Genomic DNA, 48,987 nt, shown 5'->3' on the forward strand with positions numbered 1-48,987 from the left:
ACAGCGACGGAGTTGACGCAGTAATGCGAAGGTTATCACAAAACGACTATCTGGTAATGATGGAGTAGATGTTACACCCGTTCCCATACCGAACACGAAGGTTAAGCTCTACATCGCCCATGGTACTGCCCGGGAAGCTGGGTGGGAGAGTAGGATGTTGCCAGGTTGCCTTTAAGGCAAACAAAATGTATTCCGCGATAGCTCAATGGTGGAGCACTCGGCTGTTAACCGATAGGTTGGAGGTTCGAGCCCTCTTCGCGGAGCCATTTTTTTTATAAAGAAATATAAAAGTTTTTGGAAGAACTCAGGTTATCTGGGTTTATTTTTTTTACTCTTTAGGAATTTATGTATTTTGCCAATTGTGGATAACTTTTAATTAATATAAAGATACACCACTAAATAGGAGAAAAGGTGGTCACTAAATGAAAAAATGGTACAGCGTGTTTTACGAAGAAGTAAAAAAGAAACAGTAAAATATTTTGAAATTAGAGAATTAAGATAAGAAGGCAACAGAAGCAGTATAATAAAAGCATTTTGTTAATATTAAGAGTCAGGGCATAGGAAATGTTTACAGTCGGGGTTATCTAAGCACGCTCATTATCATTCGCAGATAACCCGTTAAAGGCCATTTAGGCCTTTAACCAACGGAGATATAGAGTGAACTTAGCAATTGTTAGCAAATTTTATGTAAATTTTCGTTAAGATTAGGGCAGTGTTTGAGGCGTAGCCGAGTTTACCCTAATTAGAAAATTTGCATAAAATTTGTGTTACAAGTGCTTAGTGAACGGGTCAATCTCCGTAGTGCCACAACATTTTCTTTTTTATATCAAGAGAATAAATTCCGCGAAAATCTACAAGTAGATTTTCTAGGATAACATACAGTGTGGTTTTACAAAACGAGTACGACATGACTATAGAGTAAATGTTACACTCGTACCCATACCGAACACGAAGGTTAAGCTCTACATCGCCATGGTATGGCTTTGTGGAAATTTTTTTTCTTATAACAATACTTGGTTTTATAGTGATTACTTTGATATTTTACGACGTATAATTATCCCTGCCATACAACTGGTCAGATAAAGATATCCTCCTGCCGTCGGATGATCTGCCCGCGGAAGATTATTAATCTTCCGTCTGGCCCGTACTGGGTAGCCTAGAACAGTCAGCTGCCGCAGGCAAGGCTACCCGCAAAAGGTTATCAACCTTTTGCCTAGGTGGGAGAGTAGAACGTTGCCAGGTTGCCTTTAAGGCAAACAAAATGTATTCCGCGATAGCTCAATGGTGGAGCACTCGGCTGTTAACCGATAGGTTGGAGGGTAAAAGGTCTAAATGACCTTTTACGGGCTACCTTGCAAGTGGTAATGAGCAGCATTTAGGTAGCCCCGGCCGTAGGCCGAGCCCTCTTTGCGGAGCCATTTTTTTATAATGAAATAAAAAGTTTTTTGAAGAACTCAGATTATCTGGGTTTATTTTTTTACTCCTTGGGAATTTATGTATTTTGTCAGCTGTGGATAATGTTAAGATATACTTTTGTTAAGGTAAGAAAGATAATCATTAAATAAAGAAATGGTAATATACTTTGAAGTTAGTGAATTAAGATAGAAAGACAATAGAATTAATAAAATAAAAGTATTTTGTTAACATTAAGAGTTAGGGCATTAAAAATGGTTACATCCGACGGAGGCATTTGGAGTGAGTTTAGCAATTATCCGTGTCTTTTAGGCAAATTTCCGTTAAGATGGCGAATTGTTTGAGGCGCAGCCGAGTTATGAGTCATTAGGAAATTTGACTAAAAGATGCGGTGAAATTGCTTAACGCAGCGGAATTAGCCGACATAGGTTGTAACCCTTTTTTATATTTATAGTCCGTATTTTGTTAGTATGTCTTGAATAAACTCACCGTTTTCATAGAATAATTCGTCATCCGCATATATCTTTCCGCCATTTCTCATATCACAAAGCATATCCCAGTGAATAGTAGACTTGTTTTTACCACCTGCTTCAGGCATAGAATCACCTAGAGCCATATGTACTGTACCACCTATTTTTTCATCGAATAGCATGTTCCTAGTGAAATTTTTTATGCCATAGTTTGTTCCTATGGCTACCTCACCGAAACGTTTTGAACCATCATCTGTGGATAACAAAGATTTTAAAAGTTCTTCGCCTTTTTTAGCGGTTGCATTAACGACCAAACCATCTTTAACTTCTAAACTGATGCCTTCAATTTCTTTTCCCATATATATACCTGGAAAACTGAATGTTATATGTCCATTAATATTATTATCTACAGGAGAAGTGAAAATTTCTCCGTCGGGAAAATTTTCTTTTCCATCACAATTTATCCACTTTCTATTTGTTACGTCAACTTTTATGTCAGTTCCCTGAGAAAGTATATGTATCATTTTTTTAGTATCTAGATATTTTACCCATCTTTCCTGCTGTGCACTAATTTTTTCCCATTCCGCTACGGGATCATCGCAATCAAGATGTCCAGCACCATATACGAAATCCTCATAGTCGCTGAGACTCATAGAAGCTTCTTGAGCATCTGCGTTAGTTGGGAATTGTGTACCACACCATCTTAAACTTCCATCACCCATTCTTGATGAATAATACTTTCTCCAGCTTGTTGCACCTAGGGATCTTGCTTTTAATTTACTGCCAGGTATGTTTGATAGATATCTTGTATTTCTGTTTGCCCAGGCACTTAACCATACATCAGCTCTTTTTAGTACAGTTTCGGGAATAAGAAGGCTTTCTTTCAATTGTTCTTCTGTACTATATTTTAATATAGCTTCCTGAACTGCTTCTGAAGAAAGAGCTGTTTCAACATGTGCTCCAGCTTTAACAGCTTCTTCAACAACTGCTGCCATCCAAGGAGATGCTACTTCGTCACAGCTTACATAAACGAAATCACCTTTCTGTACTTTAGTTGAGTAGGTTACTAATAACTTTGCCAGTTTATTCAACCTTTGATCTTTCATTTTTTATTTTCCTCCCTTTTTAAAATTATTTATTTTAACAAATCCATTATAATCTATGTGCCTAATTTAGTACACATAGATAAAAAAGATTACATCCTACGTAGGCTAGTTCCGCTCATTAAGCAATTACACCACATCTTTTAGGCAAATTTCCTAATGGCTCATAACTCGGCTGTGCCTCAGACAATTCACCATCTTAACGGAAATTTACCTAAAAGACATGGGTAATTGCTAAATTCACTCCAAATGCCGACTTTGGATGTAATCTTTTTTAGGCCCTGATTCTTAATCTTTACATATCGATTAAAAGTTATCCCAAATTGGCAAAAAGCATAAATTCCTAGAGACTAAAAAAAATAAACAGCAAATGATATCACCTGCTGTTTACATAAATTAAAGGGATTTTATGAAAAGTTCTATTTTATTTTACATAATAGTTGTTAATATGTTATAGATAAATTGAAAACAAATTGTAAACAAAATAGGTGATTGAACAGCAAAGAAAAAGTTATACCACAGGAAACCTAGGCAAATAGCTGTTTAGAAGGAGCATTTATAAAAGTATACAAAAAAATTGTGACTTTTATAGAGAAATTGTTTTCATAACATGACAAAAAAGTGAAAACTATTACAATTGAAAAAGATTATATATTTTTTTAGGTTGCTCGAAAACAATTAACAATTATTCTGCTGAATCATATTATACAGTGTATTAATTAATCATGGAGGACTCATGAAAAGATATATTGCTAAGCTGGTCTCTGCAATATTAATTGCTTCTGTTTCTTTAATTTCAATGTCGGGGTGCAGTAAGAGTAAAAATGCCAACCTTAAGAAAGTAAGATTAAATGAAGTAACAAGATCTGTGTTTTATGCACCGATGTATGTAGCTATAAATAAAGGTTTCTTTAAAAAACAGGGTATCAATATTGAACTTTCAACAGGCAGCGGGGCAGATAAAACTATGCAGCAGGTTATAAGTAAAAGTGCTGATGTAGGTTTTTGTGGACCTGAGCAAACTATATATATCTATAATCAGAAAAGAGAAGACAATCCTGTATTATTTGCACAATTGACTCAAAGAGATGGTGCTTTTTTAGTTGGAAGAAATAAAGAAAATTTTAAATGGGAGAATCTTAAAGGAAAAACTGTTATCGGCGGCCGTCCAGGTGGTGTTCCGGAAATGGCTCTTGAATATGTACTTAGAAACCATGGACTTACTCCAGGAAACAATGTTAAAATTATTACCAATCTTGCATTAACAGCTACAGCAGGTGCATTTAAAAGCGGTACCGGAGACTATGTAACTCTTTTTGAACCTTCAGGAACTATATTGGAAAAAGACAATTCAGGCGCTATTGTAGCTTCAGTAGGACAGGCTGCAGGGGTTATACCATATACCTGTTACTTTGCAACTAAATCATATATACAAAATAATAAAGATACGATATTAAGATTTACTAAGGCTATTTATGAGGGACAATTGTGGGTACAAAAAAATAGTAACAGAGAAATAGCTAATACAATAAAAAGCTTTTTCCCTGGAACAGATGCAAGTTTGCTTGCAGCTTCAGTAGAAAATTACAGAAAGATAAATGCTTATGCTAAAACACCAGTATTAAAGGAAAATGATTTAAATAGACTTATGGATATAATACAGTCTTATAAGGCTGATCTTATTAAGGAAAGACCTGAATTTAACAAGATAGTTAATACAAGTTTTGCAAATAAGGCAATAGAGACTGTTAAGTAATTATATGAATAGTCATTAATGATATGCACAGAGGTATACTATATCTCTGTGTATAGGCATATCTGTATAAAGGAGTTAATGCCATGAATATGCTGGAATTGAAGAATATATATATGAATTACCATTCTAAATTAGGTGAAACAAGAGCTCTAGAGAATATAAATATTAAAGTTGAAAAAGGAGAGTTTATCAGTATAGTAGGGCCATCTGGATGTGGGAAATCGACTCTTTTAAATATAATTTCAGGACTTCAAAAGCCATCTCAGGGTGAGGTATTTATAGAAAATGTGAAGGTTAGTGGACATTGTGATAAGCTAGGATATATGTTTCAGAATGACAACTTGTTTCAATGGCTTAACGTTTGGCAGAATGTGGCTTTAGGATTAAGAATCTCCCATAATTTGAACAAGGAAAACATGGAAAAGTTAGATGTACTTCTTAAGAATTATGGATTGTGGGATTTTAGAAATCATAAACCTTCAGAATTATCTGGTGGTATGAGACAAAGAGTTGCACTAATAAGGACATTGGCAATGGAACCGGAAGTATTGTTATTAGATGAACCATTTTCTGCGCTGGATTATCAGACAAGGCTAAATGTAAGTAACGAGATATATAAGATCATAAAGCATGAAGGTAAAACAGCTGTAATGGTTACACATGATATATCAGAAGCTATTTCTACAAGCTCTAAGGTTGTTATATTATCAAGCAGACCGGCCAAAATAAAAAAAATAATAGATATTTCTTTTGAAAATAAGTATTCAACGCCACTGTCTAGAAGAGAAGCACCAGAATTTAGATTGTATTTTAATTCAATATGGAAGGAGCTTGAATTTGATGACAGAGAGTGAGGAACAAAGAAACTATATAGCATCATTAAAAAAAAGGAAAAGAAAGATTATTTTTGCTCAGTGGTTTATTCTCATTCTTTTTATAGGAATTTGGGAAGTACTTGGTGATTTAAAGATTATAGATCCATTTATTACAAGTACACCATCAAGGATGGTTAAGAATCTAATAGTGATATATGGTGAAGGAACTTTGTTTAAGCATATTTTTATTACTTGTTATGAAACAGTTGTCGGATTTTTGATTAGCACATTGCTTGGATCATTTATAGCCATGCTCCTCTGGTGGTCCAGTTTTGCGGCAAAGGTAGCAGATCCATATCTTGTGGTATTAAATGCTCTTCCTAAGGTAGCTCTTGCTCCAATAATAATATTTTGGATGGGAAATGGTATCAAATCTATTATAACCATAGCCGTGCTTATATCTATTATCACTACGATTATAAGCGTATTTTCAGGCTTTAAAGATGTAGATGAAGATAAGATTAAGTTGCTAAAAACTTTTGGGGCAACTAAATTTCAGATATTAATGAAGCTTATAGTACCAGCTTCAATAGGAAACATAATATCTGCTCTCAAAATTAACGTTGGACTTTCTTGGGTAGGAGTTATAATGGGAGAATTCCTTGTAGCAAAGGAGGGCTTAGGCTTTCTAATTGTATATGGAGGACAGATTTCACAGCTGGACATGGTTATGATGAGTATAGTGATTTTGTCTATACTTGCATTTGCAATGTATATGCTTGTGGCTTTGCTTGAAAAGAAATTGAATAGAATATATTGATAAAAGGAAGTAAAAGTGTTAGAATACCTCAAGAAAGAGATTGGAATCTTTATGTGATTCCGGGATTTGCGGGGGGTATTTATGATTAAGATTTTAAAAGTACTTAAGTTTATTATTCCAGTGTTTATACTTTACCTGATCTTTAGAATTAATATGATTGTTGGACTTTTGTTAATAGCTGCCATACTTGTTTTTTCACTTTTGCACTATAGATATCTTATATATTATATTAAAGCAAGTAAGTATTACACTGCTGGAAAGTACACAGAAGCAATGATATATTTTAAAAAAGCTAGTGATATTGGAAGCTGTCCAGATGATATCAGACACTCATATGCTTTTCTTCTTCTTAAAAATAAGTATTTGGATGAAGCAGAAGAAATGCTCAATAAAATGAAGCAGAAAAAATTAAAAGAGAATGTTAAGTATAGTGTAGAGATGACTTCAGCTCTTGTAAAATGGAAAAAGGGCAATCTTAATGAGGCTGTAGATATTTTAGAGCAGGTTTATAAAGAATTTAAGTGTACAACGCTATACGAGAATCTAGGTTATTTACTTGTCCTTAGTAAGAATTATGATAGAGCATTGCAAATTAATGAAGAAGCCTATAAATACAATAGTTCAAGTAAAACAATTTGTGATAATCTAGGAGAAACCTATTACTATATGGGACAATATGATAAAGCTAATGAAATATATGAAGCACTAGTAAACGACAATGCTAAATTTATAGAGGCATACTACCATTATGGGCTAGTACTTTCAAAGCTTGGTAGAAGAGAAGAGGCACTAACAAATTTGAATAAAGCTTTAGAGTTCAAAGAAAATTATCTTAGTGAAGTAAATCATAACATTGTAAAAGAAGCTATACAAGCAACAGAAGAAGACAGCTTATAGATGAAATATAAGCTGTCTTCTTTGTTTACATAATATTATAGATTTTATTAACGTCTTTCTTAATTTTAATAGTATTTGTTTTTACCTCTTCTTCCACGTGAAGCTATACCTTTTACTATTAATACTATAACAAGAAGCAAAATTACAGCACATACGGAAACACCAACTATGGCTCCTATCAATAGAGGTCTATCTTTAGATAATATATCTTTTGAAGATAAAGTTGGATACAAAGCATAGTTTGTTTTATACTCTCTTTGAGAGACAGCAAGAGTTCCAACTTTTTCTGTATTTGATAAGTTCCAAGCACTTATGTTTGATATAGATACATTTTTCTTAAGTTCTTTTTTGTTAATATAATTGTCGTAGTAGCTTACATCTTGTTTTATTACTATTGGTACTTTTACAGTTTTTGTAGGACCGAAGAATCTAAGAGGTTTGTAACTAATAGTTTTCTTAGCCACTACTGTACCGTTAGAAATAGCAACAGTTTTTTTCGTAGCGTAGCTCCAGTCCACTATTTTTTTCATATCTTGAAATACTGCAGTATCATCAGAATTGTATAAAGATTTCATAACAACACCTACAATGACCCTGCCATTTCTGTTAAACACAGCCATGAGACATCTACCTGCAGGTGATGTATAGCCAGTTTTTCCTCCGACACAGCCATTCGTACCTACGAGTTTATTTCTGTTTTCTATATTTGCAGGCGTCTTATTTGATAAAGTAATGCTGGCAGTTTTCATTCCCATTACCTCACGTACCCATGAGTTTTTATAAGCAGCTCTGCCTAGGATAGTTAAATCATAAGGTGTAGTGTAATGTTCTGGATTGTGAAGCCCATTAGCTGTAACAAAATGAGTATTTTTCATTTTCAATTTCTTGGCTTCTGAGTTCATCATACCTACAAATTTATCAGAACTTCCTCCAACCGCATCTGCAACCATATAAGCGGCGTCATTAGCCGAGAACAAAAGCAGTGATGTCATTGTATCTTCACCAGATAGAGTATCTCCAACTTTAATATTACGGAATATGTTCGTACTTAATGCATCAGCTGGCTGCTTCTTAGCTTCTTCAGTGTATTTAATCGTATCGGTTTTAGATTTATTTTTAGCTAAAAGCAGTGCAGTCATAACCTTTGTTATGCTGGCTGGATACATTTTGTTATCTATGTTATTTGCGTATATAATCTCTCCGGTCTTAGCATCAATAGTTATTCCTGCTTTACCATAAATCTGCGGCGGAGTTTCTTGAGCTTTTACAGTTGTAAGCGGAGCAACAGCAGTAGTTAACGAAAATGTTAAAGCAAAAAGTAGTATTTTTTTTAGTTTTTTCATTATAATTTTCCTCTCTACTATAGACTTTTATTTTGTAGGTACTTAATGTAGTAACAGTATTATAATAGCATTGGATAAATTTATAAACCAAAGTTTAACTGTTATAAACGCATATGTGACATTACCCACTAAACTATACGTAAAAACTTGAATAGCGTGGCAAAACATATCATATAGTATAACATTTTAATTTCTTATTCACAATATTATAAGACTGGATAAATGAGGAATTGAGCATTAGAAATGTATAATGGGGATGAAGAGGCTGTCCACCAAGCTTTATTTGATATTTCGTATGTTCTAAGTTTTTTATTGTTACTAATTATGCAATAATCATCATCATAGTGGGTGTCTCTAATCAAATATATCATATCCAATGACATATAATTAGTTGACTTTTCATGGAAGAACTTCTTAACATAATAATATATATTAGTAGTAATAGAATTTTTCATAAAGACTACCATCTCCTATATTGTTTAATGCGTAAACCATTATTTGTATTACAGTGTATATTATATATTGTTCGAATATTTTTGTGAATATTAGGAGTTAAGACATAGTCATTTATGTATTTTGCCAATTGTGGATAACTTTTGGATAATGCTTAGCAATGTATGGTATACTTATATATAAATTCTATGAACGGAGGAAAATCGCATGACAAAGAAACTTTTTTACGATGATGTATATCTAAAAGAGGCTGAGGCTACAGTATTATTTTCAGGGCAGAAGAATGGAAAAAATGTAGTACTCTTGGATGAAACAATATTCTATCCAGAGGGTGGAGGACAACCATATGATATTGGAACGATAGATGATTGTATTGTTACTGAGGTATTTGAGGAAGGAGAAGACATATATCATGTAGTAGACAAAATTCCTCAAAATGAAAAAGTGTTATGTAAAATAGATTTTAAGAGAAGATTTGACCATATGCAGCAGCATTCCGGCGAGCATCTTTTAGCAGCAGCGTTTAATAAATTTTATAATACGTTAAGCCAAGGCTTTCATATGGGGGAAGAGTATGTAAGCTTGGATCTTAGTTTAGAGTCGATAAGTGATGAGCAGATAAGAAAGGTTGAACTTGAGGTTAATAAAAACATATATTCAAATCTAGAAGTTTCAGTCTTCTTTGTGACACCTGAGGAGAGTGAGAAGCTTCCGCTTAGGAAGAGAGTAACTGGAAAAGAAAATGTGAGAATTGTAAAAATGGAAGATGCTGATTGTTGTGCTTGCTGTGGCACTCATGTAAAATATACTGGAGAGATAGGCATAATAAAAATCACTAAAACTGAAAGATATAAGGGAATGACAAGAGTTTATTTTAAGTGCGGAAGTAGGGCTCTTGAAGAGTATAGTTCAGATCACAGCATAATAACTGAAGTGTCGAGAACATTATCTATCAAGGAAACTGAGATAATGAATAAAGTCAATCAGCAAGTGGAGGAAATTAAGAATCTTAATAAAATTATCTCTGAATACAAGAAGAAGGAAGCCATCGGCGAGGCTGAAAGATTATTTTCAAATTCTGAGAATAATGTTATATGTATGATATATGAAAATAAAAGTTTCGACGAGTTAGAAAATATATGTGAAGAACTTTCTAAAAAAGAATTATTTATTATTTTAGCTTCAAAAATGTATAAAAAGTTACTTGTTATGAATACATCTGCATATGATATAAATATAGGAAGTATTTTTAAAGGCAGCATAAAAGATTTTGGAGGAAAAGGAGGCGGAAATCCTAAAAGAGCTCAAGCTGTATTTGAGGATGAAAGTAAGCTCCAAGATTTTATAGAAGAGAAAATTAAACCCTGTATAAAATAATAGATCTTAAAATAGTCTATAATGTTGCAATTATATCATAAGAGTATTAAACTTTAGATAGGTAAATAAGACGGTGCATCACTGTCATGTCTAGATATTTATATTAATTTTTGCGGGGAGATGTTATAATGAGTAAATACAAAGTAGGAGACGAATTAATAATAGTTGAAAATCCAGATAAGGAAAAGCAGGTTCTAAAAGAGAAAACAGCTCTTAAGATTGAAGATGATATAGCAAGTATATCTTGGGCTCTTAAAATAGTTAAGGTAGAGTATGATAAGCCTAATGTTACGTTAACTTATAGAAACTTATATGGTCAAGAGCATAAGGTTTTTGCAGTATGTTCTGATGTAGCTAATTTCGATAAGGAAAAGGTACTTGAAAAAGCACTTTTAAAGGCATTTCAGAGTGAAATAATCGATATAAGTGTGACTAAAAATTTGATAAAAAAATAATTATGACAATGTCTTTAAGTGTGAATTTTCTATTGTAGTTTTATATTATATTTCATATAAAATTTATAGGAGGAGATTTATTGTTTAGATGTGAAATTTGTGGTAAGGAAGCTGACAAGCACCATATAGTTCATAGATGTGAAGGCGGACTTGATAGTGCTTTTAATATTAAATATTTGTGTTCTGAACATCATAGAGGGGTTAGGGGACCCCATAGGTGCAAGGAAACGGATTTAAGATATAAGCTGGAATTGCAGAAAAAATTAGAAGCTACTCTTAATCAAAAATATTACACTCTAAATAAACTTTCGTCTATCTTAGGTATCAGTATGAATAAACTTAAAAGGCATTTCAAAAATTATAAGCTATATAAAGAAGGATATAAAACAGAAGACATTATCTTTATATTGATGGGTAAGAAATTATATAATGAAATTATGTTAGAGCACTATTATGAATTCATACCGAACTATAATTTTGCTTAGAGTTTGGTATTATAAAAGAGTATGCACACATTTTTGCGCCGCATACTCTTTAGTTTATACTAATATTGGGGGGGAATTCATTGAAGTTTGAATATCTAGTTATAAATTCTCAAGTATTACCGGATGTTTATAAAAAGGTTGTAGAAGTAAAAGAGATGATAAGAACAAACAGGGTAAAGGATGTAACGGAAGCTGTTAAAATTGTGGGGCTAAGCAGAAGTACATTTTATAAATACAGAGATAATGTTTTTGCTCTTAAGGAAGGAATGAAGGGGCAAAAGGCTACTATTTCTATTGTAATTATTGACAAGGCAGGGACTTTATCAGATATTCTTGATAATATAGCTAAACATGGAGGAAACATATATACTATTAATCAAGATATACCAATTAATGGTGCAGCATATATAAATATAACCCTAGACGTATCACGTTTAAAAATTGATATTAACGATCTTATCGATATACTAAGTGAACTTAATAACATAATTAGGGTGGATTTAGTTGCTGTAGAATAATGCATATGCACAATGAATTTATGTGCTTATATAGCTAAGGAGAATGACTTATGAGAATGATATTTTTTGATACTGAGACTACCGGAATAAGGCCAGGAAGCATATGCCAGCTAAGCTATATCATAGTTGACAGAGAAAACGGCAGGAACAGTGTGCAGGCTAAAAATATGTTTTTTACAGTTGAATATATAGAACCTTCGGCAGCTGAAGTAAATGGGTTTTCAGAGGAAATGCTTTATGAACTTAGTGAAGGAAAGTACTTTGAAGACCGTATGGAAGAGATTCACGAAGATTTTAATAATGCAGATTTTTTAATAGGGCATAATGTTAAATTTGATATAAATTTTCTTACTCATGAATTGGAAGGCTGTGGTGAGGAGCTTAATATCAAACAGATTTTCTGTACTATGATGTATTATAAAAACATATGTAAGATAGTGAATGGACGCGGAGAGATAAAGAATCCTAAGTTGGAGGAAGTAGTAAAATTTCTTGCCATAGATGAGAAACATATAATTGATTCAAGTAATAAATTTTTCGGGGAATCAGGTAACTATCACGATGCAAGATTTGATACTGCGGCTACATATCTTATTGTGACTGAAGGAATAAAAAAAGGATATATACCCAAAAATTTTTTTACAAATAAGTCTATGAAAAGTAATTAAAAAGATGTATAATAATGCAGTAATCGAAAAAACACTTCTGTTTAGATAGGTATTTAAGGTACATTTAAATTTACACGAGCATACCTGAAGGTTGCTCGTTATTTTTTTTTCAAGAAATATTGAAAAAAAGGATTATTGTTGTATAATTATACATATGTAATTAATAATTATGAGTAGGCAATGTTTATGGGGGTATGGACGTGGATAATAAACTTATAACTGTTAGAAAAGCTGTCACGGATGATGTTCTAGTTATTCAGAAAATAACCAGGGAAGCTTTTCAAATGTACGCCGAATGTTCAGGAACTATCGGAATTCCACCTGCGTTAAAGGAAACCGCAGAGGATATATTAAGTGACATTAAAACTAAGGAATTTCTTGTGGCGGAGCTGGATGGAGTCGTTGTGGGCAGCGTAAGAATTGAAGTAATGCAGGATGGAACTGCTTATTTAAGTAGATTTGGTGTAGCTGTAGAGAATCAAAGCCAGGGTATAGGAAGAGTTTTAATGGATTATGTTGATAACCTTATGAGAGATAAACAGGTTAGTAAGTTATATCTCCATACTGCCTCAAAAATACTTTCTCTAGTAAGATTTTATTACGGAAGAGGCTTCTATATAGATTCTACAAGCAAGGAGAGAGGATATATAAGAGCGCTTCTATGTAAATCGTATGAAGAAGGTTCATATAAAGAAAATAAGATATATGGATTATATGCTATTTGATTTTAGGTTTTCTAGTTCAATTAATAATTATGCATACTCAATATAAAACAAATTTCTTAAACTGTATTGACATAAGAATAAAATAGTGGTAAATTGTATTCAATATCAAAAAATGTTGAAGAGGACGAGTAGCATGCTTAAGCATTGAAAGAGAGTGAGGTTAGGTGAAAGCTCACATTGTGATGCATGACGAAAATCACCTCAGAGTTGCAGGCTGAAAATTTTATTAAGCCTTGCCGGTTAAATGCCGTTATGTTATGAGTGATAAATTGGGTGGTACCGCGACAGTCTTCGCCCCGTATGGGATGAAGGACTGTTTTTTTGTATATTTAAAATTGGGGCTTTTTAATAATGTTTAATAAAACGGTATATTTATACAAATATATCGTGTTACTAATATCTCAATAAATGAAGAGGGGGAAATTATTATTATGGCAAAATTGTATTATGATGGGGACGCAAATTTAGATGTGTTAAAGGGCAAAAAAGTTACAATAGTTGGTTATGGAAGTCAAGGTCATGCTCACGCACTTAATCTTAAAGAAAGTGGTGTTGATGTTACTGTAGCTTTATATGAAGGTAGCAAATCATGGAAAATTGCTGAAGAGGCAGGACTTAAGGTTTCAACTGTACCTGAAGCTGTAAAAGCATCAGATGTAATAATGATTTTGATACCAGACGAGAAGCAGGCTAAGGTTTATAGAGAAGAGATAGCTCCAAACTTAACCGAAGGAAAAGCACTTGCATTTGCTCATGGATTTAACATACATTTTGGTCAGATAGTACCACCAAAGAACATAGACGTATTTATGATTGCACCTAAGGGACCTGGTCATATGGTTAGAAGACAATATACAGAAGGCGGCGGAGTTCCTTGTCTTATAGCTGTATATCAGGATTATACAGGCAAAGCTAACGATATCGGACTTGCATATGCAAAAGGTATCGGTGGAACAAGAGCTGGAGTTCTAAGAACTACATTTAAGGATGAAACAGAGACTGATTTATTCGGAGAACAAGCAGTTCTATGCGGTGGAGTATCAGCTTTAATGAAAGCTGGTTTCGAAACTTTAGTAGAAGCTGGATATGAACCAGAAAGTGCATATTTCGAATGTATGCATGAGATGAAACTCATTGTTGATCTTATAAACCAGGGTGGCCTTAGCATGATGAGATATTCAATCAGCGATACTGCAGAGTATGGTGATTATGTTGTTGGAAACAGAATAGTTACTGAAGAAACAAAGAAAGAAATGAAGAAAGTTCTTACAGAGATTCAGAATGGTACTTTTGCTAAGAACTGGCTTCTTGAGAATCAGGTAGGAAGACCATTCTTCAACGCTACAAGAAAGGCAGAAAGTCAGCATCCAGTTGAAAAAGTAGGTAAAGAACTTAGAGGAATGATGTCTTGGTTAAAGGATGCTAAATTAGATTAATATTAAGCTGTGAAGAAAAGAGTAAGTTTCTGAATAGGACTAAAGAGAGTCGGAAATTGGTGGAAACCGATGTCCTAAGGAAACTGAAGATCGTTTCTGAGCTTATATACTGAACTTTAGTAAGTATATACGGTACATCCGTTAGAATGAAGCAGCACTTATTGCTGCAGCTAAGAGTCTGTTGTTTTAGGACACAGAGAATTAGGGTGGTACCACGAGATATCCTTCGTCCCTTTATGGAACGAAGGATTTTTTTATTTGGAACATCGGCTTTGGATGTTCAATTTTATCTGATTTTAAAATATTATTTGGGGTGATTTGATTGAAATTAAACGGTGCTCAATTAATTTTGCAGTGTCTTAAAGAACAGGGAGTAGATACTGTATTTGGATATCCTGGAGGGCAGGTTATTCCTTTATATGATGCTCTTTATTATGAAAAAGAAATAAACCACATTCTTGTAGCACATGAGCAGGGGGCATCTCATGCTGCAGATGGATATGCAAGAGCATCAGGAAAGACGGGTGTTGTATTTGCAACTTCAGGTCCTGGCGCTACAAATACTGTAACTGGTATTGCTACGGCTTTTGCAGATTCAGTTCCAATGGTTGTTATAACAGGACAGGTCCCAAGAAGCAGTCTTGGAAAGGATTCTTTTCAGGAGGTTAATATAATTAGCATAACAAAGGCAATTACAAAGAAGAACTATCTTGTTAAAACAATAGAGGAAATACCACAGGCTATTGCAGAGGCATTTTTCATAGCTAAAGCAGGAAGACCGGGTCCGGTACTAATTGATATTCCTAAGGATTTGCAAGTCTCATTTATAGAATATAATGGTGAAGGACTTAAATATAGAGACAGATTTGAGCAACAGGATAAACCAGCTGCAATTAACGAAGACGATATCGATGCTGCAGTAAAACTTATAAACAGCAGTAAAAAGCCTATGATATATGCCGGAGGGGGCATAATAATAGCAGAAGCTCACAATGAACTTATTCAGTTAGCAGAGAAGATAAATGCACCTACTACTACAACAATGATGGGCACAGGTTCTTTTCCAAATGATCATAAACTATTTACAGGTATGGTAGGTATGCATGGTTCTCATGCTTCAAATTTAGGGGTAACGAACTGTGATCTTCTGATATCATTAGGTGTTAGGTTCAGTGATAGAGTTGCAAGTCATGTTCAGAGTTTTGCTCCTAACGCTAAGATTATCCATGTAGATATAGACCCTAAGGAAATTAGGAAAAATGTCAGAGTGGATGCACCGATAATAGGTGACGTTAAGGAAGTGCTTACAAAGTTAATTCCTAAGATTGAAGAACGTGCAGCGGATGATTGGAATGAAAAGGTTAATGAATGGGAGAAGGAATATCCACTGCATAAGAATTTCATAAACTTAAGTCCTAAATATATTATAAACAAGGTATGTGAGCTTACTGAAGGTAATGTCACTGTAACCACAGAAGTTGGACAGCATCAGATATGGGCATGCCAATATTTTAACTATAAATATCCAAGAACCTTTATTTCTTCAGGGGGAATGGGTACTATGGGATACGGACTTGGAGCAGCTATCGGAGCTACCTATGGAAATCCAGATAGAAAAGTAGTTAATATTGCTGGTGATGGAAGTTTTAAAATGAACTGCAACGAGTTGGCTACTTTATCTAGATATAAGCGTCCAGTTATCCAAGTAGTTTTTAACAATCATGCACTAGGAATGGTTAGACAATGGCAGAATATGTTTAATGATGGAAGGTTATCTTTCACTCTTTTCGGTGATGAGGTTGATTTTGTTAAGCTTGGAGAGGCTTATGGAATCAAAGGAAGACGAGCAACTAACGAACAAGAAGTTGAAGAAGCATTAAAATATGCGCTTTCACTTAATGAACCTTTCATACTTGATTGTATAATAAACGAAGAAGATAATGTAATGCCGATGGTTGCACCAGGGGCACCTATTGATCAGATAATTTATGAAGAGTAGAAAAGAGCTAAATAAGAGTAAAGAGAAAAGAGAAAAGTGAAGGTGGGAATTCAGCTGTGCTGAATTCCTATGAATTATTTTTATTTATCTTTAGGAATTTATGTTTTGGCTAAGTTAGAATGATTCTAAGATACTGTTACTAAAAGAAAAGTGATTCGCACTAAATACAAAAATGTTACTTCATATCTGCGAAGAAATTAAAAAGAAACGATAATATATTTTGAAGTTAGTGAATTGAAAGAAGAAGGCAACAGAAGAAACAAAATAAAAGTAGTATGTAAAGATTAAGAGTCTGGGAATTAAAAATGGTTGCACCCGGCGGAGGCATTGGAGCGAGTTTAGCAATTACCCCTTGGCTTTACAGGATTTTCGTTTAGATTCCGACGTCAGAGCGCAAGCGTCCTCGTAAGGAATCCGAAAATCCGCATAAAGGTAAGGGTGTAATTGCTTAACGAGCGGAACTAGCCGACATAGGGTGTAACCATTTTTTATACGTATCCTTCGCTGGTTCTTATGGATATCTCAGCAGATAAAATTTCTCTAAGTTTTTTATTTTCATCTCTAACAATTATATGTGCAGCATCATTTATATCAATTGGAGTTACTTCAGTTGATTTTTTGCCTTCAATAAGAATTACCTTTTTGTTTAAAATTGCAGAATTCTTTTTACATATTTCAACAGAACTTTTAATTGAATTAGTAGATAAAAATTCTTTATATAGAATTTCAAAATGGTTAAGTATTTCTGCTAAAAGTTTTTGCCTGTCAAAGGTTTGGTTAAATTGTATCTTTAATGAAGATGCTTTACATTGTAAATCTTCTGGTATATCTTTTAGATCAGTATTAACATTAACTCCGATGCCTACAACAATATAATGAATTAAGTTTAATTCAGCACTCATTTCAGTTAAAATACCACAAACTTTTTTATTATCAATGATTATATCGTTAGGCCATTTTATCAGAGAATTTATATTTAATGATGAGAGTGCATTATACACTGCTGCAGCACTTATTACAGTTAATTTATAAGCTTCTAACGGGTCTATTGTAGGTCTTAATAGTATAGACGCAAATATTCCTTTGTTTTTGGGAGAGATCCATCTCCTGCCAAGCCGACCTCTTCCAGCTGTTTGCTCTTCACTTACAATAACACTGCCATCTGCAGCATCAGCTCTATATAGTTCTTTAGCTTTAGTATTAGTGGACTCTATAGAATCAAAATAATAATAACTTCTTCCAATAAAATCTGTGGATAAAAAAGGGTTTACTTCTGAAGCTGTTAATAAATCTGGACAAGAAATTAGTTTATATCCTTTATTTGAAACTGAATCGATAACATAGCCATCGCTGCGAAGTGACCTTATATGCTTCCATATGGAAGCTCTTGTTACATTTAAAGATTGGCACATTATTTCTCCTGATATGTAATCTTCACTGGTTTTTAGCATTTTTAAAATCTTATTTTTCATATTACAAAACTGCTGCGCAAGATTATATTAATGAGCGCAATTCCTCCAATTTGAGTTTTTGTACTTTCTACTTAAATTCATTATATGAGTATGAAAAATATATGTCAAATACAGCACTAATTCCATATAAAATAAGAGGTAAGAGGTATCGAAGAAATTCTGGAAACTTAAATCTAAGTATAGGCAGATAACTTTTAATCAAAATTAAGATACACCACTAAATAGGAGAAAAGGTGGTTGCTAAATGAAAAAACGGTACAGCGTGTTTACGAAGAAGTTAAAAAGAGACGGTAATATATTTTGAATTTGTGAATTAAGATAAGAAAGCACAGAAGCAGTATAATAAGAATATTTTGTGAATATTAAGAGTCAGGGCATAGGAAATGTTTACAGTCGGGGTTATCTAAGCACGCTCATTATCATTCGCAGATAACCCGTTAAAGGCCATTTAGGCCTTTAACCAACGGAGATATAGAGTGAATTTAGCAATTGTCAGCAAATTTTATGCAAATTTTCGTTAAGATTTGGGTAGTGTTTGAGGCGTAGCCGAGTTTACCCTAATTAGAAAATTTTCATAAAATTTGTGTTACAAGTGCTTAATGAACGGATCAATCTCCGTAGTGCCACAACATTTCTTTTTTTATTTTCCTAAATTTAAAGCAGTATCAGCTGCTTGAACATCAGCTCTGAACTGTTCTTCAGGATTATAAGCTTTATAATAGCCTTTATCTATCATATAATCTGTTACTTTCTCATGCATGCTTATTGCATCATCCAACTGTCTTTTTAATGTGTTTCTAACTTCTGGAGAAGCAGCCTCAGAAAGTGCTACAGCATAATTCTTTATACCTGATTTTGTAGCTATAAGAAAATCGGTAGCTATAACTTGATCGTTCATTTTATCCATTCCAGTCATGCTTTCTATTATTGAGTTCATTAGTTACACCTTCTTTCTCTAGTAGATTTATTACATTCTGCTTCCAGTCATAATGGATTGTTCCATTAATCCCTTCAGTTGTTTTATGTGTCCTTCAGTTGTAGTAATATCCTGCTGCATAAGAGTCTTTAATTTTTGATCAGAAACAAGTGGAGACATGGTTACTGATTTTGTTAAACATGTGTTTTTAAAAGTAAGAATTTCATGAAGTTCAAATGCTTCGTGTGGTGCTATACCATTTTGTGCCATAATTTCACCTCCTCAAAATAGTTACAAATATATTCTGTCTATAAAGGAGATAAAAATACTGTTAATTTCTTCTGAAATAGGAAACATTTATGATGATAAAAACTTTGCAAAATAGAATAAAATAATATTTGTTTTTTAGTTATTTAATAAGGTTGTTCATCCTCTTAATGATACGTTCATATCTTTCATCTGCTTCTAATATTTTAAATGCTGGATTGTTAACTATAGATTCTTTTATGCTCTGCTTTATAAGTTCTTCGTTTCTTGGAGTTTCAATACCCAAATCCAACGAATTAAAGAATTCATCTAAACAATCAAAAAAATTATTACCTTGTAATTTTAATGGAAAAATATTGGGGGTTTCTAAAATCTTAATATATTTATCAAGTGCGTCAAGGGCCGCTTCCTTATCGTTCTGCATAGCAAAAAAAATAGCAGCTGTTATGTATAAAGAAAAATAGGAAGATGGATGCATTTTTTCTACTTCAAAGGTATTACCAATTTCAATAGTTTTTCTGTAGCACTCTTTTGCTTTTTCAGGATCATCTATATAGAGCATCATAAAATCTGGGCATGCACCGAAAAAGCTCATAACATTTTGGTAAATATATCGCTGCATAAGACTTTTAGCTTTTTTTAGCTCACCTTTCATTTGATATGCTTTTGACAGCAATACTTCAACTGAAACCGGAACTTCAATTAGTCCTTCAAGTAAATCGATGGCATCATCAGCTTTATTCAAATTTATACAGCAAAAACCATGCAGGGCAGTAGCTATTTTTGCCAGGCTAAGAACTTCACTTCTATGAGAAACACGATCAAATATTTTAGCTGCTTCTTGTAGAATAGAATCAATTTTATCTTTAGTTCCAGCAAGATTACAATGGTTCACTAGTAAAACTCCCATATAATATTGTAATTCCCAGCAGGAAAAATACTTTTTTATATATTGTTGGCATTTAGAATATACAGTTTCAAACGGTTCAGAAACAAATTTTTTTGATAGTTCATAATATAGTTTCTTTATGTCTTCTTTACACATTTGAGGCTCATATCCTAAAAGCTCATCTACACTGATATTGAAATATGTAGCTAAAAGTGGCAGCAGCGTAATATCAGGATAACTCTGACCTGATTCCCATTTTGAAACAGCCGGCTTCGAGACACATAAAAAATCTGCCAGCTGCTCCTGAGTAATTCCTTTTTTCTTTCTGTTAGTGGCAATTTTGGAACCTATATTTATTTCTTTCATGATTATCACCTCAGATTATAAGGATATTGCGAATTAAATGCTCTAGACGGAATAGTCTAGGGAAAGTGCATTAAATAGGTATGAGAGTTAAGAGTAAAGAGAAAAGAGAAAAGTGAAGGTTAAAATTCAGCTGAGCTGAATTTTGATTGTATAGAGACTCTCAATTATTTAGATAATCCTTTTGCAATACTAGGTATAGTCTTAGTTTTTAGAAAGTTATCTGCTGTTAATCGGATTTAAATTCTTAGAAATTCTGCGCAGCAGAATTTCTTCCTTCACTTTTCTCTCTACTCTTTACTCTTTTCTCTTACCAATATTTAAAGCATACACTAACTACTTAATATTATCTTCATTTAATTCACTTTCTTGGTTTGTCTTATATTTATTATATGAATATACCGTTATCCAATCAATGGATTAACAATTAATTTTGGTTTAAAAAGTTAACTAGAAGTTAATTAATAGGTTTATTTGCGAAAATAATTATTACTTATTAATACATGTAGTATAATTAAAATGGAAAGGGATGGTATAATGGAGCAAAAAGAAGTTAAGTTTAGAAGGAGTACTGAAACAGCTAGAAATCAATTTGATTCTTGTTATGTTATGCTAGAAAAGCTTGTGAATATTTGTCCTGATGAAATATGGTATGAATACTTTAATGAAGTACCGTTTTGGTATCAAGTATATCACGTTACATATTTTATTGATTATTGGTTTCGAGATACATATGATGGTAGTGACTTCAAAAGCATGGAGTTTGATGAAAAAATTCCTCCTGAATTTGAATATGATGTGGAAAGAAATCTTTCAATTTCTAGAGAGGATATGAAAGAATATGTGTCAAGAATACATGTGAAAACTGCGAGAATATTTGACAGATTGGATGACAAAAAGATGGCTGATTCAATAATTGATGGACAAGATGGTTTTACTTATATGGATATTATAATGTCTCAAGTTCGCCATATTATGTATAATATCGGATATTTAAATGGAATTCTACGTTCAAAAGGATTAGAGGAGTCTGACTGGTATGCATACAATGAAGAGGAAGAGTAGAAGATAAAAGGCTGCTAGGCTATCTTAACTTATACATTTTCATTCGAAGATAGCCTATAAAGGTGATATGAATCTATAAACTAGAGGAATTTTGGTCCACTAAGGCTTTCAACCCTATCCTACTTCACCGCCGTGAAATCTGCATTCATAGACCTTTTTATCATTGTAAAATATTTCTTCATATCCATTGTACCAGCTGAATTCTCCTGTTACTATGCAGTGATAAGTATACTCACCATTTTTATATAGCATTGGTCCACGATAAGGATGCTCTTTTGGTACTAACAGCAGGGCTTCTTTTAAGAAATCTCCTGAAAATTCTTCTGATAAGACTCTTCCGATATAATTCATAGTCCAGCAAGGAATATCATCTATCCATACAGCTTCTTCACCAGCAAAACATTCTCCACCAATATAAGTATCAATATATTTTAAGTTCCCTTCTGAATATTCATAATCGTGAGAATTAGGTCTGGAAGCTGATGACTCAGCGCCTTTTGCGGCATAGGTAGAACGTTTAGCTTTTATTAGAAAAAGCACTATATCGTCATTAATTAAATTTATAGTTTCGCTATCATCGTAAAAGCAGCAGGAGTCATCCGCATTTTTTACTAATCGATCTATGCTCACCTTAAATAAATCACTTAATAAAATCAGTTTATCCACATCAGGATAGGATTGACCAGCTTCCCATTTGGCAACAGCTTGTCTTGATACACCTATATTTTCTGCAAGGTTTTCTTGAGATAGTCCTTTGTCTTTTCTCAATATTTGTAATTTTTCACAGAAACTCATTTTCATCACCTCAAAATTATAATAGGATAAAGTTCAAATATAAATTAATCCCTTAATATCAAACTTGAGTAGGTCTGTCCCTAATCATAATTGAACTATATTGAGTATACAATTTAAAGCAGTAAAACTCTACCAATTAAGTATAACAAATTTGCCAACCAGTAGTTGCGTTTTTCAATATAATCATATTTCGATTATATTTTTAGTATATATAAATCGAGGGAGTGATAGTATAAATTTATTCTACATAATAGCGATATTATTTATAATAATACTAATGAATATATTAATTTATACCTTTACAAAACAGCGTAAGGCTGTAATGGTTTCATTATTAATTCTATGCTCCTGGGATATGAAATTAGATAGAAAAGAAAAGAGTATTTACTAAGTATGAATAAATAGATAAATAAAATGCAAAATAGTATATAGATAATACTAAGTTTTTGTTTAGGCATATTGAGGATTGAGTATAGTTAAATAATTCTCAGTATGTCTAAATTGTTAATTGAGGTTATTATAGAGTAAGCTATTCTGTGATTGGAGGTTGCAAAATGGGGAATAAGCTAGTAGAGAAAATATCGTCGATGACTACTACATCTAAAGAAGTCGGAACTGATATATTGGTTATGAATTTTACTATTGTAAATGCTTGTATAGTTGGAAATACTAATAATTCTAATGGATGGGTACTTATTGACACTGGTCTTGAGAATTCCGCCGATTATATTTTAGAGTGTGCTGAGAAGCGGTTTGGCAAAGAGAGCAAGCCTAAAGCAATCATTCTTACGCATGGACATTTTGATCATGTTGGCTCAGTTATTAAATTATCGAAATTATGGAATGTACCAGTGTATATTCATCGGCTTGAGATGCCTTATGTAACAGGGAAAAAAGATTATCCATTGGCAGATCCTTCAGTTGGAGGCGGTGCAGTAGCGAAAATGTCAGAATCTTTTCCACATACAAGCATAGATATAGGCGAGTATGTAGTGCCGCTGCCTACTGATGGAAGTGTGCCTGAAATGATTGATTGGCAGTGGATACACACACCAGGGCATACGGAAGGTCACGTTTCATTATTCAGAGAGCGAGATCGTATACTGCTAGCTGGAGATGCACTTTGCACTGTAAAACAGGAATCACTTGTATCTGTAGCAACTCAAAAGGAGCAGATAAGCGGTCCGCCTAAATATCTGACTACAGATTGGAAAGCTGCAGAGGATTCAATAAAGCACCTTAAGGAATTAAATCCATCTATCATTGTTCCAAGTCATGGTCAACCTATTCAGGGTGAAGAAGTGAAACGAGATTTAGAAATGCTGGTAAACAATTTTGATGAAATAGCAAAGCCGGAGCAAGGAAAATTTGTTTATAGATAATAAAAAATATGAAGTTTACTATTAAAAGGCTGTGAGGTGCAGCCTTTTAATTTTATATGTAAATAGTGATACGTCTTATCAGTTAATATTTTAGATATGTATATTGAAATGACTAAATTTGAATACACCATTTCCTTGCTTTAAATTACCGGCTGAATAGATATTTGAAAAACCATCTTTGATCTCATTAATAAGTGTTACAGGTATATCTAGTGAATAGTGACCTGGTAATATTCGAGTTATATTTAACTTGGACATTCTAGAAACTGAATTCATGAAATCTGAAGGATTTGTGCTAGGATAAAAGGCATATAAAGTTCCTTCATATATAAGGTCTCCGGAATACAGATAGCCTTTGCTGCGTTCATAGAGACAGATATGTCCGGGTGAATGCCCAGGTGTGTGATACACTTCAAGCTTTCGTCCGCCTAAATCTATTACATCACTATCTTTAAGAATTCCAGTGGGCCTGCCTTGAAAGATTGTGTACCCATCTAAATCAAAATCTTTTGGAAAATCACAGGGTTCTTTCATAAGATTTGATTTAACAATTTTAAGCGGAATAGGAAACTTACCATTAAGCCAGCTCTCTTCTTTTTCGTGAACAATGATGTTGTTAAAATATTTATGTCCACCGATATGATCCCAGTGTACATGAGTAGTTACCACCTGGACAGGCTTATCTGTAAGATCAGTAACTACAGATTTAATATCGGCCACGCCTAAGCCTGTATCAATTAGCAGAGAAGTTTTTTCGCCAATCAGCAGATAGCAATGGGTTTGCTCCCAATGTTTATATTCACTGATAGCATAAGTTAAATGATCTATTTTTTCTACTGTAAACCAATTACTCATTATATTCACTTCCAATAAACAATAATATTTTAATTTAATTATAATAAATAGGCTATTTTATCAAAAAAGATATAACAGCCTATTTATTGAGTTACGTAGTATTACTTTTGTATATGGATTATCTTTTTTCAATGATGCTGTCAATTAAACCGTAATTTTTTGCTTCTTCAGCGGTCATAAAATTATCTCTTTCAGTATCCTTTGTAATTTCTTCGATGGTCTTTCCAGTGTTCGCCGCAAGAAGTTCATTTAATTTCTGTTTTGTTTGAAGTATGTTTTCTGCAGCAATCTGAATATCTGTAGCTTGGCCTCTAAAGCCTCCAAGCGGCTGATGTATCATTACTTCGGCATTTGGAAGTGCAAATCTTTTGCCCTTTTGACCTCCTGTCAGTAAAAATGCTGCCATACTTGCTGCCATGCCTGTGCATATAGTTGAAACATCACATTTAATATAGTGCATCGTATCATAAATAGCAAAACCTGCAGTAACTGATCCGCCAGGGCTGTTAATATAAAAATAAATATCTTTATCAGGATCTTCAGATTCTAAAAATAACAGCTCTGCAACTATAAGACTTGCACTTTCATCTGTTACTTCTTCGTTAAGAAAAATAATTCTGTCTTTTAATAATCTTGAATATATATCGTAGCTTCTCTCACCGCGATTTGTTTGTTCAACAACGTATGGAACCATACTCATGCTGCCTTCACCTCACATTTAGTATTAAATTTGTTAATATAAGAAATATTTTTGTTTTTATGCATTCTGATTTCGGATAGAACAATACATTTTGGTTGTATGGCAATAAAATTCCCTTTCTTTCGATAAGTCTGCGGTGATTCACGATATAGGTTTTTAAAAGCTAAGGTAAAGGATTGATGAGTTTCATAACCTGTATTAAAAGCTATATCTATAATAGACTTATCGGTGAAAACCAACTGTTTAGCTGCTTCTGTAAGCCTTCTATTTTGAATGTATTGATGAATTGTGCATCCAATAACGTTAGAAAACATACGATTTAAATGATATTTAGAATAGCCCGCGATTTTAGCTATCTTATCTAAATCTAATTCGTCAGTAAGATGATCCTCTATATAATTAATAATCTTTGAAATCACATCTTTATTAGCTGCCATTTTCACACCTACCTTTTATATTGCTTATACAAAATTATACCATATGTGTAAAAGCATTTCTTAATAAAAATTGCGATTTTTATCTTTTTTGATTTTAGTGTCATAAAGAATAAGTATAAAGATATATTAACATGCTTAAATTATACTATGTCAATGTTTGACAAAGCAAAGTATACAGTGACACTAATTTGGCACATTTTTTGCTTTAAAATATAAGGATAAATACTTTTAACTGGATATTTAGGTGTTAATAAGATATACGTATAAAAAATAAAAGGATACACTGAAGAAATCCTGATTGGTGGTGTTATTGTTTATGTTAAAAGAAGATACTCTAAAATATTTGTATGACAATACTAAGAATTATGAAAAGGGTAAAGAAAATGAGGTGTTTACAGCACAGCATATTTCAAAGGTATTTAATGTTAAGCGCAATACTATAAGTCACTACATAAACAAAATGATTGAAGACAATGAAGTAATTAAGGTAAATACAAGACCTGTCTATTTTTTCCATAAAAAAGCATTTGAAGAGAAGTTTTTTAAGGTTTCAAAAAATATTTTTTCAAGTTTAGATGAATTGTTCTATAACGATGAAGAACTAGAAGATAGAAAAGAAATATTTGATAAGCTTATAGGGAGTAAGGGGAGTCTTAAGCAGGCAGTAGAGCAGATAAAGACTTCTATATTTTATCCTACAAATGGTCTGCCTATTATGTTAAGTGGTCCAACTGGCGTTGGAAAAAGTTATACTGCAAGTCTTATCCACAAGTATAGTATACAATGCGGGGTTTTGCCGGAAGATGCTCCATTCATCGCTTTTAATTGTGCACAATATTATAACAATCCAGAATTGTTGTCAAGTAATCTATTCGGATACATAAAAGGAGCTTTTACTGGCGCAGATAAAAATCAAGGCGGTATGCTCGAAGCTGCAGATGGTGGAATACTATTTCTTGATGAAGTTCATAGATTAAACAGTGAAGGACAGGAAAAACTGTTTACCTTTATGGATCAAGGAGTAGTGAGAAGAATGGGAGAAACAGAAGGCTGGCATAAGGTAAAAGTACGACTTATCTTTGCAACTACAGAGTCACTATCTGAAAATTTTTTGGATACTTTTTTGAGAAGAGTACCTATTACTGTATCAATACCTGGTTTAGACGAAAGAGATGACGATGAAAAAAATCAGTTCGTTTATAATTTTCTAATAAATGAAAGTAAGACATTTAATAAAGATATACTTATTTCGCAAAGAGCAGCACAACTATTAGCATTGCATAAGTATAAAGGTAATATAGGTGAGCTTCAAAATACAATAAAGTATATATGTGCAGCTGCATACTCGAAGAATGTTAATTCAGATAGAGTTCAAATAAAACTTAAAGACTTACCAGAAAAGTTGATCAAAGAGGCAGTAAATAATACGAGCTATAAAATAAAACATGAAAAAGATATACTTATTACTCCAGAAAGCGAACTTGACGATTTATATATTAATGAAAAGACATCATTACAAAATATAAAAAATACCTATAAACAAATATTTGATTTGTACAAAAGTTATATAAGAATAAAAAATAAGGAACAATTTGAGAACGATGTTTTTTTAGAAATAAATTCTTTAATAGATAAATTAATATTTGAAAAAAATAAATATAATGAAAATGTAATGCTTCAGTTTATAACATCATCTCTTCATGATGTTATAAACTATGTAGAATACAGTTATAATATTAGATTTAATGGTAATAGTATTTATATAATAGCTTACTTTTTATATGCAAAGGGATATGACGTAATAAAATGGAATAGTGACACGGAAAAGATAAGAAACCAACTATACAATTATATTTTGGCTAATAATAGAGAAGAATGTGACTTAGTGTCAAAGTTATCTAAACTAATATCTAGCAAGATGGATGTAAATTTATCAAAGGACGATGAGATATTTTTATCCCTTTATTTAAAAAGCTTGAGTATAAAGAAAAATTCAAATGCTATAAAAGCGGTTATACTTGCCCATGGCTACGCTACAGCTAGCAGCATAAGCAGTGTTGTTAATCGTATGCTTGAGAGAAATGTGTTTGAACCATTTGATATGCCGATAGATATTTCGATGAGCGAAATAGTCGAAAAACTTATTGAATATATAGAAGAAAATGATGTGTCAAATGGACTTGTTATATTAGTAGATATGGGATCTCTTAAAGATATATATTTAAATATAAAAGATTATATAAATGTACCTATAGCAATAGTAAATAACGTATCTACGCAAATGGCTCTGTTTGTTGGAGATCTTTTAAATAAAAATATTTATTTAGAAGAACTTATAGAAAAATTAAAAGCAAGTAATGTGACACAGTACAAAATAATATATCCTGAAATCAGTAAAGAAAAAGCTATAATTACCTCGTGCATAACAGGAATTGGAACAGCAAAACAGCTTCAGGCCCTTTTAGAAAAGAGTATTCCTAAGGAACTTGGAATACATATATTAGTTAATGAATACGAAAGACTAAAAACTAATGGAACAAAAGAAGCCTTATTTCAGTTGTATGATGTTCTAGCAATATTGGGTACTACTAATCCGGAGGTGGAACAAGTAGAATATATATCTTTAGAGGATCTCATTTCTGGACGAGGAGAGGATAAACTTTATAAAATCTTTGACGGAATAGCTGATGAGGATACAATCAGGATAATAAATAATAATATAATCCGTAATTTTTCACTAAAAAGTGTTGTGGGTTCAGTAACTATTCTTGACACAAATAAAATACTAGAAAATATTGAGATTTGTCTAAATAATTTAGAAGTTATAATGGGAAAAAGGCTGCCTAACAATAAAAAGGTGGCATTGTATGTGCATATAAGCTGCCTAGTGGAAAGGCTTATTCGAAATGCACCAATAAAAAAATACAGAAACTTAGATGAATTTGTTCAGTGTCAAAAAGATATGATAAATAATATAAAAAAAGCGTTTAGTGTTATAGAAGAAATATATAATGTCAAAATAAATATGGAGGAGATAGGATATATATATGATATTTTAACCTCTCCAATGGGGGATTCAGAGGAGTTCTAAATAAAAAATTAGAAGCGTGCCACTAAGTTGGCACGCTTCTTGCTTTATATATAGGTATAAATCAAACGAAAGGAAAAAGAAAATGATATGATTAAGTTTTTGTTGGCATCACATGGAAGTTTAGCAGATGGGATTTATAGTTCAGTAAAAATCATTATGGGAGAACAAAGCAATATTTCAACTCTATGTGCATATATGGAGGAAGATTTTGATTTAAAGAAGGAGGTCGCAAAAGTAATAAATGAACTGGCTTCTGAAGATAAGTTGATAGTAATAACAGACGTTTTTGGAGGGAGTGTTAACAATGAATTTATGACCAACCTTAATAAAAATAATATTTACCTTATTTCGGGTATGAATTTACCATTAGTAATTGAACTTATAGCAGACCAAGGCAATGACGATATAGATAGCTTAATAAATAATGCACTTAAGAGTTCGAAAGAAAGTATACGTTACTGCAATAGAGTTATTAATTCTGTTCAAGCAGATGAAGAATTCTAAATGATTAATAAGTTATAAGATCTAAATAAATTAATTTACAAAAGGGAGGAAAACAAAATGGTTAAGTTATTAAGAGTGGATCACAGATTACTACATGGGCAAGTAGCATTTTCTTGGACCAGCTATTTACAAGCGGATTGTATATTAATTGCAAGTGACAATGTTGTAGATGATGAGCTGAGACTTACTACTATTAAACTTGCAAAACCTAGCGGAGTTAAACTAGTAATAAAAAATATTGCAGATTCTATAAAAGCCATTCAAGAGGGAAAGACAGATAAATATAAGCTATTTATAGTAGTTGAATCAGTAGAAGATGCAGCTAAAATAGTAAGAGCGGTGAAAACGATTAAGAGCATAAATTTAGGGGGTACTAAGCCCAAAGAAAATACTAAAGCTATTTCAAAAGTTGTCCATTTGACTAAGGACGAAATTAAAACAATAGATGAATTGAATGAAGAGGGGGTAGAGATTGAGGTAAGACAAGTTCCTAATGACACCAAAGTAAAAGCTGTTAGTTTAATTAAAAACAAAATTGATTAAGGAGGATGAAAGAAATGGAAACATTGTTGATTGGAATTATAGCAATTGTTGGGTACTGTGAATATTTTTTAGGGACTCAAATGATTCAAAGACCAATAGTAATGGGAACACTTGTTGGATTGGCATTAGGGGATTTACAGAAGGGACTTATTATAGGAGCATCAATTGAACTTGTATTTATGGGAGTAGCATCTATAGGTGCAGCAATACCACCAGAGGTTACTGCAGGAGGAATTTTAGGAACAGCATTCGCTATTAAATCAGGTTCAGGACCAGAGGTTGCATTAGCATTGGCTCTTCCGATTGCTACTTTAGGATTACTTGCAAAGAATTGTATATACTTGCTAGTAAGACCGGTATTAGCACATAAAGCAGATAAATATGCAGAGGAAGGAAATGCAAGAGGCGTTGAAATGATGCATTATCTATCTACCTTTATCTTTGTACTAACTATGAGTTTTATTGTTACATTATCCTTCCAATTAGGAAGTGGAGTTGTGAAATCATTTTTACAAGTTGTGCCTGACGTAATTACAAAAGGACTTTCAATAGCAACAGGTTTACTTCCAGCTGTTGGATTTGCACTTCTTGCAAGGATGGTAATGACAAGAAAAGTAGTACCGTTTTTCTTTCTTGGATTTATAATAGCAGCATATTTAAAGGTTCCTGTAATGGGAATAGCTGCTCTTGGAGCAGTAGCGGCATTAATAATTGTTGGAAATGAAAATAATACAAGCAAGGAGGTAGTTCAAGATGACAACGAATTCTAATACAGATAACAAGAAAATAACAAAACAGGATTTGAAAAAAGTGTTTTGGAGATCTTTCACACTAGAGGGTTCATGGAATTACGAAAGAATGTCACATATGGGATACGCTTATGCCATGGTTCCAATATTAAAAAAGCTATATACAAAGAAAGAAGATCTCAGTAAAGCCTTAAAAAGGCACTTGGAGTTTATGAATATTACACCACATATTGTTACATTACTTCTTGGAATATCTACTGCAATGGAAGAACAAAACGCTAATGATGAAAACTTTGATGAAAGTTCAATATCGGCTGTAAAGACTGGATTGATGGGTCCAATATCAGGAATAGGAGATTCATTTTTCTGGGGTACACTAAAGATAATAGCAGCCGGAGTAGGAATTTCCTTGGCATCACAGGGAAATATTTTAGGACCAATCTTATTCTTGCTAATATTCAATATTCCTCATTACATTTTGCGTTATATATGTATGTTTAGTGGATATAAATTAGGAACAGGTCTTTTAAGCAAGGTTGAAGAATCCGGAATAATGGGCAAAGTTACTTATGGAGCAGCTATATTAGGCCTCACGGTTATCGGAGGAATGACTGCTACTATGGTAAATTTCACATTACCATTTATGATTGGTACCGGAAAAACAGCTGTTACACTGCAATCTATTTTAGATGGTATTATGCCTGCACTTTTACCTCTTACATTAACAGGTGCAATTTACTACCTGCTTGGAAAAGGTGCTAAGGCTACTCATATAATATTAGCACTTATAGCAATGGGGATTGGAATTGCAGCATTAAGCTAAATAAATTCACTTTGGAGGAAATCATATGAAAGAAACTATGTACTCATATATCCTGGAGGAAGAGGATGTATGCAGAAGAATATTGAGGGATAGAAAAGAAAAAGTAAAACCATTTATTAAATTAGTTACTGAAAAAGCAAAAGGTACAAATAGAATAATATTTCTAGCAACAGGTTCTTCAGTTAATGCTCTTAATTGTGCTAAGTACTATGTTGAGAAAAAGCTAAAAATGGAAGTAGAAATCAGGATGCCAAGTACCTTTTGCAATTATGACAGCATTTTCGATAAGGAAAGCATAATTATTGGAATATCTCAAAGTGGAAGAAGTACTTCAACAATTGACGCTATAAAAAAGGCTAAGGCTGAGGGAGCAAAAAACATTGCGGTTATCACAGGAAATGTAGGAAGTACAATTTGTGAGTATTCTGACAATATAATTGATATTAATTGTGGAGAAGAAAAAGTAGGATATGTTACAAAGGGATTTACTGCAACGGTATTAACTATAATGTTAATGGCACTTGAGGGTGCATATTCAATGGGAAGAATAGGAGAAAGTGAATATGAAACTGAAATAGAGAAGCTTAAAAATGTAGTAGACAAAATTCCTAGTACCATAAATAGCGTAAATGAATGGTATGAAAACAACAAGGGAGAATTTTTAAAAGCTGACAGAGTTAAGGTTATTGGCTATGGTCCTGCATATGGAGTTGCTATGGAAAGTAATACTAAGATAGCAGAAACTGTAAGGATACCAGTATCTTCCTTTGAATTAGAAGAATATATGCATGGTCCATATCTGGAACTTAAAGAAAATCACTATATGTTTTTTCTTAAAACAAAAGGAATCGTTGAAGATAGAATAACTAAGTTAGAAGAGTATTCAAAAAGAACAACAGAATTTTGTTACACAATTACCTATGAAAAAGAGGCAGGCAATACTAGAACGTTAGCTCTAGATTACTGTGAAGATGAAGACATGAGTACTCTGCTGTTTGTTATACCAATACAGATTTTATCCTATAAAATGGCTGAAGATAAAGGAATACCACTTGGTGTAAGAATATTTACTGATTTCCATTCTGAACTAGCAAGTAAATTATAAATTAATAATTTAAATATAAAATTTAGGAGGAACAACTATGTTTAATTTTGATGAAGAACACTATTTACAATTAGGAAGAGATGCTTATGCATTAAGAGAGAAGGTAGAAAATTTAGCTGATGAACTCACAAAAAAAGGATTTGAAAACTTATTCTTCATAGCATCAGGTGGTTCTTTGGCTCTTACTGATACTTTTGAGTATATCTGGAGAACAAAATCTAAAATTCCTGTTTACTCAGAGATGGCAGCAGAGGCGGTTTTGAAGGAAAATAAACAGCTTAATGAGAGGTCTCTTGTAATATTACAGTCAAAGTCAGGGGATACAAAAGAAACAGTTGCAGCAGCTAAATATCTTAAAGAAAAGGGAATAACTACTATTGGAATAGTAAGAATTGCAGATTCACCACTAGATCAAATAGTTGATTATTCTATAGTCGAAAAAGTTGAAAACTTTGCTGGCGGAGATCCAGAAAATATGGTTCTATACTTTTTATTATTCCGTATGCTTTACAATAATGGTGAATTTCCTAACTACAAAAAATTTGCAGACGAGCTTGAGAACCTTCCTAAAGCATTAGTAAGTGTTAGACAGCAAGCGGATAAAAAGGCAGAAGAGTTTGCAGCAAAATATAAGGACGAGCAGTATCAGCTTTGGATTGGAAGTGGAAGCTTATGGGGAAAGACATATTCCTATTCAATGTGTGTATTAGAAGAAATGCAGTGGATTAAAACTAAGTCAATAAAAGCTCCTGAATACTTCCACGGTACGCTTGAAATTGTAGAAGATGATACATGTGTTGTACTATTAAGAGGAGAAGATGAAACAAGAGTTATTTGTGACAGAGTTGAGAACTTTACAAAACAGCATTCAAGCAAATTTACAGTATTTGATACAAAAGATTATGTGACAGAAGGTATAAGTGATGAATTTAGAGTTATTATAGGACAACTGATTATGACAGGAGTATTAGACCGTATAAGTGTATATTTAGAAAAAATGAGAAACCACTCACTTGATATAAGAAGATACTATAGAGTATTAGAATATTAATTAAAAGTTAATGCTATTAAGTTTATTGAACTATTGCTAGAAAATGTAATTTCTAGCAATAGTTTTTTTGCTCTACAAAAGTTCTGAAGTAGCAGCTTTATAATAGTTTTTCAATTTCAGTGTTTTTAATTAATTTACCCAAAGGAATATCTTTTAATGGCAATTTATTGAGATTCAAGCAAGTCTTTGCTGCATTAACCAGAACACGAACATCGTATTGACTTGGGTACACTGGATCAACCTGTTTACCTAAATTCAATAGGCCATATACTGCAGTCATTGCAGTACGAACAGAATATTCAACTGTAAATACACAGTCATTAGGAACTTCTGAAAACTGGCCTAAGAATCCAAAATTTTTGCTCCCTTCAGGAATAACATCAGGCCTGTCTCCATGAACACGAGGCATAAATTGAGCTGTTATATATGGCATCATACTTGGAATTACATTAACTGTATGTGACAATATGTCAGGTATTCTATCCTGTAATCCCATATGGTATAGCAATTCTTCAAACATCTCACGTCCAGTACACTCAGACATTGTCTTCTTAATATAATCGCCTTTAACATCAAGTTTTAAAGCATAGGCCCAAACAACTTTTATATTATCTGGCTGATTAATGAAATGAGGGTCTTTTGGAATAACCCAGCTCATAAGCCAACTTGAATCCTTTATAGTTACGAGTCCTCCCATTCCAGGTTTGTCTCCTGTTAAATTAAGAACATGAGGTAATACTATATCATCATCTTTTAAGGTTACAGTGAAAGATAACCATTTTGTTTTGTCAATATCATTACAAAAAACCTCTGGATGTCCAAAATCGTTTGATTTTTCAGCTAATTTTTGCCATACACTAAAACAGCCCTTATCATCAGAACGGTTTAGGATGGCAGGGTGATCAATATCACCTCTAGTCGTGTTTTCAGTCATGGACCCGTTAGTAAATAAAACTACATCATCCTTTTTTACATCAATTTTATGTTTTTTTCCATCACGAAGAAAAGTGATTTTTGTAGCAACCTTTTCGTTATTTGAAAAATCAAAATCAATATCTGTAACCTTACAGTTATTATCAAAGCATACGTTTTGTTCTTTTAACCAGGTTATAAGTGGAAGGATTAAAGAATCATACTGATTGTATTCTGTGTGAAGAATACCTTTAAGTTGATTCATACCTCCAATCAAATGCATGAACCTTTCCATATATCTTTTTACTTCAACTACACTATGCCAAGGTTCAAAAGCAAACATAGTTGACCAGAAATACCAGAAGTTTGTGTCGAAGAAGCTTGAATCAAAATACTGCTCAATTGTTGTAGTTCCAAGAGCTTCTTCTGTAAGCATATGCAATTTTCCAAGTTCCATTGCGTTCTTTGGAGATAATCCAAGAGTTGAAAAATCAGCTTTTTCTCCTTGTTTATGAACTAAACGACAATGAGATTCGATTGGTTCTTCTATGTTTAATTCACGGAATTCATCTAATACACTTCTGTTTTTATCAGTCAAAGATGGAATAAAACTAAATAACTCCATGAAGCATTCAAAGTGCTCTTCGATTTCTCTTCCACCTCTTGCAGTATATCCTTTTTCGGATACACCAGCGCCATCCATGGAACCACCAAATACATCTAGTTCATCGATTACATGAATGTTTTCACCAGGCATGTGAGCATCTCTAATAAGAAATGCTGCTGCAGCTAAACCAGCTATTCCTCCGCCAATCATATAAGCATTTCTCTTTTGAATGTTTTCTGGAGGCAGAGGGTTTATTTTTTGGTAATTAAGCATACAAATCATTCCTTTCTTTTCATTTATTTCATGATTTAATAATAACGATTTAAACACCTGCCTTCAATGAACAAAAAAAGTATTTGTGCAAAAAATGTACAAACACTTTTAAATGTATAAAACATAATTTATGCTTTGTTATATCTTTCCATCAATGAAATAATATTTCCCTTTATCATTTTTTCTATTCTGTTTGCTACTATATTCGGGTCTTCCTTCAAGCCTTTTTTTAACCACCCGATAAAGATGCCCATAAGAGCATTAGTATAAAAATCAGCTGCTTCTGTTTTTAGTTCCGAATCTACCCACATATTTCTAGTTATATTATCAATAACACCGCTTAAAACATGATAGAAGACTTTATAAAGGAAACCCTCAAGATGTTCACGGCCTAAGGAACGAAATGTATTTAGACAAAGAACTTTATTATCCAACGTATATTGAAGCACTGCAAGAATCCCTTCTTTCCAATGTGCTACATTACAGTATATATCGAGATTATCTATAATTTCATTTTCATATATCCATCCCAGTAAGTCATAAACATCTTTAAAATGATTATAAAAGGTATGCCGTGTAACGGAACAGTCGTCTGTAATCATCTTTACACGTATTTTATTAATAGGATAATGATGCATCAGCTTTTTTAGCGAATTTGCAAGAGCTTTTTCTGTAATAGATGAGGCAGCCATAATTCTTTCTCCCTTAAGATTTTTATTTAGCTATGTACAGCTAAAATTTAGTTATTTATACTATATTTTTATATATTTTATCATATTTTACATGAAGTTGGCTACAAGGCAGTTTAATAGCTTTAATATATCGTATACACACTAAAGTTTTTAAGCTGCTTGGACCATATAATAAATCTAGATAAAATAGAACATGGACGTGAAAACCTTTAAATGATAAGCTATAAATATATAAGCAGTGGAATAAGATAATAAGTTATACAAGGAGGAGAGGAAATTAAAATGGGAATAGGGATAGTCAAAACTAAAAAAGGCGATATTTCTGGAGTTAAAATGAAAGGGTACACCTTATTTAAAGGCATTCCATATGCTAAACCGCCTGTTGGAGAATTGCGATTCAAAGCACCAGTGGAATTAGATTCATGGGAAGAGGTTTATAGAGCAGAGAACTTTGAGTCTGCTTGTATGCAGGCATCTAGTGAATCTAATGAATTTTATACTAAAGAGTTTTACAGCGTGAGTGAGTATAAGGCGAAAAAAGCTGAAGATTGCTTATATTTAAATATATGGACACCTGCTGAAAAGAAAGGTGAAAAATTACCGGTAGCATTTTGGATTCATGGCGGGGCTTTTACAGGTGGATATGGACATGAGATGGAATTTGATGGAGAAGCCTATTGTAAAAAAGGCGTCATTCTTGTAACAATCAATTATCGTTTGGGGGCATTTGGTTTTTTAGTACATCCATGGCTGATAGAAGAGAATGCTAGCGGAAGGGCTGGTAATTATGGCATATTAGATCAAATAGCTGCTTTAAAATGGGTATATGAGAATATTGAAGAGTTTGGAGGGGATCATGAAAATATTACTGTTATGGGGCAATCAGCAGGAAGTATAAGTGCACAAACCCTTGTGTCATCAGAACTTACTGAAGAAATGATAAAAAAGGCTATCTTTCAGAGTGGAGGAGGCTATAATGGCGGATTAAGTCAAGATTTTAAAATGGAAGAGGCAGTTAAAATAGGTGAGGAATTTATCAATTCCTGTCAAGTTAGTTCGTTAAAGGAACTAAGAAAATTGCCTGCAGAAATTATTGAAGAGAAATCTGAAATGGCTATAATGCAGGGATATGCTTCTGGAAGAGGATTGGTTTTCATTCCTGTAATGGATAATTATGTACTTAAGACAGGATATGATGAACTAGTAGATAAAGGCAGCATAAAAGATATAGCTTATATGGCTGGAAGCACAAAAAATGATATTTTTATAACGTCAGAAATGATGGAGAAGGGCGAACATGGTCCAATATACGACGGCTGTATAAATTGGAGTCTCAAGTGTCAGGAATTGGGACGAAATCCGGCCTATGTATATTATTTTACAAGGGATTTACCAGGAGACAATGCTGGAGCATTTCATTCTTCGGAACTTTGGTATATGTTTGGAACATTGAACAGATGTTGGAGACCAATGGAAAAAAAGGATTATGAATTAAGCGAAAAAATGATAGAATATTGGACTAACTTTATGAAAAGAGGAGATCCAAACTCTAAAAACTATGAAGAATGGAAGCCGTATAAAAAAGAAAAGCCATTTATCATGGAATTATCATGTTAGAGATATAATTAGGAATAATAAACGAGCAAAAAACCTTGAAGCTAGATGCTTCAAGGTTTTTTATATTATGGAGATAAGGGGATTCGAACCCCTGGCCTTCTGAATGCCATTCAGACGCGATCCCAACTTCGCCATATCCCCAAATGGACTATTAATATTTTACAATGACGCAGCTTAAAAATCAATATATAAAATATGATGCTTTACAAATTTAATCAAATTCAATCATTCGTTTATATATTCCAGGTGATAAGTCTTCTATTAATTGAGCGTTAACACTTTTCTCATAGAAACTAACAGCGCTCTTTGTTGGCCAACCTATAATTGCATATCCATATCCCATTTCCCACATAGACATTAGACATTTGTTAAGCAGTGCTTTTCCTATTCCTTTGCATCTTTCGTTTTCTTGTACTCCCATGGGACCGAAGTAATCTTTAGCTGTGGTTTCATAGCATGCAAACCCGATAACTTTTTTATTTTTAGTAGCGATATAGCAGGTTACAGGGTTATTGGAAAAAGCAGCCATACATTCATCAACATAATTTTCTTCAAAGTTATCCATTACGAATTCTAATATTTTTGTTCTATCTGGTGCCAATGCTCTTTTTATATGAATACCCTCATTTAATAAATTATTTAGAAGTTTTTCCTCGCTATTTAAGTTAAACAATTTAACTAGCATATCAGACATAAGTGCCCCCTAATAAAAATCATTGATAGCTTTTATTTCAAGATAATCTAGGAATTTATATAATTATATGCAGACTTCAGCATACATATTTCTTATATCTCAAAATCAGGAATACTTTTCTCATTTATATAACAAATTATCTTCCATGCCTCTTCCTTTACTCGTTGGTATCCTTTTTCAGTTTTATACCAAGTATCTCTTCTTGTAATTGCATCATCTGATGGACAAGTACTGAAAGTAATCCAATTTGGCATGTAAGTTTGAGCCATCAATAGGCTTCTTCGCATATGATAATTTGCAGTTACCACAAGTATATTACTAATATTTTTTAATATAAAAGCTCTTTCAAGTACAAGCAGTGAACAAATCATATTTTCCTTTGTCGTCATTGATAGTTCTTCTTTTAGAATATCTTTATCTGGTACACCCATTTCTAGAGCCTTTCGTCTCATCATTTCTGCTTCACTCAATAAACCACTTTCGGAACTTATGATTTTACCACCGCAAACAAGCAATTTGGATGATCTTTTATCTTGGTAGATGGATACTGCCTTAGGCAATCTGTATTTATGGGCTTTCATACTGCCTAGGACCATTATACAATCTCCGTTATCTTCAACATCCTCCATTCCCTCATAAAGCATTTTATCAATTATTTCATTTGTCAAATCAGCTTTTTTTAGTGAAGAAACCTTCATTAGTACACCCCCTTGTTTACACATATGTAATTTAATAAATAATTTTAACTTCTGTCTCTAAATCAATATTGGCTTTATTTTTAACGGTCTTTTTTACAAATTTTATTAAATTAATTATATCTGCTGCAGTAGCATTTCCAGTGTTAATAATAAAATTGGCGTGTTTTTCCGAAACCTTTGCTCCTCCGATTGCAGTATTTTTTAATCCTGCATTTTCTATGATTGCACCTACAGGCTGACCGCTAATTCTTTTAAATATGCTGCCAGCATTGGGATAATTAAGGGGTTGAGTAGAAACTCTCTTTGATTGAATTTCTATCATTTTAGAATGAATAGCCTCGTGGCAGTCAGGCTTTAACATAAGCGCAGCTGAAAGAAGAATGTTATTACTGTTTTGAAGTATACTTTTTCTATATGATAGCATTAAATCATCCTTAGTCATTTTTACTATTTTTCCAGACTCGTTTAATACATAAGTATAATAAATAACATCTTTTATCTCAACATTGTAGGCGCCTGCATTCATTGTAACTGCACCCCCGATGGTGCCTGGAATGCCGGACAGACACTCGATGCCAGAAAGGTGATTTTCTAGTGCAATTTTACTAATACTAGAAATAAAAGCACCACAGTCTGCTTCAATGATATTGCCATATACTTTAATGGAATTTAATTTTGAAGTTTTAATAATAACACCATCATATCCTTCGTCACTAACAATCAAGTTGCTGCCGTTTCCAATAACAATATAATCTATATTTTCTTGTTTTAGCAGTTCTATCACAGACATCATTTCCTTAATTGATGAGGGAAGGACTAATACTTTAGCATTGCCTCCAACTCGAAAAGTGGTATGCTTGCTCATAGGCTCATTAATTTTAATATTCTTTTTATCAAGTATTGTTTCCAATCTTGCAGCTAATTTTTCAATATTCATAATTATACTTTGTTGGTCAGCATGGATTAAAAGACCAACAAAAGTTCATCTCCTTTAATACTATATTAATTTTATTTATCATGAGTGTATTATTAGAAAAGATTCTAGACGATTCTAATTATTATATTATACCGTATTAGATTTAGAATGTTAATTTATTATGCTTTAATGATATGAATAATTATAAAATTTATTTAAGATGACGGCTTGTTTGAGGTGTAACCTATATAAGTTGCAATAAAGTTCTTACATTCTGACTTCTAAAATATCACTGCTGAATCGGTTCGACCCTAGGATCTTTTAGAAGTCGGAATGTATTAGAACTTTCACAACTTATATAGCTATGAGCTTTAGATTATTTACCAATTGAGGGTAACCACTAAAGAGTAAAGAGAAAAGAGTAAAGAGTAAAGAGTAAAGTGAAGGTGGGAATTCAGCTGTGCTGAATTCCTATGAATCAGGCTATACTCCTAAAGAGTAAAAAAGATGGAAATTAAATAAAAAAACGGTACAACGTGTTTGCGAAGAAGTCAAAATGAGATGGTAATATATTTTGAAGTTAGTGCATTAAGAGAAGAAGGCAACAGAAACAGTATAATAAAAGTATTTTGTGAATATTAAGAGTCAGGGCATTAAAAATGGTTACATCCGACGGAGGCATTTGGAGTGAGTTTAGCAATTATCCGTGTCTTTTAGGCAAATTTCCGTTAAGATGGCGAATTGTTTGAGGTGTAGCCGAGTTATGAGCCATTAGGAAATTTGACTAAAAGATGCGGTAAAATTGCTTAACGAGCGGAACTAGCCGACATAGGGTGCAACCATTTTTTATTCTTTTACTGCTCCTATCATGATACCAGTTACGAAATATTTTTGAAGAAAAGGATATACAACAAGCATTGGTACCATAGCTATAAAAACTTTAGCAGCATTTAGTGTACGGTTAGACAACTGGGATAGTTTTTTGTATTGATCTGGAGTAAGGCTAGTACCGGTAGGAATATTCACTACCATTTGCTGTATATAGGTTGTAAGAGGATATCTATTACTTGTATTCATAAGAACAAGACCGTTAAAAAATTCATTCCAGTGATAAACACTGACAAATAATGCTATAGTAGCAAGTACAGGAATGGAGCAGGGGATAAATATCTGAAATAAAATACGCCAGGGGCCTGCACCATCTACAACTGCAGCTTCTTCAAGATCTTTTGGAAGGTTTTTAAAAAAATTCATTACTAAGATTACATTGAAGATAGGAACACTACCTCCTAGTACCAAAGCCCAAATTGAGTTTATTAGATGATATCTTTGAATTGTAAGATACCATGGAACAAGTCCACCATTAAATAGCATACAGAAAACCAAAATCCACATAAAGATATTTCGTCCTTTGAATTCTCGTTTGGATTTTGACAAAGGGTAAGCCATTAAAACAGTAACAACCAGTGAAAATATAGTTCCAATTACAGTACGTTGAATAGATATCCAGAAGGAATTGAAGAAGAGGTGATCGCCCATAATTTCCTTATAGGAAGCTAGCGAAAAACCTATAGGATAAATTGTAACTAATCCAGCATTTGCTGCTGCTTTATTGGAAATCGAAACACATAAAGTGTACCATAATGGATAGAAACAGCTCAGTGCCAATATTCCAAGTATAATTACATTAGATATATCAAAAACGCGTGATCCTAAGGATTTATTTTTAATCAATATGTCCACCTCCCTTAAAATACCGTATAGTTGGCAAATTTATTTGCAAGTGCATTAGATACAACAATCAAGACAAAGCTTACAACAGATTTTAGTAAGCCTGCAGCTGTAGCTAGCGAATATTGAAGGTTTTGCAGTCCTAGACGATACACCCATGTATCTAGAATATCTCCTGTGGAATATACAATTGGATTATAAAGGTTAAATACTTGATCAAAACCTGCATTAAGAACATTTCCAAGGCTTAGCACTCCAAGAAGTACTACTGTAGTTGATAGAGCAGGTAACGTAATGTTCAGTGTACTTTTCCATCGGCCTGCACCATCGATAGCTGCGGCTTCATATAGATTAGGATTTATTGTTGTTAAGGCTGCAAGGAATATTACAGCATTGTATCCAAATTCCTTCCAGACATCGGTTCCTATAAGTAATTGTCTGAAAATGCCTGGTTTTGCCATAAAAAGTTCAGGTTTACCGCCAAAGAAATGAATAATGGTATTAATAACGCCAGTATATCCGAATATACCTAATACTATAGTAGCCATGATTACCCAAGATAGAAAATGAGGCAGGTAAACAATTGTTTGTACAAGTTTTTTGTATCGAAGGTTAGTAATCTCATTAAGTAATAGAGCAAATATTAATGGAACTAATAGATTAAGCACCATTTTTCCAACAGCTATTATCATCGTATTAATTATTACAGTTTTACTGTCATTTAATTGAAACATATATTTGAAATTTCCAAGTCCAACCCAAGGCGAATGAAGTATGCCTAATCCTGGATTGAAGTTTTGGAAAGCCATAACAATACCAAACATAGGTACTATACTAAATAGAAATAACCAAAGCATTCCTGGAAACAACATTAAGTAATAATGTTTTTGGAACCCTGTTTTTTTCATAGCATTCGTCCTCCTATAAATTCATCTATTAAGAGATAAGCGTTGAATTTATACAACGCTTATCTTTTATTATTGCGGACATCGACTTTAGTTGTGTCCCTTTTTATTTAACATTATTTTTTCAGCAGTTTCTGGACTTCAGCTGTAATTTCATCACCACCCTGAGATTTCCAGGATTTCACGAAAGTATCAAAATAACTTATTGGTTTTTTACCAAATATGATTTTTAGTACTGTTTCATCTTCTAATTTTTGAAGATTAGCCCATTTTGAATCCATTGTAGCAGTCTGGCTGTATGTTATACTATAGATTTTTTTATCAATGTGTGTATAAGTAAATGGACGATCTCCTACCATAATTGAGAACATACGCTGAAAATCACCAAAGTTTTTAGTACTGAAATTGCTGATATTTAAGTTGTTATAAGGTGGTTTGATAACGTTTTTAACTTTAGTTGCATCACTGTACATATTTTTATACAGGTTGCCTGGCTTGTTATAGTCGTTAGGTTTGGATTTTCCTTCAAGCACTTTGTGAAGTTCAGCATTTTCATATTCACATTCATTAGCAGCAGCCATAACATTTCTTAATGGGTACCAGCTTATAGCAACTGAAGTATCAAAGGTAGATTCATCACGAACAAGGGCATTGTTCATTATTATAATAGCTTTGGCAGCATCTTCATTTGCTTTTTTACTTATAACGGTGTAAGTAGTACCTGTTGTTTTCATATGAACATTCCATTTGCCATCATTAGTGTACACTGGGTAAGCCTGCCAGTTAGCTTTAGGATCATTTTTGAAGGAATCGCCATTACCATATCCGCCTGCCCACCATGGCCCAAAGAAGATACCAGCCTGATTTGCATTTATAGGATCACTTACATTATCACGGATACCCATCTCAGGATCAATTATGCCTTCTTTATACCATTTGGTTAGTACTTCTAATGATTTTTTTGTATTATCACTTAATGTACCGTAACTTGCAGTTCCATCGCCATTGTCTAACCAATAGCCGGGATAAGCATCCAGCGCACCGAATACAGGATCAAATCCACCTACATTGTTAGAAGAAGTGAGGAAAGTGCAATAAGGTTTAGTATTCTTGGATGGTCCAGCAATACCTATAGTGTTTTTGCCAGCCATTTTATTCTTAACAAAAGCATTGGCTACTTTTTCTATTTCATCTAAGTTTTTAGGAACTGACATCTTAAGCTTGTCTAACCAATCTTTACGAATCCACATTACATGTGCACCATCAGCATCTGCAGTTACATTTGGAAGAGAGTACATCTTACCGTTATAGCTTGCATTATCCATAGCTCGGCCTTTTGTGCTATCCATAATTTCTTTTACTTGCTCAGATGAGTATTTCTTAAATAAATCAGTAATATCGTATAGCAAACCGGAGCTTGCTGCTTTAGTCATGTACGTACGATCAGATACTACCATACCATCCGGTAGATTACCTGAAGCTATAGATAAACTTACTTTTTGATTGAAATCGTTTCCAGTTGCGGCAGTCCAATCTACGACAACATTAATATTGTATTTATCCTTCAGATAACGTGTATATTGGTTTTTACCTGCAGTATCGCCTTTGGGTAAAGTCTTATCACTTGGATCAACACTCAGACCAACATGAACTTTTACGGGTTTTGAAAATTTACCAAATGGCAAGTCACCGCTAATCTTAGTAGAAGAAGTTTTTGAGTTTTTACTTGAACCACTAGAACATGCTGTTAAACTAAGTGCTGCTGAAAGTACTAGTATAGCTGATAAAGCTCTTTTTTTCATATAACTATTCCCCCTATAATTTAAAATATTAGAATATATTTTTATTGTTATATGTTTACTTAAGCTATGAGTAAGCTATCTACGCTTTATATGGTTATTAATAATTGCAGCCGGCAGCCAATATAAAGATTAGAATACTTTCTCGAGTTGATCTCTATACTTTCATTATAAAATCATATTCACATGTATTATATATAAAGTTTTTTCGAATCATGTTGTTTTTTTATGTTTTATTGATATGCAGATGGATGGGTGCTAAATTAAGATATAATCATTGAAGAGCAGCTTTTATTTTAGATTATGAAGATAAACCTCAACTTCAGTATTGTACTTTTTAAGAAAGTTGAGGCAGCAATTTTTTTTGCTATTGGCTTAAAGGTATTGGTATTATTACTTTTACTTTTGTATATTTATTTAATTCACTTTCTATAGATATTCCATAATCATTGCCATAAAACAATTTAATCCTATCATTTACATTCTTAAGTCCATAACCTTTTGAGGTTTGACTTAACAGGCGTTCCTTCATATCATTGTCTATGCCTGTCCCATTATCTGTAATGATGAATTCAATACATCCATTCACGATATTTCCTGAGATTTCAATAATTCCTCTGCCTTGTCTTTTTTCATCTATCCCATGATCAATAGCATTTTCTACAATTGGCTGGAGTATTAGTTTAATTGTTGTATAATTATACAGCTCTTTATTAATATTATAAATAACATCAAAGCTGTAGCTATGCATTATAGATTGAATCTCAATATAGGATTTTGTATTTGCTATTTCATCCTTTATGCTGATAATGTTTTTACCGTTATTCAATGTAGTTCTATAGAAGGTTGAAAGTTCCTGAGTTACCTTACTAATATCCTCAGATCCTACTTCAATAGCTTTCCAATTGATAGTGGATAAAACGTTATAAAGAAAGTGGGGATTAATTTGTGCCTGAAGTGCTTTCATCTCTGCTTCACGCTCATTAATCTTGCTTTCGTATACTTCTTTTATAAGATTATTAATTCGGCTAATCATATATTTAAAACTATTGATTAATTTTCCTATTTCGTCTTCTGAATTGGTATTCATATTAAGCTGTAAGTTTCCCATTTCAATAAGCCGAACTTCCTTTGTAAGTTTTTCGATTCTATTCACAAAAATATATGAAAATAATTTTGTGAATGAGTATACTATTCCGCAGCATATCACTACCATAAAAATTACTGCAAATAAAATTTTATTAACATTTATATAAATGGATTTCATAGGCTTATAAAAGTATATATTCCATCCACATTCAGAAACTTTATATTTTGTTACTATATACTTTACGTTATTTTCTTTTAAATTCTTTATTTTTGTATTTGCTATCTGTTTTGGTATTAATGCTTTTTCTTTGTCTTTGAATTTGTTTTTTGCAAATATTACATTGTTGCTATCATCAAGCACATAAACTCCATATTCATTAGCAATTATTTTATTTAACTCTTGAAAAACATCATCATAATTAATATTCATATAAAGAATATTAGGAGATAATTCACCATAGCCGCTTACTAGTTTTCTTACTGAAAATAGGTTTTTATCGTTGCAAAACCATTTGGTATCATTTGCGTTAATAACTTTTTTATACCAGTAAGAATCCTTTATTCTGTCTTTAGGAGTAACAACGGAGCTGTTTTGAGCTATGCTGTTAGCAGAATATATCGTTATTGTCTCAACATCCTTGTGAATACTTCGAAGTGTTTCAAAATAGGGATCAATTATGTTTTTAATACTATTATGTACATCGTAGTTATTAGTGTATTTTTGGTTTATTGCACTATTTATATCAGGGTTGAATGCTATATAATATGAGAGATTGTTATATATATTCATTTTGTAATTTATATTTTCAGCGGCCTGTTTAACTGAATCAGTTATATTTTGATTGGTTTCATAGACTAATTGCTTTCTTTCTTGAAAGTATAGATAAATTCCCAATATCAGGATTGGAATAATTCCTACTATTATATAAGAAAGAAACAACTTTTTTCTAAACTTCATATTTTTAAATAACCGCACTAAATACACTGTGATCAGCCTTCCTTTCTTCTATATTTCTCAGGGCTTATCCCATAATTATTTTTAAAATTCTGACAAAAATACGAAACATTTGAATAGCCTACACTTTTACAGATTTCTACTATCTTCATATTGGATTTTTCTAGTAATTCTTTCGCCTTTTGCATTCTATAGGAGGTTATATATTTTATTAAACTTATACCAACTTCTTTTTTAAAAACGTAACTTAAGTAGCTTGGGGTAAGATACACTTTTTCAGCAAGACTATCGAGACATATATCTTCACTGTAGTTATCATGAATATAAGCAATTACATTCTGTATTTCTCTGTTGTTTAAGTTATCAATATTTATGTTGTTATCACAATTGCATGCATTTGCTCTATCCAAAGTACTATTTACGGATTCATTATTTTTCACTTTTTTTTCATCAAATAGTACTTTATTAATAACTTTTTCAATCACATATTTAAATTCCTGAATATTTATAGGCTTAAGTATGTAATCGATTACCCCTAATGCAATAGCTTTCTTAGCATAATCAAACTCACTGTAGCCACTAAATATTATGATTTTTATATCCGGCCTCATTTCTATGGCTTTTTTGGACAATTCCAAACCGTCCATAAAAGGCATTTTTATATCGGTGAATAGAATATTAACAGCATTATTTTTTATGCATTCTAATCCCTTTTCTCCATTTTCTGCTTGAGATATATTTAGGTCATAATTGAATTTTTTAATTAATGCAGTAACACCGTCACGTTCAAATTTTTGATCATCAACAATCAAGATATTAGGCATTTTATTTCCCCCCAAATATTAAAATAACCATAACTTGACTCAACTCTTTGTATATACCTAAAGGTTAATGTATTTCCGTTGAAAAAAAGAACAATCGGTAATATTTAATAATTTAAATATATACCTGTTTGAAAATTACTATATGATATGTTATTATATCATAATTATATTTAAGTGGATATTATGATATTCATTTATATGTATTCATATGACAGTAATAAATTTGCAAGCAAGTATATTTTTTTGTCTACTTTTCATATAGCTCTATGGGTAGAGCATCAGGATCACTGAAAAAAGTAAACTTCTTTCCTGTAATTTCATCAATTCTAATAGGTTCTGCAGTTATATTTTTGTCAGCTAGTTCGTTAATAGCCTGCTGAATGTTATCTACCTCAAAAGCCAGATGCCTTAATCCTCTAGCTTCAGGGTAACTTAGTCTTTCAGGGGAGTTTGGAAAAGAAAATAATTCTATTTGATAATTATCTCCAACAGATAAGTCTAGTTTATATGAAGTTCTTTCTTTTCGATAGGTCTCTTTTATGATATTGAGTCCTAAAATGTTAACATAAAACTCTTTGGATTTTTCATAGTTTGAACAGATAATTGCAACATGGTGAATTTTGTTAACTTTCATAGTCTACAGCTCCATTCTAGATTAAAGATTTGCCATTTATAGTTTTTGCCTAACTTCACCAATTTTATTTATGAACAGTTATGTTTATAAAGTTAGTAATAATACCTATTACAAGTCCTAGCAGCGCAGGAAAAAAGGCAAAGAATAAACTTATAATATCAAAGGTATGAAATATTAAAAATGGAATTACTTCACCTAGTATGCCAACATATATTGGGTACAGCCAAAATAGATATCCCTTTTTCAATGTAATAAAGTAAGCAGTAATTACAGTAGAAAGCGGCATTATGATATAAAAATTAAGAATGTAGTAACCAAGTTCATCTCCACCTTGAAGAGAGATACCTGAAGCAGCGATTATCATAAAAAGGACGGTAGATATACTGTAACCTATTATTGAAATTCTTTTGGGCAAACTAATGTTTTTCAAAGTTATAATACCTCCAGAATCTTTGTATCTATATACTATATTAATTACATATTTTAAGAATAATTACAATGTTTTTACAAAAAATATCTTAAGAATAGAACACATTTGCAGCATATTGATGTTAAATTTCTAATAGATTAGGCACTGTCCTATTTTCTAATCGATGCATGTTTAAACATTTTTAACTCTTTAGAAAATTATGATTTTTGCCAATTGTGGATAATTTTTCATTAGAATCAGGATATATCCCTAAAGAGTAAGAAAGATAGGCATTAAATAAAAAAACAGTACATCGTGTTTACGAAGAAGTTAAAAAGAAAAAGTAATATATTTTAAAGTTAGTGACTCAAACTTCGCACATAGATATTAGCTATGCACCTTGAAAATTCAATACCTGGCAGTTGTTCAGTTGTCAAAGTTCAGTCCTTATGCTGCTTGAAGCTGTGTTTTCAGTAAAACTGGAAGTGCATT

General features: G+C 32.6%; 45 protein-coding genes, 3 tRNA genes, 2 rRNA genes and 2 other annotated features. Of the genes, 26 read left to right on the forward strand and 24 right to left on the reverse strand.

The window, feature by feature from the left end; translation table 11 throughout:
- Positions 1-49: 49 nt before the first annotated feature.
- The 4 genes from rrf (CLORY_RS14090) to CLORY_RS23320 all read left to right on the forward strand — a co-directional run bounded on the left by rrf (CLORY_RS14090) (position 50) and on the right by CLORY_RS23320 (position 1,418).
- Positions 50-166: ribosomal RNA gene (rrf, locus tag CLORY_RS14090) — 5S ribosomal RNA — on the forward strand.
- Between the two features lie 25 nt (positions 167-191).
- Positions 192-266, forward strand: a tRNA-Asn gene (locus CLORY_RS14095).
- Positions 267-903: 637 nt separating this feature from the next.
- A 5S ribosomal RNA gene (gene rrf, locus CLORY_RS14100) occupies positions 904-1,028 on the forward strand.
- Positions 1,029-1,267: 239 nt separating this feature from the next.
- Positions 1,268-1,418, forward strand: a tRNA-Asn gene (locus tag CLORY_RS23320).
- Between the two features lie 443 nt (positions 1,419-1,861).
- On the opposite strand, the gene CLORY_RS14105 is transcribed toward CLORY_RS23320, so the two are convergent.
- On the reverse strand, positions 1,862-2,989 hold the full coding sequence (locus CLORY_RS14105; protein WP_079425553.1) for an aminopeptidase: 1,128 nt from the start codon (positions 2,987-2,989) through the stop codon (positions 1,862-1,864).
- Positions 2,990-3,722: 733 nt separating this feature from the next.
- On the opposite strand from CLORY_RS14105, the gene CLORY_RS14110 reads away from it, so the two are divergent.
- The 4 genes from CLORY_RS14110 to CLORY_RS14125 all read left to right on the forward strand — a co-directional run bounded on the left by CLORY_RS14110 (position 3,723) and on the right by CLORY_RS14125 (position 7,274).
- Entirely contained in the window at positions 3,723-4,742 is a 1,020-nt protein-coding gene (locus tag CLORY_RS14110; protein WP_079425555.1) for an ABC transporter substrate-binding protein, read from the forward strand.
- An 83-nt stretch (positions 4,743-4,825) separates the two neighbouring features.
- A complete protein-coding gene (locus tag CLORY_RS14115) occupies positions 4,826-5,596 on the forward strand; it encodes an ABC transporter ATP-binding protein (RefSeq protein WP_079425557.1) in 771 nt (256 codons plus the stop codon).
- Positions 5,580-6,377 carry an ABC transporter permease gene (locus CLORY_RS14120; RefSeq protein WP_207652215.1) on the forward strand — a complete coding sequence of 266 codons (798 nt, stop codon included), beginning with the start codon at positions 5,580-5,582 and terminating at the stop codon, positions 6,375-6,377. Before CLORY_RS14115 ends, CLORY_RS14120 begins: the two co-directional genes overlap by 17 nt.
- A gap of 81 nt (positions 6,378-6,458) precedes the next feature.
- On the forward strand, positions 6,459-7,274 hold the full coding sequence (locus CLORY_RS14125; RefSeq protein WP_079425562.1) for a tetratricopeptide repeat protein: 816 nt from the start codon (positions 6,459-6,461) through the stop codon (positions 7,272-7,274).
- Between the two features lie 65 nt (positions 7,275-7,339).
- Here CLORY_RS14125 and CLORY_RS14130 read toward each other — a convergent pair whose 3' ends face one another.
- Together CLORY_RS14130 and CLORY_RS14135 are read right to left on the reverse strand one after the other, a co-directional pair.
- The gene (locus CLORY_RS14130) at positions 7,340-8,617 is read right to left on the reverse strand and encodes a D-alanyl-D-alanine carboxypeptidase family protein (protein ID WP_079425564.1); all 1,278 of its coding nucleotides are present in this window, start codon (positions 8,615-8,617) and stop codon (positions 7,340-7,342) included.
- Positions 8,618-8,823: 206 nt separating this feature from the next.
- A complete protein-coding gene (locus CLORY_RS14135) occupies positions 8,824-9,072 on the reverse strand; it encodes a hypothetical protein (protein ID WP_079425566.1) in 249 nt (82 codons plus the stop codon).
- 205 nt (positions 9,073-9,277) lie between these two features.
- On the opposite strand from CLORY_RS14135, the gene CLORY_RS14140 reads away from it, so the two are divergent.
- The 8 genes from CLORY_RS14140 (at position 9,278) to ilvB (ending at position 16,733) form a co-directional block, all read left to right on the forward strand.
- Positions 9,278-10,447 carry an alanyl-tRNA editing protein gene (locus tag CLORY_RS14140; RefSeq protein WP_079425568.1) on the forward strand — a complete coding sequence of 390 codons (1,170 nt, stop codon included), beginning with the start codon at positions 9,278-9,280 and terminating at the stop codon, positions 10,445-10,447.
- Positions 10,448-10,575: 128 nt separating this feature from the next.
- Positions 10,576-10,902: a hypothetical protein gene (locus CLORY_RS14145; protein WP_079425570.1), complete on the forward strand. Its 327-nt coding sequence runs from the start codon at positions 10,576-10,578 to the stop codon at positions 10,900-10,902.
- 80 nt (positions 10,903-10,982) lie between these two features.
- Complete coding sequence (locus tag CLORY_RS14150; protein ID WP_079425572.1) at positions 10,983-11,387, forward strand: HNH endonuclease; 405 nt, start codon at positions 10,983-10,985, stop codon at positions 11,385-11,387.
- Positions 11,388-11,467: 80 nt separating this feature from the next.
- A complete protein-coding gene (locus tag CLORY_RS14155; RefSeq protein WP_079425576.1) occupies positions 11,468-11,905 on the forward strand; it encodes an ACT domain-containing protein in 438 nt (145 codons plus the stop codon).
- Between the two features lie 50 nt (positions 11,906-11,955).
- A complete protein-coding gene (locus CLORY_RS14160) occupies positions 11,956-12,573 on the forward strand; it encodes a 3'-5' exonuclease (RefSeq protein ID WP_079425578.1) in 618 nt (205 codons plus the stop codon).
- 200 nt (positions 12,574-12,773) lie between these two features.
- The gene (locus tag CLORY_RS14165; RefSeq protein ID WP_242954423.1) at positions 12,774-13,298 is read left to right on the forward strand and encodes a GNAT family N-acetyltransferase; all 525 of its coding nucleotides are present in this window, start codon (positions 12,774-12,776) and stop codon (positions 13,296-13,298) included.
- A 106-nt stretch (positions 13,299-13,404) separates the two neighbouring features.
- Positions 13,405-13,600: a binding site (T-box leader), on the forward strand.
- Between the two features lie 129 nt (positions 13,601-13,729).
- Complete coding sequence (gene ilvC / locus CLORY_RS14170; protein ID WP_079425583.1) at positions 13,730-14,734, forward strand: ketol-acid reductoisomerase; 1,005 nt, start codon at positions 13,730-13,732, stop codon at positions 14,732-14,734.
- Positions 14,735-14,971: a binding site (T-box leader), on the forward strand.
- An 85-nt stretch (positions 14,972-15,056) separates the two neighbouring features.
- Positions 15,057-16,733 carry a biosynthetic-type acetolactate synthase large subunit gene (gene ilvB / locus CLORY_RS14175; protein ID WP_079425586.1) on the forward strand — a complete coding sequence of 559 codons (1,677 nt, stop codon included), beginning with the start codon at positions 15,057-15,059 and terminating at the stop codon, positions 16,731-16,733.
- Positions 16,734-17,221: 488 nt separating this feature from the next.
- Here ilvB and CLORY_RS14180 read toward each other — a convergent pair whose 3' ends face one another.
- The 4 genes from CLORY_RS14180 to CLORY_RS14195 all read right to left on the reverse strand — a co-directional run bounded on the left by CLORY_RS14180 (position 17,222) and on the right by CLORY_RS14195 (position 20,643).
- The gene (locus tag CLORY_RS14180; RefSeq protein ID WP_079425588.1) at positions 17,222-18,205 is read right to left on the reverse strand and encodes a biotin--[acetyl-CoA-carboxylase] ligase; all 984 of its coding nucleotides are present in this window, start codon (positions 18,203-18,205) and stop codon (positions 17,222-17,224) included.
- Positions 18,206-18,845: 640 nt separating this feature from the next.
- A complete protein-coding gene (locus CLORY_RS14185; protein WP_079425590.1) occupies positions 18,846-19,142 on the reverse strand; it encodes a spore coat protein in 297 nt (98 codons plus the stop codon).
- A gap of 30 nt (positions 19,143-19,172) precedes the next feature.
- On the reverse strand, positions 19,173-19,391 hold the full coding sequence (locus CLORY_RS14190) for a spore coat protein (RefSeq protein ID WP_079425592.1): 219 nt from the start codon (positions 19,389-19,391) through the stop codon (positions 19,173-19,175).
- Between the two features lie 139 nt (positions 19,392-19,530).
- Entirely contained in the window at positions 19,531-20,643 is a 1,113-nt protein-coding gene (locus tag CLORY_RS14195) for a helix-turn-helix domain-containing protein (protein ID WP_079425594.1), read from the reverse strand.
- A gap of 534 nt (positions 20,644-21,177) precedes the next feature.
- On the opposite strand from CLORY_RS14195, the gene CLORY_RS14200 reads away from it, so the two are divergent.
- Positions 21,178-21,705, forward strand: coding sequence for a DinB family protein (locus tag CLORY_RS14200; protein ID WP_079425596.1), 528 nt, complete (start codon positions 21,178-21,180; stop codon positions 21,703-21,705).
- A gap of 114 nt (positions 21,706-21,819) precedes the next feature.
- On the opposite strand, the gene CLORY_RS14205 is transcribed toward CLORY_RS14200, so the two are convergent.
- Positions 21,820-22,500, reverse strand: coding sequence for a DUF5680 domain-containing protein (locus tag CLORY_RS14205; protein WP_079425599.1), 681 nt, complete (start codon positions 22,498-22,500; stop codon positions 21,820-21,822).
- Between the two features lie 554 nt (positions 22,501-23,054).
- Here CLORY_RS14205 and CLORY_RS14210 point away from each other — a divergent pair.
- Positions 23,055-23,882: an MBL fold metallo-hydrolase gene (locus CLORY_RS14210; protein WP_079425601.1), complete on the forward strand. Its 828-nt coding sequence runs from the start codon at positions 23,055-23,057 to the stop codon at positions 23,880-23,882.
- Between the two features lie 90 nt (positions 23,883-23,972).
- Here CLORY_RS14210 and CLORY_RS14215 read toward each other — a convergent pair whose 3' ends face one another.
- The 3 genes from CLORY_RS14215 to CLORY_RS14225 all read right to left on the reverse strand — a co-directional run bounded on the left by CLORY_RS14215 (position 23,973) and on the right by CLORY_RS14225 (position 25,874).
- Positions 23,973-24,737, reverse strand: coding sequence for an MBL fold metallo-hydrolase (locus CLORY_RS14215; RefSeq protein WP_079425604.1), 765 nt, complete (start codon positions 24,735-24,737; stop codon positions 23,973-23,975).
- A 118-nt stretch (positions 24,738-24,855) separates the two neighbouring features.
- Positions 24,856-25,437 carry an ATP-dependent Clp endopeptidase proteolytic subunit ClpP gene (gene clpP / locus CLORY_RS14220; RefSeq protein ID WP_079425606.1) on the reverse strand — a complete coding sequence of 194 codons (582 nt, stop codon included), beginning with the start codon at positions 25,435-25,437 and terminating at the stop codon, positions 24,856-24,858.
- A complete protein-coding gene (locus CLORY_RS14225; RefSeq protein WP_079425608.1) occupies positions 25,434-25,874 on the reverse strand; it encodes a helix-turn-helix transcriptional regulator in 441 nt (146 codons plus the stop codon). Before CLORY_RS14225 ends, clpP begins: the two co-directional genes overlap by 4 nt.
- 316 nt (positions 25,875-26,190) lie before the next feature.
- Here CLORY_RS14225 and CLORY_RS14230 point away from each other — a divergent pair, with 316 nt between their 5' ends.
- The 7 genes from CLORY_RS14230 to CLORY_RS14260 all read left to right on the forward strand — a co-directional run bounded on the left by CLORY_RS14230 (position 26,191) and on the right by CLORY_RS14260 (position 33,740).
- Entirely contained in the window at positions 26,191-28,965 is a 2,775-nt protein-coding gene (locus CLORY_RS14230; RefSeq protein ID WP_079425610.1) for a sigma-54-dependent transcriptional regulator, read from the forward strand.
- Positions 28,966-29,052: 87 nt separating this feature from the next.
- Entirely contained in the window at positions 29,053-29,469 is a 417-nt protein-coding gene (locus tag CLORY_RS14235) for a PTS sugar transporter subunit IIA (protein ID WP_079425612.1), read from the forward strand.
- A gap of 57 nt (positions 29,470-29,526) precedes the next feature.
- Positions 29,527-30,012, forward strand: a complete 486-nt coding sequence (locus tag CLORY_RS14240) for a PTS sugar transporter subunit IIB (RefSeq protein WP_079425613.1) — start codon at positions 29,527-29,529, stop codon at positions 30,010-30,012.
- A gap of 14 nt (positions 30,013-30,026) precedes the next feature.
- On the forward strand, positions 30,027-30,782 hold the full coding sequence (locus CLORY_RS14245; RefSeq protein ID WP_079425616.1) for a PTS mannose/fructose/sorbose/N-acetylgalactosamine transporter subunit IIC: 756 nt from the start codon (positions 30,027-30,029) through the stop codon (positions 30,780-30,782).
- Positions 30,766-31,584: a PTS system mannose/fructose/sorbose family transporter subunit IID gene (locus CLORY_RS14250; protein WP_079425617.1), complete on the forward strand. Its 819-nt coding sequence runs from the start codon at positions 30,766-30,768 to the stop codon at positions 31,582-31,584. The genes CLORY_RS14245 and CLORY_RS14250 overlap by 17 nt, the downstream gene beginning before the upstream one ends.
- 25 nt (positions 31,585-31,609) lie before the next feature.
- Complete coding sequence (locus CLORY_RS14255) at positions 31,610-32,689, forward strand: SIS domain-containing protein (RefSeq protein WP_079425619.1); 1,080 nt, start codon at positions 31,610-31,612, stop codon at positions 32,687-32,689.
- A 37-nt stretch (positions 32,690-32,726) separates the two neighbouring features.
- Positions 32,727-33,740 carry an SIS domain-containing protein gene (locus CLORY_RS14260; RefSeq protein ID WP_079425621.1) on the forward strand — a complete coding sequence of 338 codons (1,014 nt, stop codon included), beginning with the start codon at positions 32,727-32,729 and terminating at the stop codon, positions 33,738-33,740.
- Between the two features lie 97 nt (positions 33,741-33,837).
- On the opposite strand, the gene CLORY_RS14265 is transcribed toward CLORY_RS14260, so the two are convergent.
- Positions 33,838-35,532 (reverse strand): oleate hydratase, encoded by a 1,695-nt coding sequence (locus tag CLORY_RS14265; RefSeq protein ID WP_079425623.1) that lies wholly within the window; start codon positions 35,530-35,532, stop codon positions 33,838-33,840.
- Positions 35,533-35,660: 128 nt separating this feature from the next.
- The gene (locus CLORY_RS14270) at positions 35,661-36,224 is read right to left on the reverse strand and encodes a TetR-like C-terminal domain-containing protein (RefSeq protein WP_079425625.1); all 564 of its coding nucleotides are present in this window, start codon (positions 36,222-36,224) and stop codon (positions 35,661-35,663) included.
- A gap of 282 nt (positions 36,225-36,506) precedes the next feature.
- Between CLORY_RS14270 and CLORY_RS14275 the strand changes: the two genes are divergently transcribed.
- Positions 36,507-37,841 carry a carboxylesterase/lipase family protein gene (locus tag CLORY_RS14275; RefSeq protein ID WP_079425626.1) on the forward strand — a complete coding sequence of 445 codons (1,335 nt, stop codon included), beginning with the start codon at positions 36,507-36,509 and terminating at the stop codon, positions 37,839-37,841.
- Positions 37,842-37,909: 68 nt separating this feature from the next.
- On the opposite strand, the gene CLORY_RS14280 is transcribed toward CLORY_RS14275, so the two are convergent.
- The 11 genes from CLORY_RS14280 to CLORY_RS14330 all read right to left on the reverse strand — a co-directional run bounded on the left by CLORY_RS14280 (position 37,910) and on the right by CLORY_RS14330 (position 48,516).
- Positions 37,910-37,982 (reverse strand) — tRNA-Ala (locus tag CLORY_RS14280).
- Positions 37,983-38,052: 70 nt separating this feature from the next.
- Positions 38,053-38,535, reverse strand: coding sequence for a GNAT family N-acetyltransferase (locus CLORY_RS14285; protein WP_079425628.1), 483 nt, complete (start codon positions 38,533-38,535; stop codon positions 38,053-38,055).
- Positions 38,536-38,627: 92 nt separating this feature from the next.
- On the reverse strand, positions 38,628-39,233 hold the full coding sequence (locus tag CLORY_RS14290) for a YdcF family protein (RefSeq protein WP_169911631.1): 606 nt from the start codon (positions 39,231-39,233) through the stop codon (positions 38,628-38,630).
- A 31-nt stretch (positions 39,234-39,264) separates the two neighbouring features.
- Positions 39,265-40,170, reverse strand: a complete 906-nt coding sequence (gene murB / locus CLORY_RS14295) for a UDP-N-acetylmuramate dehydrogenase (protein ID WP_139376046.1) — start codon at positions 40,168-40,170, stop codon at positions 39,265-39,267.
- 825 nt (positions 40,171-40,995) lie between these two features.
- Positions 40,996-41,883, reverse strand: coding sequence for a carbohydrate ABC transporter permease (locus CLORY_RS14300; RefSeq protein ID WP_079425631.1), 888 nt, complete (start codon positions 41,881-41,883; stop codon positions 40,996-40,998).
- Positions 41,884-41,897: 14 nt separating this feature from the next.
- The gene (locus CLORY_RS14305; RefSeq protein WP_079425633.1) at positions 41,898-42,788 is read right to left on the reverse strand and encodes an ABC transporter permease; all 891 of its coding nucleotides are present in this window, start codon (positions 42,786-42,788) and stop codon (positions 41,898-41,900) included.
- 113 nt (positions 42,789-42,901) lie between these two features.
- Positions 42,902-44,587 carry an extracellular solute-binding protein gene (locus tag CLORY_RS14310; protein WP_079425635.1) on the reverse strand — a complete coding sequence of 562 codons (1,686 nt, stop codon included), beginning with the start codon at positions 44,585-44,587 and terminating at the stop codon, positions 42,902-42,904.
- 364 nt (positions 44,588-44,951) lie between these two features.
- Entirely contained in the window at positions 44,952-46,631 is a 1,680-nt protein-coding gene (locus CLORY_RS14315) for a sensor histidine kinase (protein WP_139376047.1), read from the reverse strand.
- 32 nt (positions 46,632-46,663) lie between these two features.
- A complete protein-coding gene (locus tag CLORY_RS14320) occupies positions 46,664-47,452 on the reverse strand; it encodes a response regulator transcription factor (RefSeq protein WP_079425638.1) in 789 nt (262 codons plus the stop codon).
- 247 nt (positions 47,453-47,699) lie between these two features.
- Positions 47,700-48,086 carry an SMU1112c/YaeR family gloxylase I-like metalloprotein gene (gene gloA2 / locus CLORY_RS14325; RefSeq protein WP_079425640.1) on the reverse strand — a complete coding sequence of 129 codons (387 nt, stop codon included), beginning with the start codon at positions 48,084-48,086 and terminating at the stop codon, positions 47,700-47,702.
- A gap of 64 nt (positions 48,087-48,150) precedes the next feature.
- On the reverse strand, positions 48,151-48,516 hold the full coding sequence (locus CLORY_RS14330) for a hypothetical protein (RefSeq protein WP_079425642.1): 366 nt from the start codon (positions 48,514-48,516) through the stop codon (positions 48,151-48,153).
- Positions 48,517-48,987: the final 471 nt, after the last annotated feature.

Origin of the sequence: Clostridium oryzae (assembly GCF_002029235.1) — a bacterium.
Taxonomy (GTDB): Bacteria; Bacillota; Clostridia; order Clostridiales; family Clostridiaceae; genus Clostridium_AE; species Clostridium_AE oryzae.

Excerpts from the sequence above, each read along its gene's own strand:
- CLORY_RS14105 (WP_079425553.1), bottom strand. The coding sequence starts at position 2,989 with ATGAAAGATCAAAGGTTGAATAAACTGGCAAAGTTATTAGTAACCTAC.
- CLORY_RS14110 (WP_079425555.1), top strand. The coding sequence starts at position 3,723 with ATGAAAAGATATATTGCTAAGCTGGTCTCTGCAATATTAATTGCTTCT.
- CLORY_RS14115 (WP_079425557.1), top strand. The coding sequence starts at position 4,826 with ATGAATATGCTGGAATTGAAGAATATATATATGAATTACCATTCTAAA.
- CLORY_RS14125 (WP_079425562.1), top strand. The coding sequence starts at position 6,459 with ATGATTAAGATTTTAAAAGTACTTAAGTTTATTATTCCAGTGTTTATA.
- CLORY_RS14130 (WP_079425564.1), bottom strand. The coding sequence starts at position 8,617 with ATGAAAAAACTAAAAAAAATACTACTTTTTGCTTTAACATTTTCGTTA.
- CLORY_RS14135 (WP_079425566.1), bottom strand. The coding sequence starts at position 9,072 with ATGAAAAATTCTATTACTACTAATATATATTATTATGTTAAGAAGTTC.
- CLORY_RS14140 (WP_079425568.1), top strand. The coding sequence starts at position 9,278 with ATGACAAAGAAACTTTTTTACGATGATGTATATCTAAAAGAGGCTGAG.
- CLORY_RS14145 (WP_079425570.1), top strand. The coding sequence starts at position 10,576 with ATGAGTAAATACAAAGTAGGAGACGAATTAATAATAGTTGAAAATCCA.
- CLORY_RS14160 (WP_079425578.1), top strand. The coding sequence starts at position 11,956 with ATGAGAATGATATTTTTTGATACTGAGACTACCGGAATAAGGCCAGGA.
- ilvC (WP_079425583.1), top strand. The coding sequence starts at position 13,730 with ATGGCAAAATTGTATTATGATGGGGACGCAAATTTAGATGTGTTAAAG.
- CLORY_RS14180 (WP_079425588.1), bottom strand. The coding sequence starts at position 18,205 with ATGAAAAATAAGATTTTAAAAATGCTAAAAACCAGTGAAGATTACATA.
- CLORY_RS14185 (WP_079425590.1), bottom strand. The coding sequence starts at position 19,142 with ATGAACTCAATAATAGAAAGCATGACTGGAATGGATAAAATGAACGAT.
- CLORY_RS14190 (WP_079425592.1), bottom strand. The coding sequence starts at position 19,391 with ATGGCACAAAATGGTATAGCACCACACGAAGCATTTGAACTTCATGAA.
- CLORY_RS14195 (WP_079425594.1), bottom strand. The coding sequence starts at position 20,643 with ATGAAAGAAATAAATATAGGTTCCAAAATTGCCACTAACAGAAAGAAA.
- CLORY_RS14200 (WP_079425596.1), top strand. The coding sequence starts at position 21,178 with ATGGAGCAAAAAGAAGTTAAGTTTAGAAGGAGTACTGAAACAGCTAGA.
- CLORY_RS14205 (WP_079425599.1), bottom strand. The coding sequence starts at position 22,500 with ATGAGTTTCTGTGAAAAATTACAAATATTGAGAAAAGACAAAGGACTA.
- CLORY_RS14210 (WP_079425601.1), top strand. The coding sequence starts at position 23,055 with ATGGGGAATAAGCTAGTAGAGAAAATATCGTCGATGACTACTACATCT.
- CLORY_RS14215 (WP_079425604.1), bottom strand. The coding sequence starts at position 24,737 with ATGAGTAATTGGTTTACAGTAGAAAAAATAGATCATTTAACTTATGCT.
- clpP (WP_079425606.1), bottom strand. The coding sequence starts at position 25,437 with ATGAGTATGGTTCCATACGTTGTTGAACAAACAAATCGCGGTGAGAGA.
- CLORY_RS14225 (WP_079425608.1), bottom strand. The coding sequence starts at position 25,874 with ATGGCAGCTAATAAAGATGTGATTTCAAAGATTATTAATTATATAGAG.
- CLORY_RS14230 (WP_079425610.1), top strand. The coding sequence starts at position 26,191 with ATGTTAAAAGAAGATACTCTAAAATATTTGTATGACAATACTAAGAAT.
- CLORY_RS14235 (WP_079425612.1), top strand. The coding sequence starts at position 29,053 with ATGATTAAGTTTTTGTTGGCATCACATGGAAGTTTAGCAGATGGGATT.
- CLORY_RS14240 (WP_079425613.1), top strand. The coding sequence starts at position 29,527 with ATGGTTAAGTTATTAAGAGTGGATCACAGATTACTACATGGGCAAGTA.
- CLORY_RS14245 (WP_079425616.1), top strand. The coding sequence starts at position 30,027 with ATGGAAACATTGTTGATTGGAATTATAGCAATTGTTGGGTACTGTGAA.
- CLORY_RS14250 (WP_079425617.1), top strand. The coding sequence starts at position 30,766 with ATGACAACGAATTCTAATACAGATAACAAGAAAATAACAAAACAGGAT.
- CLORY_RS14255 (WP_079425619.1), top strand. The coding sequence starts at position 31,610 with ATGAAAGAAACTATGTACTCATATATCCTGGAGGAAGAGGATGTATGC.
- CLORY_RS14260 (WP_079425621.1), top strand. The coding sequence starts at position 32,727 with ATGTTTAATTTTGATGAAGAACACTATTTACAATTAGGAAGAGATGCT.
- CLORY_RS14265 (WP_079425623.1), bottom strand. The coding sequence starts at position 35,532 with ATGCTTAATTACCAAAAAATAAACCCTCTGCCTCCAGAAAACATTCAA.
- CLORY_RS14270 (WP_079425625.1), bottom strand. The coding sequence starts at position 36,224 with ATGGCTGCCTCATCTATTACAGAAAAAGCTCTTGCAAATTCGCTAAAA.
- CLORY_RS14275 (WP_079425626.1), top strand. The coding sequence starts at position 36,507 with ATGGGAATAGGGATAGTCAAAACTAAAAAAGGCGATATTTCTGGAGTT.
- CLORY_RS14285 (WP_079425628.1), bottom strand. The coding sequence starts at position 38,535 with ATGTCTGATATGCTAGTTAAATTGTTTAACTTAAATAGCGAGGAAAAA.
- CLORY_RS14290 (WP_169911631.1), bottom strand. The coding sequence starts at position 39,233 with ATGAAGGTTTCTTCACTAAAAAAAGCTGATTTGACAAATGAAATAATT.
- murB (WP_139376046.1), bottom strand. The coding sequence starts at position 40,170 with ATGAATATTGAAAAATTAGCTGCAAGATTGGAAACAATACTTGATAAA.
- CLORY_RS14305 (WP_079425633.1), bottom strand. The coding sequence starts at position 42,788 with ATGAAAAAAACAGGGTTCCAAAAACATTATTACTTAATGTTGTTTCCA.
- CLORY_RS14310 (WP_079425635.1), bottom strand. The coding sequence starts at position 44,587 with ATGAAAAAAAGAGCTTTATCAGCTATACTAGTACTTTCAGCAGCACTT.
- CLORY_RS14315 (WP_139376047.1), bottom strand. The coding sequence starts at position 46,631 with ATGAAGTTTAGAAAAAAGTTGTTTCTTTCTTATATAATAGTAGGAATT.
- CLORY_RS14320 (WP_079425638.1), bottom strand. The coding sequence starts at position 47,452 with ATGCCTAATATCTTGATTGTTGATGATCAAAAATTTGAACGTGACGGT.
- gloA2 (WP_079425640.1), bottom strand. The coding sequence starts at position 48,086 with ATGAAAGTTAACAAAATTCACCATGTTGCAATTATCTGTTCAAACTAT.